Below are 56,528 nucleotides of genomic sequence, written 5' to 3'. Positions count from 1 at the left end.
CGCTATGGGCCGGGCGTCACGCGCAACGTCGAGCACTGGTTCGGCCTGTGCGTGCCGCGCCGCGTCGACGTGACGCTGTCGCCGCGCGAGCATGTCGACCATGCATGGCTGCCGTACCGCGAAGCGGCCGCGCGCTGCTACTCGCCGTCGAACGCCGAGGCGATCCTGCAACTGCCCGTGCGCGTGTCGCTCGCGCGGGCGCCGCACGGCTCGTCCGCATGAATTCGGAAACCCGCAAGCGCTTCGCGCAATTGCGGCAGATGTTCCTGCAGGAGCGCGGCTCCGCGTCGCGGCTCGCATTCACGGCCGGCAACACGGTGCGGCTGTGCACGACCGGCGGCGAATTCTTCCAGGCGCTGATCGAGCGGATCGAGGCGGCGCGCGAGCAGGTGATGCTCGAAACCTACATCTTCTGCGACGATGCGGCCGGCCGACCGGTGTCGGATGCGCTGATCCGCGCGGCGCAGCGCGGCGTGCGCGTGCGCGTGATCACCGACGGCGTCGGCACCGCGCGCCTGCCGCTGTTCGACACGTGGGCCGACGCCGGCGTCGAGCACTGCATCTACAACCGCTACCTGTTCGGCCGCTTCGGCTTTTCGCGCACGCACCGCAAGCTCGCGGTGATCGATCATGCGGTCGCGTACTGCGGCGGCATCAACATCGTCGACGACTACACGCAGGGCACCGCGACGCTGCCATTTCCGCGCTGGGATTTCGCGGTCGAGATGGCCGGGCCGGCGGTGTCGGACGTGCGCGCCGCGTTCGAACTGCAGTGGCACCGCATCCAGTTCGGCCACAAGCCGTATGCGCAGTACGCGGCCGGGCTGCACGGCGGCGAGGCGTTCCCGGACATGTTCCGGCGCTGGATGCGCAGCCACCGATGGATCAAGGCAGGTGCACTGCGGGTCGTCACCGAGCCGAGCGTCGCGTTCGTCGCGCGCGACAACGTCGTGAACCGCCGCGCGATCGAGAAGGCATATCTCGCCGCGATCGGGCGGGCGCGACAGCGGATCCTGCTCGCGAACCCGTATTTCATGCCGGGCCGCAAGCTGCGCCGTGCGCTGACGGGCGCCGCGCGGCGCGGCGTCGACGTGCGGATCCTGATCGGCCGCAACGAGTTCACCGCGCTCGATACGGCCGTGCCGTTCCTGTATCACGCGCTGCTGCGCGCGGGCGTGCGCGTGGCGGAATATGACAAGACGATCCTGCACGGCAAGGTCGCGGTGATCGACGACAACTGGGCGACGGTCGGTTCGTCGAATCTGGACGCGCTGAGCCTGATGCTCAACAATGAGGCCAATGTCGTGCTGGTGCGCTACGATGCGCTCACCAACGAGCTGCGCGACGCGATCACGAGCGCATTCGCCGAAGGCCGCGAGATCGACGCCGCCCGCTACGCCGCGCGGCCGCGCATCGAGCGTATGCTGAGCTGGCTCGCGTACAACACGTACCGCGTCGTGATGAAGGCATTGACGGTCGGCGGTTACGACTAAGCATCCGCTTCAAAAATCTGTCCGCACGTTCGTGCGGAAAAGCCGCTCCGGCCCCGCCGGAATCGCGCAAAATAGCGGCTCGGTTAGACACCGGTTTCTAATAATTTCCTTGTTTCGCGAGCGGCCGCACTCAATAATAGTACGGCCGTTCGATTTTATTCGAACCCCCGAACGGTTAAGAAAAAGCTATGCGAAAAGGCGAACAGACGCGTGCCGCGATACTCGAAGCTGCTTTGGACCTCGCCAGCCGTGACGGGCTGGAGGGGCTGACGATCGGCCTGCTGGCCGAGCGCATGCAGATGAGCAAGAGCGGTGTGTTCGCGCACTTCGGATCGCGCGAAGACCTCCAGGTCGAGGTCGTCCGCGAATATCACCATCGTTTCGAAAACGAGGTGTTCTTTCCGAGCCTGCGCGAGCCGCGAGGCTTGCCGCGCCTCCGGGCGATGCTGGCGCGCTGGACGGAGAAGCGCATCCAGGAGGTGACGACCGGATGCATCTACATCAGCGGAGCCGTCGAGTACGACGACCGGCCTGACAGCCCCGTGCGCGAGCAGTTGATCGCGAGCGTGACGGCCTGGCGTGCCGCGATGCTGCGTGCCATTTCGCAGGCGAAGGAAGAAGGCCATCTGCGTGCGGATACCGATCCGGACCTGATGCTCTTCGAGTTGTACAGCTTCACGCTCGGCCTGCATCACGACGCACGCTTCCTGCATTCGCCGGATGCCGTGCGCCTCACGTGGGCCGCGCTGGAAAAGACGATCGTTTCGTATCAGAGCGAGAGCCGTTAGCGGCGCGTGACCCGCCCGCCAGGAGCTCGAGCCGTTTGCCCACTTTGGAGAGAGTCATGGGACAGTACGCCGCGCCGCTGCGCGACATGCAATTCGTGTTGCACGAGCTTCTGAACGTCGAAGCCGAGGTCAAGCAAATGCCGCGGCATGCGGACCTCGACGCCGACACGATCAACCAGGTTCTCGAGGAGGCGGGCAAGTTCTGCTCCGAGGTGCTGTTCCCGCTGAATCAGGTCGGCGACCGCGAAGGCTGTACGTATGAAGGCGACGGCGTCGTGAAGACCCCGACCGGCTTCAAGGAAGCGTATCGGCAGTACGTCGAGGCCGGCTGGCCGGCGCTCGGCTGCGATCCGGACTACGGCGGCCAGGGCCTGCCCGCGTTCGTGAACAACGCGCTCTACGAAATGCTGAACTCGGCGAACCAGGCATGGACGATGTATCCGGGCCTGTCGCACGGCGCGTACGAATGCCTGCACGCGCACGGCGCGCCGGAACTGCAGCAGCAATATCTGCCGAAGCTCGTGTCGGGCGAATGGACGGGCACGATGTGCCTGACCGAGCCGCACTGCGGCACCGACCTCGGCATCCTGCGCACCAAGGCCGAGCCGAACGGCGACGGCTCGTACTCGATCAGCGGCACGAAGATCTTCATCTCGAGCGGCGAGCACGACATGTCGAAGAACATCGTCCACCTCGTGCTCGCGCGCCTGCCGGACGCGCCGCAAGGCACGAAGGGGATCTCGCTGTTCATCGTGCCGAAGTTCGTGCCGGACGCCGCGGGCGAGCCGGGCGAGCGCAACGGCATCAAGTGCGGCTCGATCGAGCACAAGATGGGCATCCACGGCAACTCGACGTGCGTGATGAACCTCGACAACGCGAAGGGCTGGATGGTCGGCGAGCCGAACAAGGGCCTCAACGCGATGTTCGTGATGATGAACGCCGCGCGTCTCGGCGTCGGCATGCAGGGCCTGGGCCTGACGGAAGTCGCGTACCAGAACTCTCTGACGTACGCGAAGGAGCGCCTGCAGATGCGCTCGCTGACGGGCCCGAAGGCACCGGACAAGCCGGCCGACCCGATCATCGTGCATCCGGACGTGCGCCGCATGCTGCTCACGCAGAAGGCCTACGCGGAAGGCGCGCGCGCGTTCACGTACTGGTCCGCGCTGCAGATCGACAAGGAACTGTCGCACGGTGACGAAGCGGTGCGCAAGGAAGCGGCCGACCTCGTCGCGCTGCTCACGCCGATCATCAAGGCATTCCTGACCGACAACGCGTTCGAGTCGACCAACCACGCGATGCAGATCTACGGCGGCCACGGCTTCATCTCCGAGTGGGGCATGGAGCAGTACGTGCGCGACGCGCGGATCAACATGATCTACGAAGGCACGAACTCGATCCAGTCGCTCGATCTGCTGGGCCGCAAGGTGCTCGGCGACATGGGCGCGAAGCTGAAGAAGTTCGGCAAGCTCGTGACCGAATTCGCGGAAGCCGAAGGCGTGAAGCCGGAGATGGCCGAGTTCATCAACCCGCTCGCCGACATCGGCGACAAGGTGCAGAAGCTGACGATGGAAATCGGCATGAAGGCGATGCAGAACCCGGACGAAGTCGGCGCCGCCGCCGTGCCGTACCTGCGCACCGTCGGCCATCTGGTGTTCGCGTACTTCTGGGCGCGCATGGCGCGCATCGCTCTCGACAACGAAGCGTCGGGCGACCCGTTCTACAAGTCGAAGCTCGCGACGGCCCGCTTCTACTTCGCGCGCCTGCTGCCCGAGACGGCAGCGACGATCCGCGCCGCGCGCGCCGGCTCGAAGACGCTGATGGAAGTCGACGAATCGCTGTTCTGATGCGAGTCGGGGCGGTGTGCGCCGCGCGCCGCCCCGACGCAACGGTTCCTGGTACTCACTTCGCCGTGCAGCCCTCACAACCCGCGCTGCACGACACTATCCGGAGACATCCCGTGAGCAATTTCCTGATTCGCAAGGTCGCCGTGCTGGGCGCCGGCGTGATGGGCGCGCAGATCGCCGCGCACCTCGTCAACGCGCGCGTGCCGGTACTGTTGTTCGACCTGCCGGCCAAGGAAGGCCCGAAGAACGCGATCGCGCTGAAGGCGATCGAGAACCTGAAGAAGCTGTCGCCCGCGCCGTTCGGCGTGAAGGACGACGCGAAATACCTCGAAGCCGCGAACTACGAGGACGACATCGCGAAGCTCGCCGAGTGCGACGTCGTGATCGAGGCGATCGCCGAGCGGATGGACTGGAAGCACGACCTGTACAAGAAGGTCGCGCCGCACATCGCACCGAACGCGATCTTCGCGACCAACACGTCGGGCCTGTCGATCACGACGCTGTCCGAAGGTTTCTCGGACGAACTGAAGTCGCGCTTCTGCGGCGTGCACTTCTTCAACCCGCCGCGCTACATGCATCTGGTCGAGCTGATCCCGACCGCGCATACGCGTGCCGACATCCTCGACCAGCTCGAAACGTTCCTGACGAGCATCGTCGGCAAGGGCGTCGTGCGCGCGAAGGACACGCCGAACTTCATCGCGAACCGCGTCGGCATCTTCTCGATCCTCGCGGTGATCACCGAGGCCGCGAAGTTCGGCCTGCGCTTCGACGAAGTCGACGATCTGACTGGCAGCCGCCTCGGCCGCGCGAAGTCGGCGACGTTCCGCACTGCGGACGTGGTCGGCCTCGACACGATGGCGCACGTGATCAAGACGATGCAGGACAACCTCGCCGACGATCCGTTCTTCCCGGTCTACCAGACGCCTGCCGTGCTCGCCGAGCTGGTGAAGCAGGGCGCGCTCGGCCAGAAGACGGGCGGCGGTTTCTACAAGAAGGAAGGCAAGGCGATCAAGGTGCTCGACGCGAAGACGGGCACCTATGTGGATGCGGGCGCGAAGGCGGACGAAACCGTCGGCCGCATCCTGAAGCGCCCGCCGGCGGAACGCCTGAAGCTGCTGCGCGAGACGGATCATCCGCACGCGCAGTTCCTGTGGTCGATCTTCCGCGACGTATTCCACTACATCGGCGTGCATCTCGAGTCGATCGCCGACAACGCGCGCGACGTCGACCTCGCGATCCGCTGGGGCTTCGGCTGGAACGAAGGCCCGTTCGAAGGCTGGCAGGCCGCCGGCTGGAAGCAGGTCGCCGAGTGGGTGCAGGAAGACATCGCGGCCGGCAAGGCGCTCGCGAACGTGCCGCTGCCGTCGTGGGTGCTCGAAGGCCCGGTCGCCGAGCAGGGCGGCGTGCACACGGCCGAAGGCTCGTGGGCGCCGGCGTCGAAGCGCTTCGTGCCGCGTTCCGACCTGGCCGTCTACGGCCGGCAGGTGTTCCGCGCGCCGCTGATCGGCGAAACCGGCGCCGATCCCAAGTCGTACGGCAAGACGCTGTTCGAAACCGACGCGGTGCGTGCGTGGGTCGACGACCGTGCAGGTGAAGACGACGTCGTGATCGTGTCGTTCAAGTCGAAGATGAACACGATCGGGCCGAGCGTGATCGACGGCCTCGTGCAGGCGATCGAACTCGCGGAGAAGGACTACAAGGGCGTGGTGATCTGGCAGCCGACGTCGCTGAAGCTCGGCACGCCGGGCGGCCCGTTCTCGGCCGGCGCGAACCTCGAAGAGGCGATGCCCGCGTTCATGATGGGCGGCGCGAAGGGCATCGAGCCGTTCGTGAAGAAGTTCCAGGAAGGCATGCTGCGCGTGAAGTACGCGAACGTGCCGGTCGTCGCGGCCGTGTCGGGCATCGCGCTCGGCGGCGGTTGCGAGCTGATGCTGCACAGCGCGAAGCGCGTGGTGCACGTCGAGAGCTACATCGGTCTCGTCGAAGTGGGCGTCGGCCTCGTGCCGGCGGGTGGCGGCCTGAAGGAAGCGGCGCTGCGCGCGGCGGAGGCGGCCACGGCCGCGAACGCGACCACCGAGATCCTGAAGTTCGTCACGAAGTCGTTCGAGAACGCGGCGATGGCGAAGGTGTCGTCGTCGGCGCACGATGCGCGCGCGATGGGCTACCTGAAGCCGTCCGACACGATCGTCTTCAACGTGTTCGAACTGCTCGACACCGCGAAGAAGGAAGCGCGTGCGCTGGCCGACGTCGGCTATCGCGCCCCGCTGCGCGCGAAGGACGTGCCGGTGGCGGGCCGCTCGGCGATCGCGACGATCAAGGCATCGCTCGTCAACATGCGTGACGGCCGCTTCATCAGCGATCACGACTACCTGATCGCGAGCCGCATCGCCGAAGCCGTGTGCGGCGGCGACGTCGAAGCCGGCAGCCTCGTCGACGAGCAGTGGCTGCTCGCGCTCGAGCGCCGCGCGTTCGTCGAGCTGCTCGGCACGCAGAAGACGCAGGAACGGATCATGGGCATGTTGCAGACCGGCAAGCCGGTGCGTAACTGAGTGAGCGAATGCATAGCATGGGACCAGCGTAAGCGCTGAAGCGCCGACTCTGGTCGACAGGCCAAGGAGTTTCAAATGAGCAAACAACTGCAAGACGCATACATCGTCGCCGCCAGCCGCACCCCGATCGGCAAGGCCCCGCGCGGAGTCTTCAAGAACACGCGTCCCGACGAGCTGCTGGTTCACGCGATCCGCTCGGCGGTCGCGCAGGTGCCCGGCTTCGACACGAAGCTGATCGAGGACGCGATCATCGGCTGCGCGATTCCGGAAGCCGAGCAGGGCCTGAACGTCGCGCGCATGGGCGCGCTGCTCGCGGGCCTGCCGCAGACGGTCGGCGGCGTGACGGTCAACCGCTTCTGCGCGTCGGGCATCACGGCGCTGGCGATGGCGGCCGACCGCATCCGCGTCGGCGAATCCGACGCGATGCTCGCGGGCGGCTGCGAGTCGATGAGCATGGTGCCGATGATGGGCAACAAGCCGTCGATGTCGCCGCACATCTTCGATCGCAGCGAAGACTTCGGCATCGCGTACGGGATGGGCCTGACCGCCGAGCGCGTCGCCGAGCAGTGGAAGGTGAGCCGCGAAGACCAGGACGCGTTCTCGGTCGAATCGCATCGCAAGGCGCTCGCCGCGCAGCAGGCCGGCGAGTTCGGCGACGAAATCGCCGCGTACACGCTCACCGAGCGTTTCCCGAACCTCGCGACAGGCGAAGTCGACGTGAAGACGCGCGAGATCGCGCTCGACGAAGGTCCGCGCGCGGATACGTCGCTCGAAGGCCTCGCGAAGCTGCGCACGGTGTTCGCGAACAAGGGCTCGGTCACGGCCGGCAACAGCTCGCAGACGTCGGACGGCGCGGGTGCGCTGCTCGTCGTGTCGGAGAAGGTGCTCAAGCAATTCAACCTGACGCCGCTCGCGCGCTTCGTGAGCTTCGCGGTGCGCGGCGTGCCGCCCGAAATCATGGGCATCGGTCCGAAGGAAGCGATTCCGGCCGCGCTGAAGGCCGCGGGCCTGAAGCAGGACGATCTCGACTGGATCGAGCTGAACGAGGCATTCGCCGCGCAGTCGCTGGCGGTGATCCGCGATCTCGGCCTCGACCCGTCGAAGGTCAACCCGGTCGGCGGCGCGATCGCGCTCGGGCACCCGCTCGGCGCGACCGGCGCGATCCGCGCGGCGACCGTCGTGCACGGCCTGCGCCGCCGCAACCTGAAGTACGGGATGGTCACGATGTGCGTCGGCACCGGCATGGGTGCGGCGGGCATCATCGAACGCCTGTAAGCGGGACGCGACGACAAGCGACGACGGTGCGCGGGCCACGAGCTCGCGCACCGTTTTTTCATTCCGGTAGAGGACGTCAAAGGAGACGGTTGTGGCCGAAATTCAAGTGGAACGCGCCGACGGCGTGATGACGATCACGATCGCACGCCCGGCGAAGAAGAACGCGCTGACGGCGGCGATGTACCAGACGATGGCCGATGCGCTCGCCGACGCGCAGGAAGACAAGGCGATCCGCGTGATCCTGCTGCGCGGCAGCGACGGCAACTTCAGCGCGGGGAACGATCTCGAGGATTTCCTGAAGGCGCCGCCGAAGGACGAGAACGCGCCGGTGTTTCAGTTTCTTGCGCGGATCAGCCAGGCAAGCAAGCCGATCGTCGCCGCGGTGCCGGGCGTCGCGGTCGGCGTCGGCGTGACGATGCTGCTGCACTGCGACCTCGTCTACGCGGCCGACGTCGCGACGTTCTCGCTGCCGTTCGCGCAGCTCGGGCTGTGTCCGGAAGCTGCGTCGAGCGCGCTGCTGCCGCGTCTGGCCGGCCATCAGGTCGCGGCCGAGAAGCTGCTGCTCGGCGAAGCGTTCGATGCGCTGGAAGCGTACCGGATCGGCATCGTCAATCGCGTGCTGCCGGCCGCCGAGCTCGACGCATTCGCGGCGAAGCAGGCCGCGAAGCTCGCGGCGCTGCCGGCGTCGTCGCTGCGCGTGACGAAGGCGCTGCTGAAGGATACGGGCGGGGTCGCGGTTGCCGCGCGGATCGCCGAGGAAGCCGGCCACTTCTCCACGATGCTGCGCGCGCCGGAAGCGCGCGAGGCGATGACGGCGTTCTTCGAGAAGCGCAAGCCGGATTTCCGTCAGTTCGACTGACGCGGCGGGGCGCGCCGGCACGGACCCGCCGGCGTGCCCGGACGGCAGGATGGCCGGCGTCAGGCCGTGCCGTAATCGACGTGGCCGGTTTCGCGGCAGAAGCTGACGAGCCGCAGGCCGGCCGCCTTTGCGATCTCGATCGCGAGCGACGACGGCGCGGAGATCGTCGCGACCATCGGGATGCCGACCCGCGCCGACTTGCGCACGAGCTCGTAGCTTGCCCGGCTCGACAGGAACACGAAGCCGTCGGTCGCGTCGGCGCGTGCCAGCACGAGCGAGCCGATCAGCTTGTCGAGCGCGTTGTGGCGGCCGACATCCTCGAACGCCATCCGGATCGTACCTGTTGCGTCGCACCATGCGGCCGCATGCAGGCCGCCGGTCAGCCGCGTGAGGGCCTGATGGGCCGGCAGCGCGTGGGCCGCGCGCGCGAGCGCGTCGGGCGCGAGGCGCGCGAGAAAGCCGGTGTCGGGCACCCGTTCCGGCGCGAGATCGAGCAGGTCGATGCTTTCGATCCCGCACACGCCGCAGCCGGTGCGCCCGGCAAGCGCGCGGCGCCGGTCCTTCAGCGCGGCGAACGCCTGCTGGACGACCTCCAGATGCACCTCCGCGTGCGGCAGCGGCGCGTCGGCGTGCAGGATCACGTCGATGTCCTTGATGTCGCTGCCGCGCTCGACGATCCCTTCCGAGATCGCGAAGCCGACCGCGAACGCCTCGAGGTCGCGCGGCGTGCACATCATCACCGCGTGCGAGATGCCGTTGAAGACCAGCGCGACGGGCCATTCCTGGCCGACGTAGTCGTGGGCCGTCTCGACCGCGCCGCCGCGCGTGCGGCGCACGGACAGCTCGATCGCGCCGCGCGGTTCTTCTGTTTCAGTCGGATTCACGAGCACTCCCGTTGATTCGACGCAGCGGCGGCGACGATCGTGTGCGCCGCTTGCGCGCAGAGGTTCTAAAATACCCCAGGCAGGCCGGCCGCGCCGGCATCCGCCACTCGGGTAACGACCATGGGACTCAGCGACGCTCCGCTGCTATTCAATTTCGAACACGAATCGTCGGAAAACCTGACGTACATTCCGATGATCGTGCGTTTCAATCTCGACCGCTTCGGTCTGCGGATTTCACTGGAGCAGTGGCAGCTGCTGCCACTCGAGGACCGCAAGCTGCTCGCGCGCTTTCCGGCCGACGACGACACCCTGATCGAGCCCAATTTCGATCACGCGCTGTTCGAAATGCTGCGCACGCATGCCGATCTCGAACCGTCGTGGTTCCAGCCGGACGAGCAGCCGAGCTGGCGCGCGACCGACACGGTGCCGGACGCGCTCGTGCAGCAGAGCGCGCTGGCCGGGCTGCCGGCGCCCGCGCTCGCGCAGTGGGAGCGGCTCGCGCCGTTCCAGCGCTACGTGCTGATGAAGCTGTCGCGCAAGCCGACGCTCAATCACGACTTCGTGCCGGCGATGCGCGAGTTCGGGCTGACGGCCACGCACTGACGGGCCCCGGGGAGCGCCGCAGGCGGCGCCGCGGCGCGGCGCGTGCGGATCAGAGCGGCGGCAGTTGACGCGGCTTGCGGTCGGGGCCGGTTGCCACATAGGTGAGCGTCGCTTCGGTCACCTTCACGATTTCGCCCATCAGGCGCATGCGCTGCGCGTACACCTCGACGTCGACCGTCACCGACGTGTTGCCGGTGCGGATGATGGTCGCGTAGAAGCTCAGCAAGTCGCCGACGAACACCGGCTGCTTGAACACGAACGAATTGACCGCGACCGTCGCGACGCGGCCGTTCGCCCGCTGGCTCGCGGGAATCGAGCCGGCGATGTCGACCTGCGACATGATCCAGCCGCCGAACACGTCGCCATGGACGTTCGCGTCGTGCGGTTGCGGGACGACGCGCAGCGCGGGCTGCTTTGCCGGAAGTTCGAGGGTCGAATCGGTCATGGCGGGGGCTTTCATCCTGTAATGAATTTGCCGCCGCGCGCAGCCTGGCCGGCGAGGGCGCCGGCAGCGGCGCGAGGCGGCTTCTGCGACAATACAACGTTCGCAAATTGTACGAGAAAGCGGGCGAGTCGGCCGCTGCAGCACGCGTCCGGCCGCACCGCCGATCCTTCCCCCCCATGCGCCGATATTCCGCTTCCGGCGAGCCCGCGCCGGCTCCGACCGGGCCACGCAACGACTGGCAGACCATCCGGTCGCTGCTGCCGTACCTGGCCACCTACAAATGGCGCGTCGCGCTCGCGCTCGGCTGCCTGATCGGCGCGAAGGTCGCGAACCTCGGCGTGCCGGTCGTGATGAAGCGCATCGTCGATCACCTGTCCGCCGTGCAGCAGCTCACCGCGCTCGGCCGCGCCGAGCAGTCGGCCGGCATCGTGCTCGCGGGCGGCGTCGGCCTGCTGGTCGTCGCGTATGCGTTCGTGCGGCTGTCGACGTCGCTCTTCACCGAGCTGCGCGAGATCCTGTTCTCGAAAGTTACCGAGAGCGCGGTGCGCCAGCTCGCGCTGCAGGTGTTCCGGCATCTGCACGGGCTGTCGCTGCGCTTCCACCTCGAACGCCAGACAGGCGGCATGTCGCGCGACATCGAGCGCGGCACGCGCGGCATCCAGCAGCTGATTTCCTATTCGCTCTACAGCATCCTGCCGACGCTCGTCGAGGTCGGGCTCGTGCTCGGCTTCTTCGTGGTCAAGTACGAGGCGTACTACGCGTACGTGACGTTCGCGGCGCTCGTCACGTACATCGTGTTCACCGTGAAGGTCACCAACTGGCGCACGCACTTTCGCCGCACGATGAACGAGCTCGATTCGCGCGCGAACTCGCGGGCGATCGATTCGCTGATCAACTACGAGACGGTGAAGTACTTCGGCAACGAGGAGTGGGAGGCGCAGCGCTACGACGAGAACCTGAAGCGCTACCGCAAGGCCGCAATCCGCTCGCAGAACTCGCTGTCGGTGCTGAACTTCGGCCAGCAGGCGATCATCGGCACCGGGCTCGTGTTCATCCTGTGGCGCGCGACGCAGGGCGTGCTGGCGGGCAAGCTGACGCTCGGCGATCTCGTGCTGATCAACACGTTCATGCTGCAGTTGTACATTCCGCTGAATTTTCTCGGCGTCGTGTATCGCGAGCTGAAGCAGAGCCTCACCGATATGGACCGGATGTTCGGGCTGCTGGCGGCCGCGAAGGAAGTCCCGGACGCGCCCGACGCGCGGCCGCTCGCGGTGGCCGGCGCGCAGGTGCGCTTCGAGCACGTGAACTTCTCGTACGAGGCGTCGCGGCAGATCCTGCACGACGTGACGTTTACGATCGACGCGGGCACGACGACAGCGGTGGTCGGTCACAGCGGCTCCGGCAAGTCGACGCTGTCGCGCCTGCTGTTCCGCTTCCACGATCTCGACCGGCAGGCGGGCGGCGCGATCCGCATCGACGGCCAGGACATCCGCGACGTCACGCAGGACTCGCTGCGCGCATCGATCGGGATCGTGCCGCAGGACACCGTGCTGTTCAACGATTCGATCTACTACAACATCGCGTACGGCCGCCCGACCGCGAGCCGCGACGAAGTGATCGCGGCCGCGCGCGCCGCGCACATCCACGACTTCATCGAGAGCTTGCCGAAGGGCTATGACACGCCGGTCGGCGAGCGCGGGCTGAAGCTGTCGGGCGGCGAGAAGCAGCGCGTCGCGATCGCGCGCACGCTGCTGAAGGATCCGCCGGTGCTGCTGTTCGACGAGGCGACGTCCGCGCTCGATTCGCGCTCGGAGCGCGCGATCCAGCACGAGCTCGACCACATCGCGCGGCACCGCACGACGCTCGTGATCGCGCACCGGCTGTCGACGGTCGTGCATGCGCAGCAGATTCTCGTGATGGACCACGGGCGGATCGTCGAGCGCGGTACGCACGACGAGCTCGTGCGCGCGGACGGCCTCTATGCGCAGATGTGGGCGCTGCAGCAACAGCGCGCGGCGGCGGGCGGGGAAGCGGCCGAAGCCGCGTGAGCGTAGCGGCCCGCGCGCGGCGCGGGCGGATGGTTTGGCGGCCGTCCGGAATCGGCCGGCGTTGCGCGGTCACCGCCGGATGGCCCGGCGGCGGCCGCGAAACGATCAGCCCGCGGCGCGCAGCCGCGCGTCGAGCTCGCCGAGCTGCGCGGGCGTGCCGACGTTCTCCCAGATACCTTCATACAATTCGCCGGTCGCGCGGCCGGCCTCGATGGTCGCCCTGAAGTAGGGCGACAGCGCGCGGTGCGTGCCCGGCACGATGTCGTGGAACATCCGCGTGTCGTACACGCCGATGCTGCCGAACGTGACGCGCGGGGCGCCGGCGAGCGCGAGCAAGCCGTCGTCGCGGAGCACGAAATCGCCGTCCGGATGGAACGGCGGGTTCGGCACCATCACGAGATGCATCGTGGGCACATCCAGCGTGGCCATTCGGGCGGCGGGGGCGGCGAGCGTCCCGTAGTCGAATGTGCAGTACACGTCGCCCGCGACGCCCGCGAACACCGTGGGCCGGCCGTCGCGCTCGAGCAGCGGCAGCGCCTGCGCGATGCCGCCGGCGGTTTCCAGCGCGTCGCCTTCGGCCGAATACGCGAGGCGCACGCCCCAACGCGAGCCGTCGCCGAGCGTCGCCTCGAACTGTTCGCCGAGCCACGCGTGGTTGATCACGATGGTCTCGATGCCCGCGCGGGCGAGTGCTTCGATCTGCCAGACGATCAGCGGCTTGCCGCCGGCTTCGAGCAGCGGCTTCGGGCGGGCGTCGGTCAGCGGACGCATCCGCTCGCCGCGCCCGGCGGCGAAGATCATCGCCGTGGTGAGGGTAGTGCTCATGTTGTTCGTCTGAATGTGAGAGCGGTCAGAACGGTCAGAATGTATAGCCGACGTCGGCCGCGCCCTTGCCCTCGAGCTCGTCGAGCAGCTTCGCGAACGGCACGAGCGGGCGGTAGCGCAGCGCGACCTTGCGCGCATAGGCGACAAAGCGCGGCAGGTCGTTCAGGTAGTGCGGCTTGCCGTCGCGGTAGTTGATGCGCGCGAACAGGCCGAGGATCTTGATGTGGCGCTGCAGCCCCATCCATTCGAGCTGGCGGTAGAACTCGCCGAAGTCCGGATCGACCGGCAGACCGGCTTTCTTCGCCCGCTCCCAGTAGTACGCGAAGCAGTCGAGCTCGAACTCCTCGTCCCAGCTGATGAACGCGTCGCGCACCAGCGACACGACGTCGTACGTGAGCGGCCCGTACACGGCGTCCTGGAAGTCGAGCACGCCCGGGTTCGGCTCGCAGACCATCAGGTTGCGCGGCATGAAATCGCGCAGCATGAAGCCCTGCGGCTGCGCATGGGCGCTCGCGACCAGCAGCGCGAAGGTGCGATCGAGTGTGCCGCGCATCGCGTCGGTGACGGGCCTGCCGAGGTGCCGGCCGACGAACCATTCGGGCAGCAGCTCCGTCTCGCGGCGCAGGAACGCCTCGTCGAACGGCGGCAGCACGTCCGGCCGCGACGTCAGCTGGAAGCGGATCAGCGCGTCGAGCGCGTCGCGCATCAGCGGGCGTGCCGCGACCGGATCGGCCGGATCGAGCACCGAGATGTACGACGTGCGGCCGAGGTCGGTCACGAGCATGAAGCCGGCGTCGAAATCGTGGGCCAGCACGTCCGGCACGTGGTCGCCGGCCGCGGCGAGCAACTGCGCGACCTGGACGAATTCACGGCACTTCTCGGGCGGCGGCGCGTCGACCGCGATCAGCGAGCCGCCGGGGCGCGTGGCCGACCCGACACGGAAATAGCGGCGGAAACTGGCGTCCGACGACGCGGGTGCGAGGGTCGACAGGTCGAGGGCGAAGCGCTCGGCGAGCGGGCGCAGCCACGCGGTCAGTGCTTCGAGGCGGGCGTCGGGCTGGGATGCGGCGGATGGGGGCGTCATGAAACTCGGCGGAGGGGGGAACGTCTTGCCATATAATACCCCACGACTTTTTTGACGCGCCCCGCGTCAGCTTGCGCCGCGCAGGCCCGCCGCCTGTCGCGCCGTCCGCCCGATCGCCTCCCCGGTTTGCGCTCAGCCGCAGTCGCGGTGCGACGGCGTGGGCCGCCGCGCGCGAATGAATGTGCCGCCGGTGCGGTTGACAAGGGGCGATTCGCCAAACGATAGATGCCGCCCAAACCGCTATTCCCGAATGTTTTCCCCGGTGACGGGGCGCCGCGCAAACGGCGGCTCGCGCTCGCGCTCCTGGCCGTGCCGGGCCTCGTGCCGGCCGTGTCGTACGCGCAGCTGTCGGGCGCGGCCGCGCAGCCGCAGCCGCTCGACTCGCCGTGGGATCTGCGTCTCGCCCCGCAGCTCGAGGATCATCCGCTGAAGGACGGCGCGAAGCCGGCCGCCTTCGTGATTGCCGACCATACGAGCGGCACGGCCGAACAGGACCTCGCCGCGAAGGGCTCGGCCGAGCTGCGCCGCGGCGATGCCGTCGTGAAGGCCGACGCGCTCCACTACGATCAGGATACCGACATGGCCGATGCATACGGCCAGGTCCGGGTGATCAACGGCGGCACGTCGTTCGCGGGCCCCGAAGCGCATCTGAAGGTCGAGGCGAACCAGGGCTTCATGACGGCGCCGAAGTACCACTTCAACGTGACGGGCGGGTCCGGCAGCGCGGAGCGCGTCGACCTGCTCGACAGCGAGCGCTCGGTGTTCGTCAACGGCACCTACACCGCGTGCCAGTGCGCGACGGACCCCGCGTGGTACATCAAGGGCAGCCGCTTCGACTTCGATACGGGCGCCGACGAAGGCACCGCGCGCAACGGCGTGCTGTTCTTCCAGGGCGTGCCGATCTTCGCGAGCCCGTGGCTGACGTTCCCGTTGTCGGGCGAGCGGCGCAGCGGCCTGCTGCCGCCGACGTTCTCGTTGAACTCGAACAACGGGTTCGAGCTGACGCTGCCGTACTACTTCAACATCGCGCCGAACCGCGACCTGACGATCACGCCGCGCATCATCTCGCGGCGCGGCGTGCAGACCGAAGCGTCGTTCCGCTACCTGTCGCCAACGTATTCGGGCACGCTGACGGCCAATTACCTGCCGGATGACCGGCTCGCGCACCGCAACCGCTACGCGATCTACTGGCAGCACCAGCAGAACTTCGGCGGCGGCTTCGGCGGCTACGTCTACTTCAACAAGGTCTCGGACAACACGTATCCGGAAGACCTCGGGTCGACGAACGAGTTCATCAACGGCACGCAGACGCTGTACCAGCAGGAAGCCGGGCTCACGTACAACAACGGCCCGTGGTCGGTGCTCGCGCGCTACCAGCACTGGCAGACGCTGCCGCCGTCGATCGCGCCGTACAGTCGCGAGCCGCAGTTGAACGTGAAGTACACAAAGTACAACGTCGGCGGCTTCGACTTCGGCGCGGAAGCCGACTATTCGCGGTTCCGCATCACGACCGCCGATGCGACCGAAGGCGACCGGATCGTCTTCAACCCGTACATCGCGTACGGCGTGTACGGCCCCGGCTACTTCGTCGTGCCGAAGGTCCAGTACCACTTCGCGTCGTACGACCTGAACTACCTGTCGTCGAGCACGCCGAACAGCCCGAAGCGCTTCACCGAGTCGATCCCGACCGTGAGCTTCGACACGGGCCTGATCTTCGACCGCTCGGTGCGCCTGTTCGGCCAGGACTTCATCCAGACCCTCGAGCCGCGCCTGTACTACGTGTACACGCCGTATCGCGACCAGTCGAACGCGCCGCTGTTCGACACCGCGGAATCCGACTTCGGCCTCGCGGAGATCTACCAGCCGAACACGTTCGTCGGCAACGACCGGATCGCGGACGCGAACCGGATCACGGCCGGCCTGACGTCGCGCTTCATCGATCCGCGCACCGGCGACGAACGCGCGCGCTTCGTGATCGCGCAGCAGTACTACTTCGCCAATCAGCGCGTCACGCTGAACTCGGTGCAGGCGCCCGTGCAGGCGCGCCACTCGGACCTGATCGTCGGTGCCGCGCTGAAGCTCGGCTCCGGCTTCATGTCGGAAACGGCGTTCCAGTACAACCAGAACAACAACCAGCTCGTGAAGTCGAGCATCGGTTTCGGCTTCAGCCCGGGCGAGCGCCGCGTGATCAACGTCGGCTACCGCTATACGCGCGCGAACACGACGCTCGACAACCAGCCGATCAACCAGTTCCTGGTGTCCGCGCAGTGGCCGCTCACGCGCCGCCTGTACGCGGTCGGCCGCTTCAACTACGACCTGGCCGCCAACCGGGTCGTCGACGGTCTGCTCGGCTTACAATACGACGCGGATTGCTGGGCGCTCGGCGTCGGTGCCCAGCGCTTCGCGAACGGCGTGAACTCGTCGGGGCAGCAGAACTCGTCGACGCGATTCATGATGCAGCTGACGTTGAAGGGGCTGTCGAGCATCGACAACGGTCTGGTGGCGGCATTCCGCGCCGGGGTGCCGGGCTATACGGCGCTGCCGTCCGCGCCGCCGCCGATGTCCCGCTTCAGTAACTACGAGTAACGCCGGCTTGTCTGCACCGGTCAGCACGATTTCAATGGAGTATCAGTGGCAATGAAGAAAACCCTTCGTTTCGCGGCAGTCGTGTCCAGCCTCGCCGCGTCCGCCGCGCTGCTCGCCGCCGCGCCGGCCGCGGCGCAGGCGCTTGGTTCGCGAGGCGCGCAGCTCGCCGACGAAGTCGTCGCGGTCGTCAACAACGACGTGATCACGGGCCGTGAACTCGACCAGCGCGTCGGCCTGATCGCGCGCCGGCTGCAGCAGCAGAACGCACCGGTGCCGCCGGCCGACCAGTTGCGTGCGCAGGTGCTGAACCAGATGGTCCTCGAACGCATCCAGGTGCAGAAGGCCAAGGACGACGGGATCCGCATCGACGATGCGACCGTGCAGTCCACGCTGCAGCGCCTCGCGCAGGCGAACGGGATGACGCTCGAACAGTATCGCGCGCGTCTCGAGGCGCAAGGCGTGCCCTGGAGCGTGTTCACGAGCGACGCCCGCACCGAGCTGATGCTGTCGAAGCTGCGCGAGCGCGAGGTCGACGGCAAGATCACCGTGTCGGATGCCGAGGTCGTGAACTACATCGCGAGCCAGCGCGGGCCGAGCGCGGCGCAGCAGCAGGATCTGCGCTTCCAGCACATCTTCATCAAGGCGCCGACCAACGCGCCGCAGGCCGAGATCGAAGTCGCGCAGAAGAAGGCCGAAGCGCTGCTGCAGCAGGCCACGTCGGGCGCCGATTTCGAGAAGCTCGCGAAGAACAATTCGGAAGCGAACGACGCGAAGAAGGGCGGCGACCTCGGCTTCAAGGCGCCGGGCGCGCTGCCGGCGGAGGTTGTCGACGCCGCATCGAAGCTGCGTCCGGGCCAGGTCAACCCGACGCTGATCCGCGTGCCGGACGGCTTCGAGATCGTGCGTCTCGTCGACCGCCGCCAGAGCCAGGGCACGAGCGCCGCCGCACCGAAGATCGTCCAGACGCACGTGCGCCACATCCTGTTGCGCGTCGGCGAGGGCAAGTCGGAAGGCCAGGCCCGTCAGCAGCTGCAGGACATTCGCCGGCAGGTCGAGGCCGGCGGCGATTTCGCGAAGTTCGCGCGCACCTACTCGCAGGACGGTTCGGCGTCGCAGGGCGGCGATCTCGGCTGGATCAGCCCGGGCGAGACCGTGCCGGAATTCGAGCGCGCGATGAACAACCTGCAGGACGGCCAGATCAGCCAGCCGGTGCGTACCGAGTACGGTTACCACCTGATCCAGGTGATCGATCGCCGCGAGTCGGAAGGCTCGGTGCAGCAGCAGATGGATATCGCGCGTCAGGCGATCGGCCAGCGCAAGGCCGAGCAGGCGTATGCCGACTGGCTGCGCGAACTGCGCGATTCGTCCTACGTGCAGTACAAGATCGGCGGCGTCGGCCCGGCGAACTGAGCGAGCTTCACATGACGGCATCCGCGCTGCAGATCGCGATCACGACGGGCGAACCCGCGGGTGTCGGCCCGGAGCTGACCGTGCAGGCGTTGCAGGATGCCGCGCGGCGCTGGCCCGGCGCGCATTTCACCGTGCTCGGCGACGCCGCGCTGCTCGACGCGCGCGCGGCGGCCGTCGGGGCCGACAGGGCGCTGCTCGCCGGCGGCGGGTCGGTGTCGGTCGAGCATCATCCGCTTGCCGCGCCCGCGCAGGCCGGCAAGCTCGACGCGGCCAACGGCCGCTACGTGCTCGCGCTGCTCGATGCCGCGATCGACGGCGCGCTGGCCGGCCGGTTCGACGCGATCGTCACCGCGCCGCTGCAGAAGAGCACGATCAACGATGCCGGCGTGCCGTTTACCGGCCATACCGAATACCTGGCGGAGCGCACGCACACGCCGCGCGTCGTGATGATGCTGGCGGGCACGGGCGAGCGGCCGCTGCGCGTCGCGCTCGCGACCACGCACCTGCCGCTGAAGGACGTGTCGGCCGCGCTGACGATCGACGGGCTCGTCGAGACGCTCGCGATCGTCGATCGCGACCTGCGGCGCGACTTCGGTCTCGCGGCGCCGCGCATCCTCGTGACGGGGCTGAACCCGCACGCGGGCGAGAACGGCTATCTCGGGCGCGAGGAGATCGACGTGATCTCGCCGGCGCTCGCACGCGCGCAAGCGCAGGGCATCGACGCGCGCGGCCCGTATCCGGCCGACACGCTGTTCCAGCCGCGCCATCTCGAGGGCGCCGATTGCGTGCTCGCGATGTTCCACGATCAGGGCTTGCCCGTGCTGAAGTATGCGACGTTCGGCGAGGGCATCAACGTCACGCTCGGGCTGCCGATCATCCGCACGTCGGTCGATCACGGCACTGCACTGGATCTGGCCGGCACCGGCCGCGCGGATCCGGGCAGCATGGTCGCCGCCCTCGACACGGCCGTCGCGATGGCGCGCCATCGCCGCGCGTCGTGACGCACCCAGGCGCAGGCCTGACCTAACTCGTCGTATTTTTCGTTTTTCTCAGTCGATGTCGAACAGCAGACAGCACCAAGGCCACTTCGCGCGCAAGCGCTTCGGGCAGAACTTCCTCGTCGATCACGGCGTGATCGACTCGATCGTCACGACGATCGGCCCCGCGCGCGGCCAGCGAATGGTCGAGATCGGCCCCGGGCTCGGCGCGCTGACCGAGCCGCTGATTGCGCGACTCGCGACGCCCGAGTCGCCGCTGCATGCGGTCGAGCTCGACCGCGACCTGATCGGCCGCCTGCAGCAACGCTTCGGCCCGCTGCTGGAGCTGCACGCGGGCGACGCGCTCGCGTTCGACTTCCGCTCGCTCGCGGCACCCGGCGACAAGCCGTCGCTGCGGATCGTCGGCAACCTGCCGTACAACATTTCCAGCCCGCTGCTGTTTCACCTGATGACGTTCGCCGATGCGGTCATCGACCAGCATTTCATGCTGCAGAACGAAGTTGTCGAGCGGATGGTCGCGGAGCCGGGCACGAAGGCGTTCTCGCGGCTGTCGGTGATGCTCCAGTATCGCTACGTGATGGAGAAGATGCTCGACGTGCCGCCGGAATCGTTCCAGCCGCCGCCGAAGGTCGATTCGGCGATCGTCCGGATGATTCCGTACGAACCGCACGAGCTGCCGGACGTCGATCCGGTGCTGCTCGGCGAACTCGTCACGGCCGCGTTCTCGCAGCGCCGCAAGATGCTGCGCAATACGCTCGGCGACTACCGCGAGACGATCGACTTCGACGGGCTCGGCTTCGATCTCGCGCGACGCGCGGAGGATGTGAGCGTGGCCGAATATGTCGGTGTCGCGCAGGCGCTGGCGGCACGGCGCAAGGCGGCGGAGTAACGGCAAGCCGCGGGCCGGGAAACGCGCGCTGGCTCGAGATTCATGAGGCTGTCCTGACGGGCAGCCTTTTTATTTTTCCGATCCGCTTTCGTCGACGAAGGACCGCGGCCGCGCGCCCTTACGCGCGCCGGCGTGGCGGCGCGTTGACGAGCGCGATCCCGGTCAGCACCAGCGCGGCCGCCGACATGAAGCGCCAGCCGACCGATTCGCCGAGCAGCAGCACGCCAAACGCGACGCCGAACAGCGGCGACAGGAACGTGAACACGGACAGCCGCGACGCGCTGTAGCGCGTCAGCAGCCAGAACCACGACAGATAGCTGACGAACGCGACGATCACCGACTGGTAGGCGAGGCTCGCGAGCGCGACCGGCGTGACCTGCGCGAACGACATCTGGCCGAGCAGCGCGGCGAGCGCGACCAGCACGACGGCCGACACCGCGAGCTGGTAGAACAGCGTCTTGCTCGCGCTGGCCCGCGCGAGCGACGTCCAGCGCACGACGACCGTCGTCGCGGCCCACATCGCGCCGCCGAGGATCCCGAGCGCGTCGCCGGCGAGCCCCGCCAGGACCGACGCGCCGGGCGCGCGCGGCTCGAGGAAGCCATCCGCGAACGCGAGCGCGATGCCGGCGAACGCGAGGCCCACGCCGGCCCACTGAACGCGTTGCAGCCGCTCACCCGGCGTGAACAGGTGCAGGCCGAGCGCGGTGAAGCACGGTGCCGTGTACAGGAAGATCGCCATGTGCGATGCGCTCGTCAGCGTCAGCCCGAAGAACACGCAGATGAACTCGCCGGCGAACAGCGCGCCGGCGGCGATGCCCGCGCCGAGCGTGCCGTCCGCGCGGAACAGCGGCGTGCCGCGCGAGTGCGCCCAACCCCACAGCAGCAGCGCGGCGATCACCGAGCGCAGCCCGGCCTGGAACATCGGCGGGATCGCCGCGTTCGTGCTCTTGATCGCGACCTGCTGGAAGCCCCAGATCGCGCACAGCAGCAGCATCACGCCGATGGCGCGCGTATCGAGTGCGCGGCGCACGGGCGACCCGGCAAGCGCGCTCATCGGCGGACCACGCCGACGCGGCGGGGAGGGGGCACGGACATCGGCAGGGGCAGCGGCGAGCGGACGGCGTGTCCGGCACGCCCGAATCGGCGGTTTCGCACGGCAGGCGGTGGGGCTGAATGGGGTGGTGGTCGCGTTCCGGCGGCGGCGGGCATGCCCGCTTTTGGTGCGAAGTGGGAGGATGTTACCCGATCGGCCGGGATGGCGGGAATCGTCGAACGGGGCGGCTTCGACCGGCGCACGGGCGGGGGCCCACTGCGCGGATGCGCGATATCAGCGGGCGGCAGACGAGGCGCCGTCGGCGAGATTCACGTGACTCCGGTAGAATTTCCGGCTCTGGAAAGTCCCCACAGGAGTACAACACATGCGTTTGCTGCATACGATGCTGCGAGTCGGCGATCTCGACCGCTCGATCAAGTTCTACACCGAATTGCTCGGCATGAAGCTGCTGCGTCGCGAGGATTATCCGGAAGGCAAGTTCACGCTCGCGTTCGTCGGCTATGAAGCGGAAAGCACGGGCACCGTGATCGAGCTGACCCATAACTGGGATACGCCGTCCTACGATCTCGGCAACGGCTTCGGCCACCTGGCGGTGGAAGTCGACGACGCGTACGCGGCCTGCGACAAGATCAAGGCGCAAGGCGGCAAGGTGACCCGCGAAGCGGGCCCGATGAAGCACGGCACGACCGTGATCGCGTTCGTCGAGGATCCGGACGGCTACAAGATCGAGTTCATCCAGAAGAAGGCGCATTGAGCGCGGGATGCGCGGCTCGCGGCGCACGATGTGCGTCGCGGGCAACGAAAACGGGCGATGCGGAGAAATCCGCATCGCCCGTTTGCATTGTGGGTGCGACTGATCGCGCTACAGTGCCGGCAGCAGTTCGGGCGGGTGATGCTTGAGCGTGTGCCGTGCTTCGCGGAATTCCGGGAAGATCGATTCGACGGTCTGCCAGAAGGCCGGGCTGTGGTTCATTTCGCGCAGGTGCGACAGCTCGTGCGCGACGACGTAGTCGACGATCGACATCGGGAAATGGATCAGCCGCCAGTTCAGCCGGATCTTGCCGTCGCTCGAGCAGCTGCCCCAGCGCGTCGCGGCCGACGACAGCGCGTACATCGAATACGTGACGCCGAGCTTTTCCGCGTAGACCACCAGCCGTTCGCCGAAGATCCGCTTCGCTTCGCCCTGCAGCCAGCCTTGCACGCGATCCTTGATCTGCTGCATGTCCGCCTGCACGGGCAGCGGCAGCGACAGCCGCAGCGCGTCGGCGTCGAATGCGACGGCACCCGCGCCGAGCGCGATCGTGATCGTCTTGCCGAGATACGGGAGTTGCGCGCCGTCGCGCCAGTCGATTTGCGGCAGCGCGCGCTGCTCGGTGCGGGTCTTCCACTCCGCGAGCTTCGCGAAGATCCAGCGCTGCTTCTCGGCGATCGCCGCTTCGATGTCGGCGAGCGTGACCCAGCGCGGCGCGGTGATCGACAGGCCGCTGCCGTCGATCGTGAAGCCGATCGTGCGGCGCGCGGAGCGCTTGAGGCGGTATTCGAGCACGCGGCTGTCGAGTGCGAACGTACGGACGCGGGAGCGATCGCGCGCGGGACCCGGATCGAGCGGTGCGGTGGGCACCGCGGGCGCCGCAGCCGCTTCAGGTGGCGCGGGCGACGCGGCGGGCGCCGACGCTGCCGGTGAGGCTGCGGCCGGCCCGTCGAAGAGCGGCAGATCCATCTGGCGATGATCGAGGGCCACGACGGCAGGCCGTGGCCGCGGACGCTTTTTCATCAGTTCGCTTCGTTTCGTCGTTCGCAACGGCTGCAATCCGGGTGATTCAGACGCGCGCGGCATCGCGCGTGCCGGCGTTGCCCGGCTGGCGATACGCATCGGGATCGATGCGGCGCATTTCCGCTTCGATCCAGGCTTCGACCTGCGAGTTCAATACGTCGGGCGTCTTGCCGTCGACGGGAATCGGCTTGCCGATCGACACGGTGACGACGCCCGGGAATTTCGTGAACGAATTGCGCGGCCACACACGACCTGCATTGTGCGCGATCGGCACGACCGGCGTATTGGTTTCGATCGCGAAGCGCGCGCCGCCCGTCTTGTATTTGCCCTGCTTGCCGACCGGCGTGCGCGTGCCTTCCGGGAACATGATCATCCACGCGCCTTCCGACAGGCGCTTCTTGCCCTGGCGGATCACCGACGTGAACGCGTTCTTGCCTTCCTTGCGGTCGATGTTGACCATGTGCAGCAGCCCGAGCGCCCAGCCGAAGAACGGCACGTAGAGCAGTTCGCGCTTGAACACGTAGCACAGCGGCTTCGGCATCAGCGCCGGAAACGCGAGCGTCTCCCACGCCGACTGGTGCTTCGACAGCAGCACGGCCGGGCCGTCGGGCAGGTTTTCCATCCCTTCGATCCGGTAGTGGATGCCGTTCAGCCAGCGCACGACCCACAGCGTCGACTTGCACCAGCCGGCCGCCATCCAGTAGCGCGCGTCGGGACGCATGAACGGGAACGCGATGAAGCACGCGGTGGCGTACGGCACCGTGTACAGGATGAAGTAGATCAGCAGCAGCAGGGAGCGGACGAAGCGCATCGGCGTGGGTCTGGTGGTAAGGAGGATGCGCGCGGCGGCCGCATCACTCGTGTTCGTGTGAAAGGAAGTCGAGCGCGAACGCGCGCAGGTCGTCGTGGACCTTCGTGCCGTCCGGCAGATTGCCCGCGGCGAGCGTCTTCTTGCCCTTGCCGGTCAGCACGAGGTGCGGCCGGAAGCCGACCGCGACGGCGGCCTGCAGGTCGCGCAGCGAATCGCCGACGGCCGGCGTGTGACCGGGATCGATCTCGAAGCGCTCGGCGATCATCTGCATCATGCCGGGTTTCGGCTTGCGGCACTCGCAACGATCTTCCGCCACGTGCGGGCAGAAGAACACCGCGTCGATGCGCGCGCCGACCGCGGCCGCCGCGCGATGCATCTTCTGGTGCATCTCGTTGAGCGCGGCCATGTCGAACAGCCCGCGGCCGATGCCGGACTGGTTGGTCGCGACGACCACGCGATAGCCTGCGTGGTTGAGCCGTGCGATCGCCTCGAGGCTGCCGGGCAGCGCGATCCATTCGTCGGGCGTCTTGATGAACGCGTCCGAATCGACGTTGATCACGCCGTCCCGGTCGAGGACGACGAGCTTACGGTTGGGGCTGATCGGCATCGTGCGGCCTTTATGCGGCGAGCTTCGAGATGTCGGCGACACAGTTCATCTGCTGATGCAGCGCGAACAGCAGCGCGAGACGGTTGGCGCGCAGCGCGGGATCCTCGGCGTTGACCATCACGTCGTTGAAGAACGTATCGACCGGTGCGCGCAGCGCGGCGAGCGCCGACAGCGCGCCCGTGTACGCACGTGCCTCGAGCTGCGACTGCACGTGCGGCGTCACGGCCGCGAGCTGTTCGTGCAGCGCCTTTTCGGCGGCCTCGACGAGCAGCGTCGGCTGCACCGTGCCGTTCGCGCCGCCTTCCGACTTCTTCAGGATGTTCGAGATCCGCTTGTTCGCGGCCGCGAGCGCCTCGGCTTCCGCGAGAAGCGTGAATTCGCGCACCGCGTCGAGGCGCGCGACGAGATCGTCGACGCGCGTCGGGTTCAGGCTCAGCACCGCGTCGACTTCGCCGGCCGAGTAGCCGCGTTCGCGCAGCAGGCCGCGCAGGCGGTCCATGAAGAACGCGAAGATCGCGTCGGTCGATTCGGCGACGCCCGGCACGCCTTCGAAGCGTGCATGGGCCGTGCGCAGCAGCGCGACGAGATCGAGCGGCAGCTGCTTCTCGAGCAGCAGGCGCAGCACGCCGAGCGCGTGGCGGCGCAGCGCGAACGGATCCTTTTCGCCCGTCGGCGCGAGGCCGATGCCCCAGATGCCGACGATCGTCTCGAGCTTGTCGGCCAGCGCGACGGCGGTCGACACCGGCGTGGTCGGCAGCGCGTCGCCGGAGAAGCGCGGCTGGTAGTGCTCGGCGCATGCGAGCGCGACGTCGTCGGGCTCGCCGTCGTGACGCGCGTAGTACGTGCCCATCGTGCCCTGCAGTTCAGGGAACTCGCCGACCATGTCGGTCAGCAGGTCGGCCTTCGCGAGGCGCGCGGCGCGCTTCGCGTGCGCGGCGTCGGCGCCGATCGCGGGCGCGATCTCGCCGGCCAGCGCCTCGAGGCGCTCGACGCGCGCGAGCGCCGAACCGAGCTTGTTGTGATAGACGACGTTCGCGAGCAGCGGCACGCGGTCGGCGAGCGGCTTCTTCTTGTCCTGCTCGAAGAAGAACTTCGCGTCGGCGAGGCGCGGGCGCACGACGCGCTCGTTGCCTTCGATGATCTCGCCCGGCGTCTTCGTGTCGATGTTCGACACGATCAGGAAGCGCGAGCGCAGCTTGCCGCCGACGTCGGTCAGCGCGAAGTACTTCTGGTTCGTCTGCATCGTGAGGATCAGGCATTCCTGCGGCACCTGCAGGAATTCGTCCTCGAAGCGGCACGGATAGACGACCGGCCATTCGACCAGCGACGTCACTTCGTCGAGCAGCGCTTCGGGCATCACGACCGTGTCGCCGTTCGCGTGTTCGTTCAGCTGCGTGCGGATCGTTTCGCGGCGGTCGGCGAAGTGCGCGATCACGCGACCCTTGTCGCGCAGCGTGTCGGCATACGCGTGCGCATGCTGGATCGCGACGAGGCCGTCGGACAGGAAGCGGTGGCCGAGCGTGGTGTCGCCGGCGTCGATGCCGAACGCGGTCACGGGCACGACGCGATCGTCGTGCAGCACGGTCAGGCGGTGCACCGGGCGCACGAACTTCACGTCGGTGCCGTCCGGGCGCTGGTAGGTCATGAACTTCGGGATCGGCAGCTTCGCGAGGGTTTCGTCGAGCGCGGCCTGCAGGCCGTCGGCGAGCGTCGCGCCGGCTGCCGAGTAATTGACGAAGAACGCTTCGGCCTTGCCGTCCTGCGCGCGCTCGAGATCGGCGATCGACAGGTGCGGGTGACCGAGCGCCGCGAGCTTCTTCGCGAGCGGGGCCGTCGGCTTGCCTTCGGCGTCGAGCGCGACCGAGACGGGCAGGACCTTTTCGCGGACCTGCTTTTCAGGCGCGACGGCGCGCACGTTCTGCACGACGACGGCGAGGCGGCGCGGCGTGGCGTAGCGTTCGAACACGAGTTCGCCTTCGACGAGGTCGCGCGCCGCGAGGCGTTGCGCGAGACCTTCGGCGAATGCGTCGCCGAGGCGCGCGAGGGCCTTCGGCGGCAGCTCTTCGGTCAGCAATTCGACGAGCAGGGGGGCGGGATGGTTATGCGTCATGTGTGGAATCAATCTCGTCTCGTCAGTCCTGATCGATCTTGCGTTCGACCTTGAGCGGCGGCGCCCATGCCGGCTGCGCGGCGTCCTGGGCGTCGGTGGTGAGGCCCGGCACGCCCGGCGGGTTGCCGAGCATCGGGAAGCCGAGCTTCTCGCGCGAGTCGTAGTAAGCCTGCGCGACGAGACGCGACAGCGCGCGGATGCGGCCGATGTAGGCCGCGCGTTCGGTGACCGAGATCGCGCCGCGCGCATCGAGCAGGTTGAACGTGTGGCCGGCCTTCAGCACGAGTTCGTACGCGGGCAGCGCGAGCTGCGCGTCGATCATCTTCTTCGCTTCCGCTTCGTAGCTGTTGAAGAACGTGAACAGCAGGTCGACGTTCGCGTGCTCGAAGTTGTAGGTCGACTGCTCGACCTCGTTCTGGTGGTAGACGTCGCCGTACGACAGGCGGCGCAGCTCGGGGCCGTTCGGGCCTTGCTCTTCCCACTCGGTCCAGACCAGGTCGTACACGTTCTCGACCTTCTGCAGGTACATCGCGAGGCGCTCGAGGCCGTACGTGATTTCGCCGAGCACCGGTTTGCATTCGAGGCCGCCGACTTCCTGGAAATACGTGAACTGCGTGACTTCCATCCCGTTCAGCCACACTTCCCAGCCGAGGCCCCACGCGCCGAGCGTCGGGTTCTCCCAGTCGTCCTCGACGAAGCGCACGTCGTTCTGCTTCAGGTCGAAGCCGAGCGCTTCCAGCGAGCCGAGGTACAGGTCGAGGATGTTTTCCGGCGCCGGCTTGAGCACGACCTGGTACTGGTAGTAATGCTGCAGGCGGTTCGGGTTCTCGCCGTAGCGGCCGTCCTTCGGGCGGCGCGACGGCTGCACGTACGCGGCGCGCCACGGCTCGGGGCCGACCGCGCGCAGGAACGTGTGGACGTGCGACGTGCCCGCGCCGACTTCCATGTCGATGGGCTGGAGCAGGGCGCAACCCTGCTTGTCCCAGTAGGACTGCAGCGTCAGGATGATTTGCTGAAACGTAAGCATGAAGAGCCTTCGTGGCGCTGGCGCTCCGTTGCGAACGGCGCTCCGGGCGGAGCCCGGAGGGTCGGCTCGCGCGGCGGCGCGGCTTGTTAGTGTGCTGAAACGCGTAATTTTACCGGATCGGCGACCGGATGCGGCCGGAACGCCGACGAAGGGGCCGTCGGCGGTATTCCGGCGACCCGTGCGAAGCGCGTGCAAGGGGTGCCGGCGCGCGCGTCGCGGCCGCTTGTGCGGCGTCGCGATGCGCGTGTCGCGTCGGCGGCCGCAGCGCTTTGCGCGGGCGTTAAGATGCACGTATTGCGGCGCGCGCGACGCGTGCCGCGTGACCGATTGCCCACTCCGGACCGCATGGACGATTCGAACGACTTCCTCATTCCGCTGATCCCGCCGCTGCTCGCCATGCTCGGGCAGGCCGCCGACGCGCACGCGCGCGGCGAGCACGATGCGCACGCGCTGTGGCTCGCCGCCGCCGGCCATCTGCACGCGGTCGACATGGCCGCGCTCGCGCAGCTCACGTCGGCGCTCGTCGCGCGACAGCGCGCGGCCGACGCGCTCGCGCTGGCCGAATGCGCGGTGCGCGTGCATCCGGGCGCCGGTGCCCGTTTCAATCACGGCTACGTGCTGCAGATGCTCGGCCGTCACGCCGAGGCCGTCGCGCCGTATCGCGCCGCCTATGCGCTCGATCCGCGCTGGCCGTCGCTGCGCAACAACCTCGCGATCGCGCTGCGGCTGTCGGGCGGCGACCGCAACGAGGAAATCGCGCTGCTCGACGCGGCCGTGGAGGCCAATCCGCACGACGTGCAGGCGTGGATCAACCTGGTCGTCGCGCGGCTCGCGGCCCAGGACCTCGACGGCGCGCTCGCCTGTGCGGCGCGGCTCGCGCAGATCGCGCCCGACAATGCGCTCGCGCTGAACAACATCGCGATGGCGATGAAGGAAGCGCAGCGCTGGGACGACGCCGAGCGCTACGCGGCGCGTGCGTGCGAACTGGCGCCCGACGACGCGTCGTTCCGTTTCAATCTCGCGATCATCCAGCTCGTGCGCGGCAACTACGCGGCCGGCTGGCGCGGCCACGAGGCGCGCTGGGACGGTGCGGGCGAGCTGCGCGGCCGCCGGCCGGCGCTGCCGGGCCCGCGCTGGCAGGGCGAGCCGCTCGCGGGCAAGACGCTGCTCGTGTGGGGCGAGCAGGGGCTCGGCGACGTGCTGCAGTTCGCGCGCTTCGTCGCGCCGCTCGCCGAGCGCGTGCACCGCGAGGGCGGCCGGCTCGCGTGGAACACGTTTCCGCAGGTGGGCACGCTGATGCAGCGCAGCCTCGGTGCGCATGCGGACGCGTTCAGCGCGGGCGGCAGCGTCGACGAGTTGCCCGCCTTCGACTACGAAGTGCCGCTGATCGGGCTGCCGCTGATGCTCGGGATGGAGACCTCGACGCTCGGCGAGTCGGTGCCGTACCTGCATGCCGACCGCCACGCGCGCGACGCGTGGCGCGCGCGGCTCGCGGGCGATGGCCGGTTGAACGTCGGGCTCGTCTGGACGGGCAGTCCGGGACACCAGCGCAACCCGTTCCGGCGCGTCGGGCTCGATCGCTACGCCGATGCGTTTCGCGGTATCGACGGCGTCACGTTCCATTCGCTGCAGCCGGGCGCGGATGCGGATGTCGCCGCGGCGCGCGCGGCCGGTTTCGCGATCGAGGACTACACGGCCGAACTGAAGAGTTTCGACGATACGGCCGCGTTCATCGGCGCGCTGGATCTGGTGATCACGGTGTGCACGTCGGTCGCCCATCTGGCGGGCGCACTGGGCGCGCGCACCTGGGTGCTGCTCGACGTGAATCCGCACTGGCCGTGGCTGCTCGAACGGACCGACAGCCCGTGGTATCCGACCGCCACGCTGTACCGGCAGCCGACGTTCGGCGCATGGGCGCCGGTGATGGCGGCGCTCGGGCGGGATCTGCGCGGCCTGGCCGCGCAGGCGAAGCGGCCGGCCTGAGCGGCCGGCCGAGGCGTCACAGGTCGGGGTCGTCGCCGGCCTTCGAACCGTTGCGGCGGCGCAGGCCCGGCCCGAACGTGAAGCCGAACGCGAGCAGCACCAGCGATACCGCGAGCACGACATTGTTGCCGCTCGTCACGTACGGCGTGAACCCGCTCGTGCCTTCGATCCGCAGGTCGAGCGAGCCGATCGTGAACGGTTTCAGCTGGCCGAGCACGCGGCCGCGCGCGTCGATCGCGGCCGTCATCCCGGTATTGGTCGCGCGCAGCATCGGCCGGCCCGTCTCGAGCGCGCGCATCCGCGCGATCTGCAGATGCTGGTCGAGCGCGATCGTGTCGCCGAACCACGCGAGGTTCGTCACGTTGACGAGCACGCCGGGCGGCTGCGGATTGTCGCGGATCGTCGCGGCGATTTCCTCGCCGAACAAGTCCTCGTAGCAGATGTCGGCCATCACCGGCTGGTTGTGCACGAGGAACGGCTTCTGCACCGGCGCGCCGCGCGCGAAGTCGCCGAGCGGCATCTTCATCAGGTCGACGAACCACCGGAAGCCCCACGGGATGAATTCGCCGAAGGGCACGAGATGGTGCTTGTCGTAGTGATAGATGTCGCGCGAATGCGGCGTCACGCCGTACAGGCTGTTCGTGTAGTCGACGTAGCGGCCTTCGGGCGTGACCGACGCGCCGACCGCGCCGAACAGCACGGCCGAGCCCGTCGTGTCGCTGAACTTGCGGATCGCGACGGCGAACGGCTCGGGCAGCTCCTGGATCATCACCGCGATCGCGGTCTCCGGCGTGACGATCAGGTCGGCGGGCTTCTCGACGATCATCTGCTGGTACATCTTGATCGCCGCGTCGATGCCCGCCTGCTCGAACTTGATGTCCTGCTTCACGTTGCCCTGCAGCAGCCGCACGCTGAGCGGCGCGTTCGCGGGCACGGTCCACGTGGCCTGCGACAGCCCGATGCCGGCCGCGACGAGCGCGACGGCGACGCCGGCCGGCGCGGCGATGCGGATGCGTGCGTTGCCGCCGGCGCGTTCAGCGGCGGGCGACCGGCGCGCGGCGACGAGCGCCTGCACGACCAGCGCGGCGAACAGCGCGAGCACCCAGGCGATCCCGTACACGCCGACCACTGGCGCGAAGCCCGCGAACGGGCCGTCGACCTGCGCATAGCCGCTCGCGAGCCACGGAAAGCCGGTCAACACGGTGCCGCGCAGCCATTCGCCGAGCGCCCAGGCGCTCGCGAATGCGAACGCGCCGTGCCAGGTCGGCGAGAACGGCCGCGGGTCGGCTTCGCGGCGATGCCACGCGTGGCCCGCGCAGAACGACCATAGCCCGGCCGAGAACGCCGGGTACAGCGACAGGTACAGCGAGAACAGCACCAGCGCGCCGCCCGCGAGCGGCGCGGCCATCTCGCCGTACACGTGCATGCTGATGTAGAGCCACCACACGCCGGTGATGAAGTTGCCGAAGCCGAACGCGCCGCCGGTGAGCGCGGCGCCGCGCCAGCTCGACGTGCGCGTCAGCTGCGCGAAAAACCAGACGAATACGACGAGCTGCAGCCAGCCGCCATGCGGGGTCGGTGCGAAGCCGAGCGTATTGGCCGCGCCGGCGAGCAGCGCGGCCGGATAGTGCCAGCGCGGCAGCGCGCGGCCGGGCGCCGGCGCGAGAAGGCCGCCAGCCGGGCGGGACGGGATCGGATCGTCCATGTGAAGCGAAAGGGGGCGAGCGGTTGAAGGAGACGCGGGCGGCGCGAGACGGTCAGTCTTCGTGCGAGGTTTCGGCGCGGCGGCTCGCGTGCGGGTTGCGGCGCACCAGCAGCACGTGGACCTGGCGCGCATCGCCGCGCTGGATCTCGAACACGAGGTTGCCGAGCTGCAGCTTCTCGCCGCGGTGCGGCACGCGGCCGAAATGATGGGTGATCAGCCCGCCGATCGTGTCGACTTCGTCGTCGGGGAAGTCGGTGCCGAACGATTCGTTGAACTGTTCGATCTCGGTGAGCGCGCGCACGCGGTAGCGGCCGTCCGGCCCCGAGATGATGTTGCCGGCCTCTTCGTCGAAGTCGTATTCGTCCTCGATGTCGCCGACGATCTGTTCGAGCACGTCCTCGATCGTGATCAGGCCCGCGACGCCGCCGTATTCGTCGACGACGATCGCGAGGTGGTTGCGGTTCACGCGGAAGTCGTGCAGCAGCACGTTCAGGCGCTTCGATTCGGGGATGAACACGGCGGGGCGCAGCATCCCGCGCACGTCGAATTCCTCTTCGGCATAGAAGCGCAGCAGGTCTTTCGCGAGCAGCACGCCGATCACGTTGTCGCGGTTCTCCTCGAACACGGGGTAGCGCGAGTGCGCTTTCTCGAGGACGAACGGGATGAAGTCTTCAGGCTTGTCGGCGATGTTGATCGCGTCCATCTGCGCGCGCGGCACCATGATGTCGCGGGCGCACAGGTCGGACACCTGGAACACACCTTCGATCATCGACAGCGAATCGGCGTCGATCAGGTTGCGTTCGTGGGCGTCCTGGAGGATTTCCAGCAGCTCGGTCCGGGATTCCGGCTCGGGCGAGATGAAGTCGGTCAGGCGCTCGAGCAGCGAGCGCTTTTCTTGCGGTTTGTCGGTGAGCTTACGACTGGGATACGAATCGTTCATGGTGGTGCGCCCGGGTCATGCCGGGGCGCGCGGTCACGGAGTAGGCAAGGATACACCAAGGGCATGGCGCGGCCGTGTCACCCCGGCCGTCCGGCCGGGGGCACGCGGCGCGCGCGGGCCCCGCTCGGGAACGGCCGCGCCGGGCGCCGCCGTCCTTCGTCTCCATCCTATCCCAGAACGACGCGCCGGGGCAGCGGCGGCAAAAAAGCGGGGCGCAACGGCGACCGGCCGGTCGGTCGGTGCCGGCGACATTTCGTCGCGGCTCGGGCGGGCCGAGGGGGCCCGCGCAGGCTCCGGAAATTCAGAAGCGCATGCCGGCCGAACAGCCGCCGCCCGCCGCGCCGTTGGTCGCGACGCCGCCGCAGCCCAGGACGCCGCAGCCGGACAGCGCGACACTCGCGGCGACGAGCAGCGCGGCCAGCGCGCCGCGCGATCCGCGTGACGGTTTCATCGACATGGCGCCTCCCGCGGGGCATCCTTTCGCTTGCTTGGGCGTGGCGCGCGCCCGCCTGTCGAACGTCACCGGCATCGCGCGAGCAGCCCTTCCAGCGCGCGATCGGGGATGCCGCTCGCACGCAGCGCCTCCACGGTGCGGCTCACATAGTCGAGCGTCGTGCCGTAGCGGCCGGCCGCGCAGCCGAACACTTCCTTCACGACGGGGTCGGTCAGCTTGCCCGTGTAGGCCGGCGCGTCGCGGCGCATCACGAAGGCCAGCGCGTTCACGCGTTCGCCGGTCTCGAGCGAGCACGGCAGCCACGCGGGCCGGTACGAGCCCATCGGCATCTCGCGTTTCCACAAGGTTTCGAGATGCGGCTGCGCGGTCGGGCCGGCGAGCCGGAATGCGATGCCCGAGCACGAGCCGCCGCGATCGAGCGCGAGCACGAGGCCCGGCCGTTCGGGCGTGCCGCGGTTCACGCGCGACCACAGGTAGAGCCCGCGATGGTAGCCGTGTACCTTGCCGCGCACGGCGGCGACGGTCGGCAGCCCGGGGTTCCAGATCAGCGAGCCATAGCCGAACAGCCAGAGATCCTGCTGGCCGTCCCAGTCGCGCATCGTGTGCGCGAGCGAGGCCGCCAGTTCGTCTTGCGTCAGCAGCCTTCCCTCGCCGATCGACGGCGGGTAGGCGGGCGGCAGCATTGCGGCGTGGCGCATGGCGCGGACGGCTCTTACTGGTACGGGTTCGGGAAGCCCAGCTTCGCGAGGATGGCGACTTCGAGCGCTTCCATTTCGGCGGCGTCTTCTTCGCTCGTCTCGTGATCGTAGCCCTGCGCGTGCAGCGCGCCGTGCACCAGCAGGTGCGCGTAGTGGGCCGCGAGCGGCTTGCCCTGTTCCTGCGCTTCCTTCTCGACGACCGGGCAGCACAGCACGAGGTCGCCGATCACGGTGCCGTCGGGCAGCGGATCGTACGCGAAGGTCAGCACGTTGGTCGGGTAGTCCTTGTGGCGGTAGCCGTCGTTCAGCGTGCGGCCTTCTTCCTCGCCGACGAAGCGCACGGTGAGCTGCGCGCTCGAGAACAGCGCCGGCTCGATCCACTCGGCGATCAGCTTGCGCTTGGGGCACGCCTTGCGGACGTCGCCGGTGACTTCGTCGCCGTACTGCACGGACAGGTCGAACTCGAGTTCGCGCGGCTCGTCCGCCATTTCCGCGATTTCCTCCTCGCGCGGCGCGGGCTCGGCGCCGACGTGCAGGGTCACGCTGTCGTAATGCTCGGGCTGCAGCGCGAGTTTCGCGCGCATCGCCGGGTCGTTGTGCTGCGCGACGATCGCGACGGCCGTGTCGCCCGAGCTGCCCGACAGGTCGAACATCAGGCTGCGGCCATCCGGGAAGTCGATTCGCAGCCCTTGCGCGGCGACGGTCCGGGCCTTGCCCTTCGCATCGAACAGCGAAACACGGGGGGAATCGGGCGCGGCGGACTGGTCGCGCCCGGACTTGCGAGAACGGGAAGATTTCATGACGGGTGCGGCGATTGGAACGCGTTGAGGATACACCAAACGGCCGATCGCTCCCGAATTCGCACCGGCCGCGTGCGAGCGAAAAAAAGCCCGGCGCGCCGTCGGGCGGGCCGGGCCGTGGGCCGGTGCGGCGCGCGGGCGCCGCCCGTGCGTCACACGTCCTTGTGCTGCGCGTGGAAGTCGTCGTACGCCTCGACGATGCGCGCGACGAGCGGATGACGCACGACGTCCACGCTCGTGAAGCGCGTGAGCGCGATGCCGCGCACGCCGCCGAGCACTTGCTGCGCCTCCACCAGGCCGCTCTTGTGCCCGCGCGGCAGGTCGACCTGGCTCGTGTCGCCGGTCACGACGGCCTTCGAGCCGAAGCCGATCCGCGTGAGGAACATCTTCATCTGCTCGGGCGTCGTGTTCTGCGCCTCGTCGAGGATGATGAACGCGTGGTTCAGCGTGCGGCCGCGCATGTACGCGAGCGGCGCGATCTCGATCATCTGGCGCTCGAACATCTTCGCCGTCTTGTCGAAGCCGAGCAGGTCGTACAGCGCGTCGTACAGCGGCCGCAGGTACGGATCGACCTTCTGCGCGAGATCGCCCGGCAGGAAGCCGAGCCGCTCGCCGGCCTCGACGGCCGGGCGCGTCAGCACGATCCGCTTGACCTGGTCGCGCTCGAGCGCGTCGACCGCGCACGCAACCGCGAGGTAGGTCTTGCCGGTGCCGGCCGGCCCGATGCCGAACGTCACGTCGTGCGACAGGATCTGCTTCAGGTATTCGCGCTGAGCGGGCGTGCGCCCGCGCAGGTCGGCGCGCCGCGTGTACAGCTTCGGCCCAGGTTCCTCCTCGGGCCCCGCGTCGTCGAGCTGCACGGCCGGTTCGTCGAACGGATGGTCCGGGTCGCCGCGAAAGCGCACGTCGAGCGTGTCCTGGCGGCCGTTGCCGGCGGTGTGACGCACTTCGACCAGCGCGAGCTGGATATCGTCGACCGACAGCGGATCGCGCGAGCGGTTGTAGAAGTTCTCGAGCGCCGCGAGCGCGAGCTTCGCGCCGCGCCCGCGGATCGTGATCCGGTGGCCGCGCCGCGCGAGCGTGACGTCGAGCGCCTGTTCGATCTGCCGCAGATTCTCGTCGAGCGGGCCGCAGAGGTTGGCGAGGCGCGCGTTGTCTTCGCGCGGCGCGGTGAATTCCAGTGCTTGGACGGTCTTCAAAGTAGCGTCGGGCTCCTGTCGGGCGTCAGTCGGTCAATGGGTGGCCGCGCTCGCGTCGTCGCTCACGAGCAGCAGCTCGCCGCGCAGCGAATGCGGGTACGCATGGTTGATCTTCACGTCGATCATCTGGCCGATCAGGCGCGGGTGCGACGCGAGCGGCGCCGGGAAATTCACGACCCGGTTGTTCTCGGTGCGGCCCGACAGTTCGTTCGGATCCTTGCGCGACGGGCCCTCGACGAGGATCCGCTCGACCTTCCCGACCATCGACCGGCTGATGCGCGCGACGTTTTCCTCGATGGTCGCCTGCAGATGTTGCAGGCGTTTGAGCTTGACCTCGCGCGGCGTGTCGTCGTGCAGGTTCGCGGCCGGCGTGCCGGGGCGCGGGCTGTAGATGAACGAGAAGCTGGTGTCGTAGCTCATCTCGTGCACGAGCGCCATCATCTTGTCGAAATCCTCCTCGGTCTCGCCGGGGAAGCCGACGATCATGTCGGTCGACAGCGACAGGTCCGGGCGGATCGCGCGCAGCTTGCGGATCACCGACTTGTATTCGAGCACCGTGTAGCCGCGCTTCATCGCCATCAGGATGCGGTCGGAGCCGTGCTGGACCGGCAGGTGCAGGTGGCTCACGAGCTTCGGCACCTTCGCGTAGGTGTCGATCAGGCGCTGCGTGAATTCCTTCGGGTGCGACGTCGTGTAGCGGATGCGCTCGATGCCGGGGATGTCGGCGACGTATTCGATCAGCGTCGCGAAATCGGCGATTTCCGTCGAGCCGGCCGTCAGCGCGCCGCGGTATGCATTCACGTTCTGGCCGAGCAGCGTGACTTCGCGCACGCCCTGGTCGGCGAGGCCGGCCACTTCGGTCAGCACGTCGTCGAGCGGGCGCGACACTTCGTCGCCGCGCGTGTACGGCACGACGCAGTAGCTGCAGTACTTCGAACAGCCTTCCATGATCGACACGAACGCGCTCGGCCCCTCGACGCGCGCGGGCGGCAGGTGGTCGAACTTCTCGATCTCGGGGAACGAGATGTCGACCTGTGCACGGCCGCTCGCGCGGCGCTGGTCGATCATCTGCGGCAGGCGGTGCAGCGTCTGCGGGCCGAACACGAGGTCGACGTACGGTGCGCGCGACACGATCGACGCGCCTTCCTGGCTGGCGACGCAGCCGCCGACGCCGATCAGCAGGCCCGGCTTCGCTTCCTTCAGCTCGCGCACGCGGCCGAGGTCGGAGAACACCTTTTCCTGCGCCTTCTCACGCACCGAGCACGTGTTGAACAGGATGATGTCCGCGTCTTCCGGGGTATCGGTCTTTTCGAGGCCTTCGGCCGCATTGAGCACGTCCACCATCTTGTCCGAGTCGTACTCGTTCATCTGGCAGCCGAAGGTCTTTACGTAAACTTTTTTCGTCATGGGGATTCGCCGTTCGCAGTGGTTGACCTGGGGGCGTCGTCAAGGGTGTATCGGGACGGCTGCAGCGATGCAGCGGCTCGTGCCGGCGCCGCGTGGCGGACCGGGGCGCGCGGTGCGCGTCGAGCGAGCGTGGCGTGCACGCGTGAAAAGCCGTCGGGCAAGCCTTCCATTATAGCTTTACGCGCCGTCCCGGGCGGGCGGCGGGTTGCGGCCGCGCGACGCCGTTCTGCCCGCTCCGACCCTGATAGGGCGGCGCACGCGAGCGTCAGTGTCGGCGTCAGCGGCACGCGTTCAGCAGGTCGTCGAGCGCCGCTTCCTCGCGCGCGAAGCGTTCGGCGAGGAAGTCGAGCAGCACGCGCACGCGCGGCGCCATGTAGCGCTTGCTGTGATAGATCGCGTGCAGCGGCGCGTCCTGGTGCCGCCAGTCGGGCAGCAGCACGCGCAGCCGGCCGGCGCGCACGTCGTCGGCGATGTCCCACAGCGACTTCAGCGCGATGCCGTGGCCGCGCAGCGTCCATTCGCGGGTGAGGCCGCCGTCGTTGGTCTCGAACGCGGTCGACACCGGCACCGTGTGCGTCTGGACTTCGTCGCCGCGCGTGAAGCGCCACGTGTTCATCGGGCCCGACGCGATCGTGATCACGTTGCAGGGAAAGCGGGCCAGATCGTGCGGATCGGCCGGCACGCCGTGGCGCGCGACGAACGACGGCGCCGCGCACAGTACGCGCCGGTTCGCGGCCAGCCGGCGCGCGATCAACGCGCCGTCGGGTGGCGCGGCGAAGCGGATCGCGAGGTCGATTTCGTCCTGCCACAGGTTCGACGCCGAATCGGACGCCGTCAGCGAGAACGTGACGCCCGGATGCAGCGTGGTGAATTCGTCGAGCCAGTCGAGCAGCTGGTTGCGGCCGAAATCGGACGTCGACGACAGCCGCACCTTGCCGGCCACCACGTTGCGGCCTTCCTGCAGCAGCGCGTGCGCGTCGTCGAGCGCCTGCAGCGCCTGCCGGCAGCAGTTCAGGTAGAGCCGGCCTTCGTCGGTGAGCCGCAGCTGTCTGGTGGAGCGCTCGAACAGTCGCGTCGCGACCTTGGCCTCGAGCTTCGCGAGGCGCGCGCTCGCGGCGGCCGGCGTGAGGTTCAGCTTGCGCCCGGCCGCTGACAGGCTGCCCAGTTCCGCCGCCTCGACGAACAGCCGGATGTCGCCCAGTCGATCCATGGGATTTTCCAGAATTTTTTGAAAATGGTTCAAATGCCACGCCAATTATCAAAGATAGGCGTATTCGGGACAATGCGCGCACATCCTGCTTTTTTGTGCGGTGCGGCACCGACCGGGCGCCGCGTCCGCCGCCATCCGGAGAACGTCATGCCCATCCCGTTACTGGCGCTCGCGATCAGCGCGTTTGCCATCGGCACTACCGAATTCATCATCATGGGGCTCCTGCCCGAAGTCGCGCACGACCTCGCCGTGTCGCTGCCGTCGGCCGGCCTGCTCGTCACCGGCTACGCGCTCGGCGTCGCGGTCGGCGCGCCGCTGCTCGCGGTGCTGACGAGCCGCATGCCGCGCAAGGCCGCATTGCTGCTGCTGATGGCGATCTTCATCGTCGGCAACGTGCTGTGCGCGAGCGCGTCCGGCTACGCGATGCTGATGGTCGCGCGCGTCGTCACGTCGTTCGCGCACGGCTCGTTCTTCGGGATCGGCGCGGTGGTCGCCGCGTCGCTCGTGCCGGCCGACAAGCGCGCGAGCGCGATCGCGCTGATGTTCACGGGCCTTACGCTGTCGAACGTGCTCGGCGTGCCGTTCGGCACGTTCGTCGGCCAACTGCTCGGCTGGCGCGCGTCGTTCTGGATCGTCGCCGCGCTCGGCGTGCTGTCGCTCGGCGGCGTCGCGCTGCTGGTGCCGAACCGTCATGACGGCGGCCCCGTCGGCCTCGGCCACGAAGTGCGCGTGCTGAAGGAGCCGCAGGTCTGGCTCGCGCTGCTGATGACCGTGCTCGGCTTCGGCGGCGTGTTCGTCGTGTTCACGTACATCGCGCCGATCCTCGAAACCGTCACCGGCTATTCGCCGCGGGCGGTCGCGCTGATCCTCGTGCTGTTCGGCGCCGGGCTCACGGTCGGCAACACGCTCGGCGGCAAGCTTGCCGACCGCGCGTTGATGCCGTCGCTGATCGCGATCCTGGTCGCGCTGATGGCGGTGATGGCCGTGTTCGCGAAGACGAGCCACCTGCCGGTCGCGGCCGCGGTGACGGTGTTCGTGTGGGGGATCGCCGCGTTCGCGACGGTGCCGCCGCTGCAGGCGCGCGTCGTCGAGAAGGCCGCGAGCGCGCCGCATCTCGCGTCGACGCTGAACATCGGCGCCTTCAACGTCGGCAATGCGGGCGGTGCGTGGCTCGGCGGACTGGCGCTGGAACACGGCTTCGCGCTCGATGCGCTGCCGTGGGTCGCCGTCGCGGTGACGTTCGCGGCGCTCGTCGTCACGTGGTTCGCGATGCGGCTCGATGCGCGCGCGCCGGCGCGCGGCGCGGCGCCGGCCGCGCATTGAGCGGCGCTGCGCCGATGCCATCGCGACGGGAAAACGTTCGCGACGAACGCATTCCTCCGCGATGCTGATAACGGTGTGAAGATAACTTCGTTTGCCGCGGCAGGGCCGGGTGATAGCGTCTCGATACGCGCCGTTCGTGGCGCAACCCGATTCCGGCTCACCCCATTCGCAGGGCCGCACGGCGGCCCGGAGGCCATGCTATGTCTTCATCCCTGGCGCTGGTGCGCGACGTGTCTTCCTTCGAGTCCGGCGAGGCCGCCGGCGCGCGAGCGGCCGCGTCGCTCGACCTCCTCGAGCAGGTCGTCGGCGTGAACCTCGCGCGCTTGCGTGCCGAGCGGCAACTGTCGCTCGATGCGCTCGCGCGTCTGTCCGGCGTATCGCGTGCGATGCTCGCGCAGATCGAATCCGCACGCAGCGTGCCGTCGATCAAGGTGCTCTGCAAGATCGCCGCGGCGCTGAAGGTGTCGGTCGCCGCGTTCCTGCGCCGCCACGCGGTGAACGGCTTCGAGCACCTGGCGGCGGAGCGCGCGGCGCGCGTCGTCAGCTCGAGCGGCCGTTTCTCGGCGCGTGCGCTGTATCCGGAGGGCGAACCGGCCGCGGCCGAATTCCACGAGCTGCGGATCGCGCCGCTGCACACGGAGCCCGGCACGCGCCGCGCGCCCGGCACGACGGTCAACCTGGTCGTCAGCGAGGGCACGCTCGAAGTCAGCGTGCACGATCGCCGCCAGTTGCTCGCGACCGGCGACGCGATCGTGTTCGACGCCGACCAGCCGTACAGCCTGCGCAACCCGGGCGACAGCGAAGCGCGCGCGTTCCGCGTGACGGTGAGCCCCGAAGTGCCGCCGCGCTGGCTCGTGCCCGACGCCGCGCACGCGGCAGGCTGAGCGCGGGCGGGTTGCCGGTCCGGGTCGGGCCGGCGCCCGGTGCCGTTCGGGACGGCCGCACCGGCCTGATGTCGGCCTGCTACCGGCCGTTCGGACGATGCCGCTAGACGGAGTCGTCAGTAAGGTTTTAGGTGTGGTTGGCTGCGCGGCGCGCGCAGCTGAGGTATGCTTGGCCCGCCGGTTTTCCGGGGCATTCCCGGCCGGCAATCAGTGCGTCTTCAGGGCGGGGCGAAATTCCCCACCGGCGGTAGGCTGGCGAAAGCCGGCGAGCCCGCGAGCGCCCGCGCAACCGCGCGGGGTCAGCAGATCTGGTCGAATGCCAGAGCCGACGGTCATAGTCCGGATGAGAGAAGATGTGCAGATAGTCATGTCCGTCAGGGCCGCTTCGCCGTGCGTGCGGAGCGGGTTGTCGTTCTGTCTGTTTGCAATGCCCTGAAACGTTTTTCGCCCAAATCGAAATTGCGAGGAGCGTTTCACATGTCCTTCCTGTCCGTTTCGTCGGCACCTGCCGACGCCTTTGCCGATCTCCCGTTGCTCGATTCCGAACCGGTGCCGCCGCGCATCGCCGCCGCGCTCGACGCATTGCGCGCGGGCCGCGCGGTCGTGTTGCAGGACGATCACGACCGGGAAAACGAGGCCGACCTGATCGTCGCCGCCGAGCGCATCACCCCCGAGACGATGGCGCTGTTGATCCGCGAATGCAGCGGCATCGTGTGCCTGTGCCTGACCGACGACAAGGTCCGCGCGCTCGAGCTGCCGCCGATGGTGCAGACCAACGAGAGCCGCAACGGCACCGCGTTCACCGTATCGATCGAGGCACGCGAAGGCGTGCATACCGGCGTGTCCGCGGCCGACCGCGTGACGACGATTCGCGCGGCGATCGCCGACGACGCGAAGCCGTACGACATCGTGCGCCCCGGCCACGTGTTTCCGTTGCGTGCGCAACCGGGCGGCGTGCTGGCGCGCCGCGGTCACACCGAAGGAACGGTCGACCTGTCGATCCTCGCGGGTTTGAAGCCGGCCGGCGTGCTGTGCGAGCTGATGAATCCGGACGGCACGATGACGCGCGGCGACGACGTCGAGCGTTTCGCGCAGCAGCACGGGCTGCCGATGCTGACGATCGCGGAGCTGGTGGAATTCCGCGAGGCGCTGGCGGCCGCGCGCGAGCGCTGCTGCGAGCCGGCCTGACAGCCGGTACGGCGGGCGCGCCGATGCGCCCGCGGGACGGCGTGCGCATCGAGCCGCACGCCGCTTCTGTCGCTGCGGCGCGGCCGCTCGTCAGGACTGCACGTCGCCGAATTCGCCGCGCAGGCCGGCCGCGACGAGCGCCGGCAGTTCATCCATCCTGCGCATGATCCGCGTGATGCCCATCGCGCGCAGCGCGTCCGCGTAGTTGTCGGGGATGTGGCTCGCGCCGACGAACGCGATCGTCTTCATGCCCGCCGCGCGCGCGGCGTTCAGGCCCGACACGCTGTCCTCGACGACGATGCAGCGCGCCGGCGCGACGCCGAGCGTGTTCGCCGCATGCAGGTACACGTCAGGGTAGGGCTTTGGCCGCGCGACCTGCTCGGAGCTGAACACGCGATCGCCGAAGATTTCGGTGAGGGACGCGCGTTTCAGCGAGCTGCGCACGCGCACGAGCCGGCTGTTCGATACCACCGCGGCCGGCAGGCTGACCTTCAGCAACGCATCGCGCACGCCGGTGATCGGTGCGAGCGATTGCGCGAGACCGGTCTCGATGTTGCGCTCGATGGTCTCGATGAAGCCGTCCGGCATCCGGATGCCGAAATGCGCTTCGAGCCCGGCGAGAAAGCGCGACGTCTGCTGGCCGAACGCGGACTTCGCGGCGTCTTCGAAATCGAGGTGGGGGAAGGTGGCGGACAGCGTTTCGAACAGCACGCGGTCGGCAATGACTTCGCTGTCGACGAGCACGCCGTCGCAGTCGCAGATAAGGTGATCGAGCATGGTGGTGAAAAGGCGGGTGTCGGCGACGCCGATCATGCCGCCATGATACGTGCTTTCGCGGCCGTGCCGCGCACCGTTCGGCGAGCTGCTTGCGCGGTCGGATCGATCCGGCGTACCGGACGCGGCACGGTATCGCCGCACGGCGCCGCCGTGCACGTCACACCTCGATCACGCGCCCCGTCTGCCACGACTTCATCGCGGCCTCCGCCAGCTCGAGCGCGGCGAGCCCGTCGTCGATCGTCGTCCTGACCGGCGTGCCGTCGCGCAGCGCATCGACGAAGTGCGCGATCTCGGCCGCGTAGGCGTGCCGGTAGCGCTCAAGGAAGAACGGCTCCGGCACGTCGGTGGCGACGCCGTTCGCCGACCACGCGGTCACTTCGGTCGGCCGCACGTTGCCGGCCTGCAGCATGCCTTTGCTGCCGAGCAGCTCGAAGCGCTGGTCGTAGCCGTACGCCGCGCGGCGCGACGTATTGATCTGGCACAGCAGGCCGCGCCGCGTGCGGATCGTCACGGCGGTCGAATCGAGGTCGCCGGCGTCGCCCACGGCCGGATCGGTCAGGCAGCTGCCGGTCGCATGCAGCGTCTGCGCTTCGTCGCCGAGGATCCAGCGGAACACGTCGAAGTCGTGGATCAGCATGTCCTTGAAGATGCCGCCCGAGCTGCGGATGTAGTCGACGGGCGGCGCGCCAGGGTCGCGGCTCGTGACGACCAGCATTTCCGGCGCGCCGATGTCGCCGCGCTCGACGCGCGCCTTCAGCGCGGCGAAGGTCGGGTCGAAGCGGCGCTGGAAGCCGATCATGCAGGTGATGCCGCGGCGGCGCACGACCTCCGCGCATTCGCGCGAGCGTGCGACGCTCAGGTCGACCGGCTTCTCGCAGAACACGGCCTTGCCCGCGTTCGCCGCCGCCACGATCAGGTCTGCGTGCGTATCGGTGCTCGATGCAATCACGACGGCCTGCACGGACGTGTCGCCGAGCGCGCGTTCGATGTCGGCGACCTGCGCGCCGTGCGCATGCGCGAGCGCGTCGGCCGACGGCGCATGCCGATCGACCACGTACTTGAGTTTCGCGCCCGGGTGGCGCGCCAGATTCGCCGCGTGGATCTTCCCGATTCTTCCCGCACCGAACAAAGCGAATTCGATCATGTCGTTCTCCTGTTGACTCCGTTGGGTTCCGACAGCGCGCGGCGTCAGAACGAATGGTTGATGCCGATGTTCACGCCGGTCTGCGAACGGCCCGGCAGCGGATTCGCGAGGTTGTCGTCGTCCGTGCCGGGGTTGTTGTTCGCGACCGAGAAATTCGAGTCGCTCGCGTTGCGCACGTGCGCGACGGTCGCATAGCGCAGGGTGCGCTTCGACAGGCTGTACGCGCCGCCGAGCGCGAAGAGCGATGCGTGGCCGGACGGACCGTGCGTCGCCGCGACGCTCAGCGAGCCGCGAGCTCGCCGCGGAGGTAATCGATGCTGGCGCGCAGCCCCTGTTCGATGTCATCCGCTTCAGCGATCTCGTTCGCGAACGGCTCGAACGAGAACGCGCCGCGATAGCCGCGTGCGAGCAGTTCGCGCAGCTGTCGGACGTTGCCGAGCCGGTCGGCCATGCCGACCAGCACGCGATGGCCGTCGCGCATCCGGTCGATCGGCAGGTTGCTTTCCTCGACACCCGAGATGTGCACGAGGCCCGTCAGGTTCGGGAAGAAGATGTCCTCGCCCGACAGGTGATGGTGGAACGTGTCGTGCACGAGCCGGAATACCTGTTCGCCGGTCGCGGCGTAGATGCCCTTCACCGCGTCCGACTTGCGGCGCAGCGCGCATTCCTCGAAGCCGAGCGGCTCGATGAAGCCGAGGAGGCCGCGCGCAGCGAGGATCGGCTTGAGCGCGTTCAGCGCCTTCACGAGATCTGCGTGGCGCGCGTCGGCGTTGCGCGTGTCGGCGCGGCTGTTGGTCGGGCACAGCACCAGTGCGCGCGCGCCGCATTGCGCGGCGTAGTCGGCGAGCACGGTCGCTTCGTCCGCGCGTTCGGCATTCCATTGCTCGAAGCGCTGCAGCGCGTTGATCGTCAGGATCGTCACGCCGCCGGCCTCGGCCGTCGCGCGCACGGCCGAGGCCGGCGTGCCGTCGGTGATCTCGATGCCGTCGACATCGTTGCGGATCTCGATCGAGTCGACGCCGAGCCGCCGGCACAGTGCGACATAGCGGTCGAGCGGCAGGCGCGGCGCGCTCATCCGGTTCAGCGAAAAATGGAATGCTGGTTGCGTCATCGTTCGGTCCTCAGGTCTCGGGTGGGGCGGGCGAATCAGGTAAAGCTGCGCGCGCAGCCGGCGGCCGGCGTATCCGCCGGCTGCGCGGCAAGCGCGTGCCACGTGTCGCGCAGCCACTGCGCGCACGCGACGTTGTTGTCGAAGATCGAATAGCGGGCGCCGCCGCCGTAGTCCGGAAACGGAATGAACTCGCAGCTGATCTGCTCGAGCAACGTCGGCCGCGCATGGACCTGCCACTGCAGCAGCTGCCACAGCGCCGTCTTCCATGTGTCGAGCGGCGCCGCATGCCAATCGCCGTGATAGACGCCTGGCGCCGGTTCGACGAACGGATACTGGATTCCGCGGCCGGGCCGGCCGTCCGCGCGGCGCATCCAGCGGTTCTCCGGATTGTTCGGGATCACGCTGCGCGCATGCGCGTGCCGGACCCAGCCGCGTGCGATCCAGTCGGCGTAGACGGCCGACGGCGACGCCGGGTCGAGCAAGTGGCGCGCGCTGCCGGCCGGCTCGTGCAAGCCTGACGCGTCGAGTTCGCCGCGATTGCCGATCTTGAACAGCAGATGCGAATGGTCGAGCGTGATCCTGAACGGCGCGCCGGCCCGCTCGACGCATTGCGCGACCCGCGCGACCCGCCGGAAATCCTCGCTCCACATGTCGACGTGCACTTCGAGGCTCGGCAGGCAGCCGACCGGCTCGCCGCGTTCGTACGCGCGCAGGTAGAAGGCGGCGACTTCGCGGTCCGACAACGGATGACCGTCCGCGTGGTGCGCGTACAGCTGGCAGTTGAGCACCGTGCTGCCGAACCGCGCGCCGGCGTCGATGATCTCGTCGACATGCGCTTCGTCGCGGCCGGCGCGCCAGATGCCGCCGATCACGCGAATCGGCAGCGCATGCCGGTCGACCAGCGCGAAGTACGGCGCGAGATCCTCGCCGCGCACCGGGTTCTTTTCGACATAGTCGAACGCGCCGGCGCCGGCGATCATCCGGAACCGCTCGGCCGGCGTGGGCAGCGGCAGGCCGTCGTGTTCGAGCACGCCGTCGAGGTTTACGCCGATGAGGATCGCTTCAGCCATCGTCTCCCGTCCGTCCTGGTCCCTGGATGGCTGCCAAATGTACGGACATGCCGCGCGCGCCGCATGACAAACGTTGACGAAAAATCGCCAATGCGGCGGTCGATTTTTCGCGCCGCACCTCCGCGCGACGCGCGACGCGGCGTCAGGTCTGCAGATACGCGCTGGTGCGCACGTTGGCCGAGCAGAACACGCGGAATTCGACCGGGTCGCCCGGCGGCGGCTGGTCGACGATGCCGCACGCATGCAGCACATGCTGCAGCGCGGAGATCGCCTGGCCGTCCGGATCCTGGTCGATCGCGATGTCCATCGAGCCGGCCTCGATGTAGGTGCGGTGCAGGTCGATCATCTCGTGCCCGACCCAGACGACGCGTCCGGCCGCGCCGGCCTTGCGCAGCGCGGCCTCGATGCCGGCCGAGCCGGCGCCGCTGTTGTAGATCCCGACGATATCGTCGTACGTGTGCAGCGCGTTCGTGACCGCGCGGTAGCAGCGGTCGTCCTGGTCGAGCGTTTCGACCGGCGCATCGTCGCAGGCGAGGGCGGCGAACGCCTCCTTTAACTGGTCGACGCAGCCGGCCATCCGGTCGGCGTGCGCGCGATAGCCCATGCGTCCGCCCAGCAACAGCACGCGGCCGGGGTGCGCCGCGAGGCGGCCGATGTAGTAGCCGGCCGTGCGCCCGGCGCGATAGTTGTCGATGCCCGCGTAGTGCACGCGCGCGCCGCCGCCGATGTCCGTGACCATCGTGACGACGGTTTCGCCGCGCGCGATCGCACCGGCCAGCGCATCGCGCACGCGCGGCGTGTCGCGTGCGGTGACGATCAGCGCCGCGCGCCGATAGGCGGGCCGCTCGATCAGCGCGGCGGCGCGTTCGTCGTCCGCGGCGGGCAGGATGGTCCGGTGCACGACCACGCGCCGGTCGAGCATCTGCAGCGAGCGCTGCAGCGCCTGCTGCAGCCGCCGGAAGAACGGCGCGTCGGTGTCCGGCAGCAGGACGTCGACGTGGAGCAGCCCATGCCGCGTGTCCGGCAACTGGCGCGGCACGCCGAGCTTGCGCGCGGCCGCCACCACGCGTTCGCGCGCCTGCGCGGACACGCTGCCGCGCTCGTTCAGCACGCGGTCGACGGTGGTCGTGCTGACCCCGGCGAGTGCCGCGATCTCGTCGAAGCGCGCGGTGCGCTTGCGCCAGCGCGGACCGGACGGGTCGGTCATGGTCGTCTCCATGTTGTTCGTCGCCATCGGTGCGTGGCGCTGTCCGGAACGCTAAAGCGATGGCGAAATTTCGTCAACGTTTCGATTGAGCGGGCCAGGGCCGTCGCCTAATTTTGAATGCATGACGAAGCGCTCACCGCGCTTCCCGAGAACGAAAAACCAGGAGACACGCGTGGCCCATACGGACGACCAGGCGCACGATCGCAGCGCGGCGGCGCGCCGTCAGGAATACCGAATGATCGGCGGCGCTGGCGAGCGCGCGCGGGCGGCGGGGCTCGTCAACGCCGAGTGGTATCGGTGCGCGGTGCCGCGGCCGCTGATGAAGCAGCTGATGCAGCGCGACGACGCGCGCGCGATCCGCGACACGCTGATCTGGTACGCGGCGATCGTCGCGAGCGGCGTGCTCGCGTGGCTCGCATGGCGTGCGCATTCCGCGTGGGCGATTCCCGCGTTCTTCGTGTACGGCACGCTGTACTGCAGCCCGGCCGACTCGCGCTGGCACGAGTGCGGGCATGGCACCGCGTTCCGCACGCGCTGGATGAACGACGTGCTGTACCAGGTCGCGTCGTTCCAGGTGTTCCGCCGCGCGACGGTATGGCGCTGGAGCCACGCGCGCCATCACACCGACACGCTCGTCGTCGGGCGCGATCCGGAGATCGCCGCGCCGAAGCCGACCGACTGGCTCGGGCTCGCGCTGAACGTGATTGCGCTCAAGCATGTGACGAGCGAGCTGCGCAAGATGGCCGTGCTCGCGTTCGCCGGCCGGCTCGACGACGCGGAGCGCACCTACGTGCCCGAATCGGAGTGGCCGAAGGTCGTGCGCGAAGCGCGGATTCATCTGACCGTTTATGCCGTCGTGATCGCCGCGGCGCTGTACTGGCACACGATCCTGCCGCTGCTCTACATCGGGTTGCCGAGCCTCTACGGTGCGTGGCTGTACCTGTACTTCGGCCTCACGCAGCACGCGGGCATGCCCGAGAACGTGCTCGATCACCGGCGCAACTGCCGGACCGTGATGATGAATCCGGTGTTCCGCTTCCTGTACTGGAACATGAACTACCACGTCGAACACCACATGTTCCCGATGGTGCCGTTCCACGCGCTGCCGAAGCTGCACGACGCCGTGAAGGCCGACATGCCGCCGCCGTACCCCAGCACGCTGGCCGCGTATGCGGAGATCGTGCCGGCGCTGGTCCGGCAGACGCGCGACCCGTCCCATCACGTCGTGCGGCCGGTGCCGGACGCCGCGCGTGCATGACCGGCATTGAAGATTCCAACGAAGGAGACACGCATCATGACGCAATGGATCGACACCGGCGCCCTCGACGATATCGACGACGAGGACGTCGCCCGCTTCGACCACGACGGCCGCACCTACGCGATCTACCGGATCGACGGGAACGTGTATGCGAGCGACGGGCTGTGCACGCACGAGCACGTGCATCTCGCGGATGGGCTGGTGATCGACCACGTGATCGAATGTCCGAAGCACAACGGGCGTTTCGACGTGCGCGACGGCCGCGCGCTGTCGGCGCCGGCCTGCGAAAAACTGCGCACCTACCGCGCGAAGGTCGAGGACGGCCGCATCCTGATCGAGGTGTGACGCGATGGCGAACGACCGGGTGATGGCGATCGTCGGCGCGGGACACGCGGGCGGCCGGGCGGCGCAGGTGCTGCGCGAGGGCGGCTGGCGCGGACGCATCGTGCTGATCGGCGCGGAGGCGCACCTGCCGTACGAGCGGCCGCCGTTGTCGAAGGGGGTGCTGACCGGCGAGCGCAGCGCGGCGCAATGCGGGCTGCGCGACCCGGATGCGTGGCGCGCGGACGGCATCGAGCCGCTCGTCGCGACGGTCGAGCGGATCGATCCGGTTGCGCGCGAGGTACACGTATCGGGTGGCCGCGGCTTCACCTACGACGCGCTGCTGCTCGCGACCGGCGGCCGCGCGCGCCGCCTCGCGATTCCGGGTGCGGAACTCGACGGCGTATTCGCATTGCGCACGCTCGACGATGCGGCGGTGCTCGGCGCGCGGCTCGTGCCCGATGCGCGGATCGTGCTGATCGGTGGCGGCTTCATCGGCCTCGAGGTCGCGGCGTCGGCGCGCTTGCGCGGCGCGCGCGTGAGCGTGCTCGATGCGGCGCCGCGCCTGCTCGGGCGCGCGGTGCCGGAGCCGATCGCTGCACGCGTGCACGCGCTGCATGTGCGGCGGGGCGTCTCGATCGGACTGAACCGCCGGCCCGTCGCGATCGAGCGGATGGTGGACGGCGCACTGGCCGTCGTGCTCGACGACGGCGACACGCTGATCGCCGATACGGTGGTCGCCGGCATCGGGATCGAACCGGCCGACGAGCTGGCGCGCGACGCGGGCCTCGTCGTCGAGCGCGGCATCGTCGTGAACGCGCGGCTCGAGACGTCGGCGCGCGGCATCTACGCGGCCGGCGATGTCGCGGTGTTCCCGAGCGCGGCGTCAGGGCGGCTCGTGCGTCAGGAAACCTGGCACGGCGCCGAAACGCAGGCGCGCGTCGCCGCCCGCAACATGCTCGGCGCCGACGAACCGTATCGTGAGATGCCGTGGTTCTGGTCCGATCAATACGACGCGCAGCTGCAGGTCGCCGGCGAGCCTGCGCTCGGCGAGCGGACGGTCGCGCGCGTGCTCGGCGACGACGCGGAAATCCATTTCCACTTCGATGCGGGCGAGCGGCTCGTCGCGGCGAGCGGCTTCGGCCGTGCGTCGGGATTCGTGAAGGAGATGCGCGTCGCGCGCCTGCTGGTCGAGCGCGGGATCGGCGTGAGCCCGGCCGCGGTCGCGGATGCGGGGATGAAGCTGAAGTCGCTGGTGCCGGCCGCGGGCGATCGCTAGCGGCGGTGTGGGTTGCCGGCGAGGCGGCGGCCGTGCCCGAAGGGAAGAGGGAGGAGGAAGAAGGGCGGAAGAACCGTAAGCGCGCGGCAGCCGCTGCCGCGCGCTCGCACTCGAGTGAAGAAACGTTGCTCAGGCCATCGCGTGCAGACGCAGATACAGGCCGGCCGCGGCGGCGCCGCCGAGCAGCGGGCCGATCACCGGCACCCACGCATAGCGCCAGTCGCTGTCGCGCTTGCCGGGGATCGGCAGCAGCGCATGCATCAGGCGCGGCGACAGGTCGCGCGCCGGGCTCATCGCATAGCCGGTCGGGCCGCCGAGCGAGATGCCGATGCCGAGCACGAGCAAGCCGACGGGCAGCGCGTCGAGCGCGCCGAGGCCGACCTGCGGCGACGCGAGGTACAGCACGCCGAGAATCAGCACGAACGTGCAGATCGCTTCGGTCAGCACGTTGTGCGTGACGCTGCGGATCGCGGGCGCCGTGCAGAACACCGCGAGCTTCAGGTCCGCATCGGCTTCCTTCGCGAAGTGCTGGCGATACGCGAGCCACACGAGCAACGCGCCGGCCATCCCGCCGAGCATCTGCGCAACAATGTAGCCGCCGACCTTCGACCACGCGAACTTGCCCGCGAGCGCGAGGCTGATCGTGACGATCGGGTTCAGGTGCGCGCCGCTGAACGACGCCGTCACGTAGACAGCGACGAACACCGCCATCGCCCAGCCCATCACGATGACGATCAGATCCGCGCCTTTGCCCTTGGTCTTCGCAAGCAGCACGTTTGCGACCGCGCCGTTGCCGAGCAGCACGAGGATCGCCGTGCCAATGAATTCCGCAATATAAGGTGACATGTTGTCTCTCGTAGATGACGGCGGACTCGCGCGCCGCGCGGTCCGCCGGTGTTGTTGTATTTCGTTTGTTTAGATGTACCGCGGTTACTGCGTGTCGTCGGCCCATGCCTTGGCGGCGCGCACCGCGCGCTGCCAGCCGGCCATGCGTTGCTCGACCTGCTCCTTCGGCATCGACGGCGCGAAGCGGCGATCGAGCTGCCACTGGCTGCGCACTTCGTCGAGGTTCTTCCAGTAGCCGATCGCGAGGCCGGCGAGGTAGGCCGCGCCGAGCGCGGTCGTCTCGGTGATCTGCGGACGCACCGCGTCGACGCCGAGCAGGTCGGCCTGGAACTGCATCAGCAGGTCGTTCGCGCTCGCGCCGCCGTCGACGCGCAGCTCGCCGATGCTGATGCCCGAGTCGGCCTCCATCGCGGCCAGCACGTCGAGCGACTGGTACGCGATCGCATCGAGCGCCGCGCGCGCGAGGTGCGCGGACGTCGTGCCGCGCGTCACGCCGAACACCGAACCGCGCGCCCGCGCGTTCCAGTGCGGCGCACCGAGGCCGGCGAACGCCGGCACGAGATAGACGCCGTCGGTATGCGGCACGCTCGCGGCGAGCGCTTCGATTTCAGCGGCGGTCTTGATGATGCCGACGCCGTCGCGCAGCCACTGCACGACCGCGCCCGCGATGAAGATGCTGCCTTCGAGCGCGTACTGCACGTCGTCGCCGATCTGCCAGGCGATCGTCGTGACGAGGTTGTTCTTCGACTCGATCGGCTTGTCGCCGGTGTTCATCATCAGGAAGCAGCCAGTGCCGTAGGTGTTCTTCACCATGCCCGACGTCGTGCACATCTGGCCGAACAGCGCCGCGTGCTGGTCGCCGGCGATGCCCGCGAGCGGGATCTTCGACGCGAACACGGTGGTTTTCGTGTGGCCGTAGATTTCCGACGACGCCTTCACGTCCGGCAGCATGCTGCGCGGGATGTCGAGCAGTTCGAGCAGCTCGCTGTCCCACTCGCGCGTGTGGATGTTGAACAGCATCGTGCGCGACGCGTTCGTCACGTCGGTCACGTGCAGCTCGTGCTTCGTGAAGTTCCACACGAGCCAGCTGTCGACGGTGCCGAACGCGAGCTTGCCCTGGCGTGCCTTGTCGCGCGCGCCCGGCACGTTGTCGAGGATCCAGCGGATCTTCGTCGCGGAGAAGTACGAGTCGATCGGCAGGCCGGTCTTCGCGCGCACCTTCGCCTCGAGGCCCTGCTTTTTCAGCGAATCGCAGAAGTCGGCGGTGCGGCGGTCCTGCCAGACGATCGCGTTGTAGACGGGCTGGCCCGTCTCGCGATCCCAGACGATCGTCGTCTCGCGCTGGTTGGTGATGCCGATCGCGGCGATCGACGTGCCGTTCAGGCCGGTGCGCGTGACGGCTTCCGCCGCGACGCCCGCCTGTGTCGACCAGATTTCCTGAGGGTCGTGCTCGACCCAGCCGGGTTGCGGGTAGATCTGTTCGAATTCCTTCTGGGCAATCGATACGATATTGCCCTGGCGATCGAACAGCATTGCGCGGGAACTCGTGGTGCCCTGGTCAAGCGCGAGGATGTACTGGTCCTGCATGTCTCTCATCTCCATCCGTGGATCGGCGTAGTTGTGATGCGCGCCGCATGTCGGGCGGCGCGTCGGTGAATCAACATCGGTAAGACAACTGCAACTGCAAACGGATTACGCGTGCGGCGCGTGCGCGGCGGCGAACCACGCGTCGACCGCGGCCGTCACCGCGTCGAGCGTGCCCGGCGCGACGTGCAGGCCGAGCTTCGAGCGACGCCACAGCACGTCCTGCGCGCAGGTCGCCCATTCGACGTCGCGCAGGTAGCGCAGTTCGGCGTCGTAGAGGCCCGGCGCGATTTCGGTGCCGAGATCGGTAAGCGAGCGCGCGCCGTCGACCACGCGTTCGGCGCGCGTGCCGTACGCACGCGCATAGCGGCGCGCGAGCGCGGCGGGCAGCCACGGATGGCGCTTCGCGAACGCATCGGCGAACACGTCGAACTTCGCGTTCGCGATGTCGCCGCCCGGCAGCGGCGCGCCGGCGGTCCAGGTCTTCGCATCGCGGCCGAGCGCGCCGCACAGCAGGTCGCCGGCTTCTTCCGCGAGCTTGCGGAAGGTCGTGATCTTGCCGCCGAATACCGACAGCAGCGGCGCGCCAGCGCCGTCGTCCAGCTCGAGGCGGTAGTCCCGCGTGACGGCCGATGCGTTCGCGGCGTTCTCGTCCTCGAGCAGCGGGCGCACGCCCGAATAGGTCCAGTGCACGTCGGCCGGCGAGATCTTGCGCTTGAAATAGCGGTTGATCGAATCGCACAGATACTGCGTCTCGTCGCGATCGATCGCGACCTTCGCGGGATCGTTCGTGTATTCGACGTCGGTCGTGCCGATCAGCGTGAAATCGTGCTCGTACGGAATCGCGAAGATGATCCGCTTGTCCGGGTTCTGGAAGATGTACGCGTGGTCGTGATCGAACAGGCGCCGCGTGATGATGTGGCTGCCCTTCACGAGCCGTACGCTGTGCTGCGCGCCGCGGCCGAGCGCGCCGTGCAGCACGTCGCCGACCCACGGGCCGGCCGCGTTCGCGACCGCGCGCGCGCGCACGACGCGAATCGAGCCGTCCGCGTGCTGCAGCCGCGCTTCCCATTCGTCGCCGTGGCGCTCCGCCGACACGAGCTTCGTGCGCGTGAGGATCTCGGCGCCGCGCTCCTTCGCGTCGAGCGCGTTCAGCACGACGAGGCGCGCATCGTCGACCCAGCCGTCCGAATACACGAAGCCGCGCTTGATCGAGTCGATCAGCGGCGCGCCGGCCGCATGGCGGCGCATGTCGATGCCGCGCGAGCCGGGCAGCAGTTCGCGTTTCGCGAGGTGATCGTAGAGGAACAGGCCGATGCGGATCAGCCAGGCCGGCCGCAGGTTCGGCATGTGCGGCATCACGAAGCGCAGCGGCCACATGATGTGCGGCGCCGCGCGCAGCAGTGTCTCGCGCTCCTGCAGCGCTTTGCGGACGAGTCCGAATTCGTTGTATTCGAGATAGCGCAGGCCGCCGTGAATCAGCTTCGTGCTGCACGACGACGTGTGCGACGCGAGGTCGTCCTGCTCGCAGAGCAGGACCGACAGGCCGCGGCCGGCCGCATCGCGCGCGATGCCCGCGCCGTTGATGCCGCCGCCGACGACGAGCAGATCGTAGCGATTCGGTTGGGTCACCTGCTGTCCTTATCGTCTGATGGAAATGGGCGAACATGAAATGTTCGAATTCGAAATTTAACGAACGAAATCGAAAAAGTAAAGTTCGAAAAAGCGGGGCCAGTAGCGCGCCGGGCGATCCCGGACGATACTGGCGGAATCGACCGTTTCACGAGGTGAATCATGCGTATTGGGATGTGGGCCGGCGTTTGCGCCGTCGTTCTGGCAGGGTGCGCTTCGGGCACGCCGCCGCTTGCCGGCAACTGGCGTGCGCCGTCATTCGTCGACCTGCAGACGTCGTGCGGCGGCACCGCGCACGATTGGGGCGCGGACGCGCAGCCGGTCTACTCGACGCTGTACGACGCGTACGTGGCGAAACGGTATCGCGGCCTCACGCAAGCGAACTATTGCGCGTTCGTAAACGAACTTTCGGCGCGCTATGCGGCACCCGATGCGGCGGGGCGCGCCGGCTGGGTCGCGTATTTCAACGGCGCACGTGCGCAGGCCGTCAGCTGGCGGGCCGCGGTCGATCCGACGCTGCGCGGCGGCTGACGCGGGGAAGCTGACAGAGGCGGGAAAGGCGGAAAAGCGGCGCGGCCGGAAATCCGGCCGCGCGCGCTCAGGTCAGGAGCAGCGGTAGTTCAGGAATATCGGTATTTGATGGATCGCAACGCGGCGTCGCCGGTCTCGGTCACGCAGTATTTGCGTCCCGAGCCGAGCCCTTCCAGGCGGACGAGCTGCTGTTCGAGCAGTGCGTCGATTTCGTCCCGATCCATGTTGGTTTGATCGGGAGCGTCCTTCACAAGCAATAGCGTGGCGAATTCATGCGGACTCAGCATCGTTCTCTCCATGGCGACCAGTATGCCCGCGCGGCCGGCGCGAACGCCGCAGCGCGATACCCCACACGGGGGTATGGCTTGGGGGGAAAGCTGTATTGGCCGGCCTGGGAGTTCGCACACGCCTTGGCACGGGCGGATCGGGCGAACGGGCCGGGGAACTGGAGTCTAGTCGAGCGCGCGAGCAACGACAAATCGTGCCCCGTTAATTTTCCGTTTGACAGGCACGCGGGTCGCTAGCGGTTCGGTCGGTGCGCCAACTTCTTGATTTCACTTGAAGTTTCGGGTGCGGTGCAGCATCGCAAGCGTTATTCAGCGACGTACACTTCGGTGCCTGCGGCGGCTACCGCGTCGGCCATCTCCGGCGGCAGCGGCTTGTCGGTGAAGAGCGCATGGACCTGGCTCAGATGCCCCTGGCGCACGAGCGCCGGGCGGCCGACCTTCGAGTGGTCGGCGACGAGGTAGACCGTGCGCGCATGCTGCATGATCGCCTCGGCCACGCGCACCTCGCGCGTGTCGAAGTCGCGCAGCGTGCCGTCGGCCTCGATCGCCGACGTGCCGATGATCGCGTAGTCGACCTTGAACTGGCGGATGAAGTCGATCGCGAGTTCGCCGACGATCCCCTTGTCCCACGGCCGCACGATGCCGCCCGTGATCAGCACCTCGCAGTCGGGATAGCCGCTCATCATCGACGCGACGTTCAGGTTGTTCGTGATCACATGCAGCCCGTGATGGCGGTTCAGCGCGCGCGCGACTTCCTCGGTCGTCGTGCCGAGGTTGATGAACAGCGACGCCTGGTCGGGGATGTGCGATGCCGCCAGCGCCGCGATGCGCCGCTTCTCGTCGTGGAACATCCGCTGGCGCGCGGTGTACGACACGTTCTCCGAGCTGGTCGGCAGGCTCGCGCCGCCGTGGTAGCGGCGCAGCAGGTTCAGATCCGCGAGCCAGTTGACGTCGCGGCGGATCGTCTGCGGCGTGACCGCGAAGTGCGCGGCGAGATCGTCGACGGTCACGAAGCCGTCGCGCTGCACCCATTCGAGCAATTCCTGCTGGCGCGCGTTGAGGGTGAGGCGGGGATCTCGGGTCATGGCTGGGCGGTCGGATCGTGAGGCGGAGCGCGTATTGTAAGGGGCGGAAAGGGCGTTCGGCCGGCGCGCGGCGCACGGTAGCCCGTCATTCATGCGAAAAGTGCATGGATTAATTTGACAAATGAATTTGCGCGATCGCGCGGATCGCGCTGCAATGGCGGACTGTCCGCGCACGCCGAGCCTGCGCGCGGCGCGTTCATTCTGCTTTCGACGAGGTGGCACCGATGACTGACTTCAACTGGCACAACCCGTATCCGACGATCCGCATTCCGGTGTTTGCGCGCAACGTCGTGTCGACGTCGCACCCGCTCGCCGCGCAGGCCGGGCTGCGGATGCTGTGGAAGGGCGGCAATGCCGTCGATGCGGCGCTGGCCGCCGCGGCCGCGATCACGGTGGTCGAGCCCGTGTCGTGCGGGCTCGGCGGCGATGCGTTCGCGCTCGTGTGGGACGGCGGGCGGTTGTCCGGGCTGAATGCATCGGGTGTCGCGCCGGCCGCGTGGAACCCCGACTACTTCCGCAAGCGCCACGGCGAAAACGCGCACGGCATCGCGAACAAACCGACGCGCGGCTGGGACACCGTGACGGTGCCGGGCGTGATCGCGGGCTGGGAAGCGCTGCATGCGAAGTTCGGTTCGCTGCCGT

52 protein-coding genes and 1 riboswitch (2 of these 53 only partly in view) are annotated in these 56,528 nt (G+C 68.4%); of the genes, 23 read left to right on the top strand and 29 right to left on the bottom strand.

The genetic code is table 11. The features are described from left to right. From nudB to BAMB_RS13990, 7 genes are all read left to right on the top strand, one after another. Positions 1-222: the end of a dihydroneopterin triphosphate diphosphatase gene (nudB, locus tag BAMB_RS14020; protein ID WP_041491271.1), read on the top strand. 273 nt of this gene lie to the left of the window's left edge; 222 of the gene's 495 nt are visible here — the last part of the coding sequence; the start codon falls outside the window, past its left edge; its stop codon occupies positions 220-222. Continuing rightward, a complete protein-coding gene (clsB, locus tag BAMB_RS14015; RefSeq protein WP_011657894.1) occupies positions 219-1,493 on the top strand; it encodes a cardiolipin synthase ClsB in 1,275 nt (424 codons plus the stop codon). Before nudB ends, clsB begins: the two co-directional genes overlap by 4 nt. A 188-nt stretch (positions 1,494-1,681) precedes the next feature. Then, the gene (locus BAMB_RS14010) at positions 1,682-2,281 is read left to right on the top strand and encodes a TetR/AcrR family transcriptional regulator (protein WP_006751498.1); all 600 of its coding nucleotides are present in this window, start codon (positions 1,682-1,684) and stop codon (positions 2,279-2,281) included. A 56-nt stretch (positions 2,282-2,337) separates the two neighbouring features. Then, complete coding sequence (locus BAMB_RS14005; protein WP_041491270.1) at positions 2,338-4,125, top strand: acyl-CoA dehydrogenase C-terminal domain-containing protein; 1,788 nt, start codon at positions 2,338-2,340, stop codon at positions 4,123-4,125. A 113-nt stretch (positions 4,126-4,238) separates the two neighbouring features. Then, the gene (locus BAMB_RS14000) at positions 4,239-6,674 is read left to right on the top strand and encodes a 3-hydroxyacyl-CoA dehydrogenase/enoyl-CoA hydratase family protein (RefSeq protein WP_011657893.1); all 2,436 of its coding nucleotides are present in this window, start codon (positions 4,239-4,241) and stop codon (positions 6,672-6,674) included. Positions 6,675-6,749: 75 nt separating this feature from the next. Continuing rightward, complete coding sequence (locus BAMB_RS13995; protein ID WP_011657892.1) at positions 6,750-7,949, top strand: acetyl-CoA C-acyltransferase; 1,200 nt, start codon at positions 6,750-6,752, stop codon at positions 7,947-7,949. A 91-nt stretch (positions 7,950-8,040) separates the two neighbouring features. Next, positions 8,041-8,808: an enoyl-CoA hydratase gene (locus BAMB_RS13990; RefSeq protein ID WP_011657891.1), complete on the top strand. Its 768-nt coding sequence runs from the start codon at positions 8,041-8,043 to the stop codon at positions 8,806-8,808. 59 nt (positions 8,809-8,867) lie between these two features. Here BAMB_RS13990 and fdhD read toward each other — a convergent pair whose 3' ends face one another. Continuing rightward, entirely contained in the window at positions 8,868-9,698 is an 831-nt protein-coding gene (gene fdhD, locus BAMB_RS13985) for a formate dehydrogenase accessory sulfurtransferase FdhD (protein ID WP_166488181.1), read from the bottom strand. 114 nt (positions 9,699-9,812) lie between these two features. On the opposite strand from fdhD, the gene BAMB_RS13980 reads away from it, so the two are divergent. Further along, positions 9,813-10,295 carry a nitrate reductase associated protein gene (locus tag BAMB_RS13980; RefSeq protein ID WP_011657890.1) on the top strand — a complete coding sequence of 161 codons (483 nt, stop codon included), beginning with the start codon at positions 9,813-9,815 and terminating at the stop codon, positions 10,293-10,295. Positions 10,296-10,344: 49 nt separating this feature from the next. Here the strand turns inward: BAMB_RS13980 and BAMB_RS13975 are convergent, their stop codons facing one another. After that, entirely contained in the window at positions 10,345-10,740 is a 396-nt protein-coding gene (locus BAMB_RS13975) for an acyl-CoA thioesterase (protein WP_012364680.1), read from the bottom strand. Between the two features lie 176 nt (positions 10,741-10,916). Here BAMB_RS13975 and BAMB_RS13970 point away from each other — a divergent pair, with 176 nt between their 5' ends. Further along, on the top strand, positions 10,917-12,788 hold the full coding sequence (locus BAMB_RS13970; protein WP_011657888.1) for an ABCB family ABC transporter ATP-binding protein/permease: 1,872 nt from the start codon (positions 10,917-10,919) through the stop codon (positions 12,786-12,788). Between the two features lie 105 nt (positions 12,789-12,893). On the opposite strand, the gene murU is transcribed toward BAMB_RS13970, so the two are convergent. After that, complete coding sequence (gene murU, locus BAMB_RS13965) at positions 12,894-13,613, bottom strand: N-acetylmuramate alpha-1-phosphate uridylyltransferase MurU (RefSeq protein WP_011657887.1); 720 nt, start codon at positions 13,611-13,613, stop codon at positions 12,894-12,896. A 34-nt stretch (positions 13,614-13,647) separates the two neighbouring features. Further along, positions 13,648-14,697: an aminoglycoside phosphotransferase family protein gene (locus BAMB_RS13960; protein WP_011657886.1), complete on the bottom strand. Its 1,050-nt coding sequence runs from the start codon at positions 14,695-14,697 to the stop codon at positions 13,648-13,650. Between the two features lie 225 nt (positions 14,698-14,922). Here BAMB_RS13960 and BAMB_RS13955 point away from each other — a divergent pair, with 225 nt between their 5' ends. From BAMB_RS13955 to rsmA, 4 genes are read left to right on the top strand one after another with little or no spacing between them, the layout of a single operon-like run. Continuing rightward, complete coding sequence (locus BAMB_RS13955; protein ID WP_011657885.1) at positions 14,923-17,283, top strand: LPS-assembly protein LptD; 2,361 nt, start codon at positions 14,923-14,925, stop codon at positions 17,281-17,283. 51 nt (positions 17,284-17,334) lie between these two features. Then, complete coding sequence (locus tag BAMB_RS13950; protein ID WP_011657884.1) at positions 17,335-18,693, top strand: peptidylprolyl isomerase; 1,359 nt, start codon at positions 17,335-17,337, stop codon at positions 18,691-18,693. 11 nt (positions 18,694-18,704) lie between these two features. Next, a complete protein-coding gene (gene pdxA / locus BAMB_RS13945) occupies positions 18,705-19,694 on the top strand; it encodes a 4-hydroxythreonine-4-phosphate dehydrogenase PdxA (protein ID WP_011657883.1) in 990 nt (329 codons plus the stop codon). A 55-nt stretch (positions 19,695-19,749) separates the two neighbouring features. Then, positions 19,750-20,580, top strand: coding sequence for a 16S rRNA (adenine(1518)-N(6)/adenine(1519)-N(6))-dimethyltransferase RsmA (rsmA, locus tag BAMB_RS13940; RefSeq protein WP_011657882.1), 831 nt, complete (start codon positions 19,750-19,752; stop codon positions 20,578-20,580). 118 nt (positions 20,581-20,698) lie between these two features. Here the strand turns inward: rsmA and BAMB_RS13935 are convergent, their stop codons facing one another. After that, positions 20,699-21,634: a DMT family transporter gene (locus BAMB_RS13935; RefSeq protein WP_041491269.1), complete on the bottom strand. Its 936-nt coding sequence runs from the start codon at positions 21,632-21,634 to the stop codon at positions 20,699-20,701. A gap of 364 nt (positions 21,635-21,998) precedes the next feature. Between BAMB_RS13935 and gloA the strand changes: the two genes are divergently transcribed. Further along, the gene (gene gloA, locus BAMB_RS13930) at positions 21,999-22,388 is read left to right on the top strand and encodes a lactoylglutathione lyase (RefSeq protein ID WP_011657880.1); all 390 of its coding nucleotides are present in this window, start codon (positions 21,999-22,001) and stop codon (positions 22,386-22,388) included. 108 nt (positions 22,389-22,496) lie between these two features. Here the strand turns inward: gloA and BAMB_RS13925 are convergent, their stop codons facing one another. The 5 genes from BAMB_RS13925 to glyQ are packed head-to-tail and all read right to left on the bottom strand — an operon-like array spanning position 22,497 to position 27,963. Continuing rightward, positions 22,497-23,408 (bottom strand): M48 family metallopeptidase, encoded by a 912-nt coding sequence (locus BAMB_RS13925; RefSeq protein ID WP_011657879.1) that lies wholly within the window; start codon positions 23,406-23,408, stop codon positions 22,497-22,499. Positions 23,409-23,454: 46 nt separating this feature from the next. Further along, a complete protein-coding gene (locus BAMB_RS13920) occupies positions 23,455-24,219 on the bottom strand; it encodes a lysophospholipid acyltransferase family protein (protein ID WP_011657878.1) in 765 nt (254 codons plus the stop codon). Between the two features lie 43 nt (positions 24,220-24,262). Next, positions 24,263-24,826 (bottom strand): D-glycero-beta-D-manno-heptose 1,7-bisphosphate 7-phosphatase, encoded by a 564-nt coding sequence (gene gmhB, locus BAMB_RS13915; RefSeq protein ID WP_006751479.1) that lies wholly within the window; start codon positions 24,824-24,826, stop codon positions 24,263-24,265. Positions 24,827-24,836: 10 nt separating this feature from the next. Continuing rightward, positions 24,837-26,936, bottom strand: a complete 2,100-nt coding sequence (gene glyS / locus BAMB_RS13910; protein ID WP_011657877.1) for a glycine--tRNA ligase subunit beta — start codon at positions 26,934-26,936, stop codon at positions 24,837-24,839. Between the two features lie 22 nt (positions 26,937-26,958). Beyond that, complete coding sequence (glyQ, locus tag BAMB_RS13905; RefSeq protein WP_006477868.1) at positions 26,959-27,963, bottom strand: glycine--tRNA ligase subunit alpha; 1,005 nt, start codon at positions 27,961-27,963, stop codon at positions 26,959-26,961. 345 nt (positions 27,964-28,308) lie between these two features. On the opposite strand from glyQ, the gene BAMB_RS13900 reads away from it, so the two are divergent. Then, positions 28,309-29,946: a tetratricopeptide repeat protein gene (locus BAMB_RS13900; RefSeq protein WP_011657876.1), complete on the top strand. Its 1,638-nt coding sequence runs from the start codon at positions 28,309-28,311 to the stop codon at positions 29,944-29,946. Positions 29,947-29,962: 16 nt separating this feature from the next. On the opposite strand, the gene lnt is transcribed toward BAMB_RS13900, so the two are convergent. From lnt to BAMB_RS13860, 8 genes are all read right to left on the bottom strand, one after another. Beyond that, a complete protein-coding gene (lnt, locus tag BAMB_RS13895) occupies positions 29,963-31,651 on the bottom strand; it encodes an apolipoprotein N-acyltransferase (protein ID WP_011657875.1) in 1,689 nt (562 codons plus the stop codon). A gap of 52 nt (positions 31,652-31,703) precedes the next feature. Then, entirely contained in the window at positions 31,704-32,591 is an 888-nt protein-coding gene (locus BAMB_RS13890; RefSeq protein WP_006755523.1) for an HlyC/CorC family transporter, read from the bottom strand. A 301-nt stretch (positions 32,592-32,892) separates the two neighbouring features. Continuing rightward, complete coding sequence (locus BAMB_RS13885) at positions 32,893-33,042, bottom strand: hypothetical protein (RefSeq protein ID WP_165751998.1); 150 nt, start codon at positions 33,040-33,042, stop codon at positions 32,893-32,895. A 68-nt stretch (positions 33,043-33,110) separates the two neighbouring features. Further along, positions 33,111-33,743, bottom strand: coding sequence for a gamma-glutamylcyclotransferase (locus BAMB_RS13880; protein ID WP_011657874.1), 633 nt, complete (start codon positions 33,741-33,743; stop codon positions 33,111-33,113). 14 nt (positions 33,744-33,757) lie between these two features. Beyond that, positions 33,758-34,543, bottom strand: coding sequence for an rRNA maturation RNase YbeY (gene ybeY, locus BAMB_RS13875; protein WP_011657873.1), 786 nt, complete (start codon positions 34,541-34,543; stop codon positions 33,758-33,760). A gap of 152 nt (positions 34,544-34,695) precedes the next feature. Further along, the gene (locus tag BAMB_RS13870; RefSeq protein WP_011657872.1) at positions 34,696-35,742 is read right to left on the bottom strand and encodes a PhoH family protein; all 1,047 of its coding nucleotides are present in this window, start codon (positions 35,740-35,742) and stop codon (positions 34,696-34,698) included. 33 nt (positions 35,743-35,775) lie between these two features. Further along, a complete protein-coding gene (miaB, locus tag BAMB_RS13865; RefSeq protein ID WP_011657871.1) occupies positions 35,776-37,149 on the bottom strand; it encodes a tRNA (N6-isopentenyl adenosine(37)-C2)-methylthiotransferase MiaB in 1,374 nt (457 codons plus the stop codon). A gap of 277 nt (positions 37,150-37,426) precedes the next feature. After that, complete coding sequence (locus BAMB_RS13860; RefSeq protein ID WP_011657870.1) at positions 37,427-38,359, bottom strand: LysR family transcriptional regulator; 933 nt, start codon at positions 38,357-38,359, stop codon at positions 37,427-37,429. 147 nt (positions 38,360-38,506) lie between these two features. Here BAMB_RS13860 and BAMB_RS13855 point away from each other — a divergent pair, with 147 nt between their 5' ends. The 3 genes from BAMB_RS13855 (at position 38,507) to ribB (ending at position 41,754) form a co-directional block, all read left to right on the top strand. Beyond that, positions 38,507-39,682 (top strand): MFS transporter, encoded by a 1,176-nt coding sequence (locus tag BAMB_RS13855; RefSeq protein ID WP_011657869.1) that lies wholly within the window; start codon positions 38,507-38,509, stop codon positions 39,680-39,682. A 200-nt stretch (positions 39,683-39,882) separates the two neighbouring features. After that, positions 39,883-40,566: a helix-turn-helix domain-containing protein gene (locus tag BAMB_RS13850; protein WP_011657868.1), complete on the top strand. Its 684-nt coding sequence runs from the start codon at positions 39,883-39,885 to the stop codon at positions 40,564-40,566. Positions 40,567-40,776: 210 nt separating this feature from the next. Further along, positions 40,777-40,925: riboswitch (FMN riboswitch) on the top strand. Between the two features lie 118 nt (positions 40,926-41,043). After that, positions 41,044-41,754 (top strand): 3,4-dihydroxy-2-butanone-4-phosphate synthase, encoded by a 711-nt coding sequence (gene ribB / locus BAMB_RS13845; RefSeq protein WP_006751298.1) that lies wholly within the window; start codon positions 41,044-41,046, stop codon positions 41,752-41,754. Between the two features lie 90 nt (positions 41,755-41,844). Here the strand turns inward: ribB and BAMB_RS13840 are convergent, their stop codons facing one another. The 6 genes from BAMB_RS13840 to BAMB_RS13820 all read right to left on the bottom strand — a co-directional run bounded on the left by BAMB_RS13840 (position 41,845) and on the right by BAMB_RS13820 (position 47,063). Then, positions 41,845-42,531: an HAD family hydrolase gene (locus tag BAMB_RS13840; RefSeq protein ID WP_041491396.1), complete on the bottom strand. Its 687-nt coding sequence runs from the start codon at positions 42,529-42,531 to the stop codon at positions 41,845-41,847. 157 nt (positions 42,532-42,688) lie between these two features. Continuing rightward, positions 42,689-43,675 carry an inositol 2-dehydrogenase gene (gene iolG / locus BAMB_RS13835; RefSeq protein WP_011657866.1) on the bottom strand — a complete coding sequence of 329 codons (987 nt, stop codon included), beginning with the start codon at positions 43,673-43,675 and terminating at the stop codon, positions 42,689-42,691. A 44-nt stretch (positions 43,676-43,719) separates the two neighbouring features. Next, the gene (locus BAMB_RS36100) at positions 43,720-43,851 is read right to left on the bottom strand and encodes a hypothetical protein (protein WP_011657865.1); all 132 of its coding nucleotides are present in this window, start codon (positions 43,849-43,851) and stop codon (positions 43,720-43,722) included. A gap of 104 nt (positions 43,852-43,955) precedes the next feature. Further along, a complete protein-coding gene (locus BAMB_RS13830; RefSeq protein ID WP_011657864.1) occupies positions 43,956-44,786 on the bottom strand; it encodes a TIM barrel protein in 831 nt (276 codons plus the stop codon). A gap of 35 nt (positions 44,787-44,821) precedes the next feature. Further along, positions 44,822-45,856: a hypothetical protein gene (locus BAMB_RS13825; RefSeq protein WP_011657863.1), complete on the bottom strand. Its 1,035-nt coding sequence runs from the start codon at positions 45,854-45,856 to the stop codon at positions 44,822-44,824. Positions 45,857-45,998: 142 nt separating this feature from the next. Beyond that, positions 45,999-47,063, bottom strand: a complete 1,065-nt coding sequence (locus BAMB_RS13820; RefSeq protein ID WP_041491395.1) for a LacI family DNA-binding transcriptional regulator — start codon at positions 47,061-47,063, stop codon at positions 45,999-46,001. Positions 47,064-47,235: 172 nt separating this feature from the next. On the opposite strand from BAMB_RS13820, the gene BAMB_RS13815 reads away from it, so the two are divergent. The 3 genes from BAMB_RS13815 to BAMB_RS13805 are packed head-to-tail and all read left to right on the top strand — an operon-like array spanning position 47,236 to position 49,921. Continuing rightward, the gene (locus BAMB_RS13815) at positions 47,236-48,321 is read left to right on the top strand and encodes a fatty acid desaturase family protein (protein WP_408580311.1); all 1,086 of its coding nucleotides are present in this window, start codon (positions 47,236-47,238) and stop codon (positions 48,319-48,321) included. A 36-nt stretch (positions 48,322-48,357) separates the two neighbouring features. Then, a complete protein-coding gene (locus BAMB_RS13810; RefSeq protein WP_011657860.1) occupies positions 48,358-48,666 on the top strand; it encodes a non-heme iron oxygenase ferredoxin subunit in 309 nt (102 codons plus the stop codon). A 4-nt stretch (positions 48,667-48,670) separates the two neighbouring features. Continuing rightward, positions 48,671-49,921, top strand: a complete 1,251-nt coding sequence (locus BAMB_RS13805) for an NAD(P)/FAD-dependent oxidoreductase (protein ID WP_011657859.1) — start codon at positions 48,671-48,673, stop codon at positions 49,919-49,921. Positions 49,922-50,050: 129 nt separating this feature from the next. Here the strand turns inward: BAMB_RS13805 and BAMB_RS13800 are convergent, their stop codons facing one another. From BAMB_RS13800 to glpD, 3 genes are all read right to left on the bottom strand, one after another. Next, entirely contained in the window at positions 50,051-50,767 is a 717-nt protein-coding gene (locus BAMB_RS13800; protein WP_006757965.1) for an MIP/aquaporin family protein, read from the bottom strand. An 84-nt stretch (positions 50,768-50,851) separates the two neighbouring features. After that, positions 50,852-52,354, bottom strand: a complete 1,503-nt coding sequence (gene glpK, locus BAMB_RS13795; protein ID WP_011657858.1) for a glycerol kinase GlpK — start codon at positions 52,352-52,354, stop codon at positions 50,852-50,854. A 105-nt stretch (positions 52,355-52,459) separates the two neighbouring features. Further along, positions 52,460-53,983: a glycerol-3-phosphate dehydrogenase gene (glpD, locus tag BAMB_RS13790; protein WP_011657857.1), complete on the bottom strand. Its 1,524-nt coding sequence runs from the start codon at positions 53,981-53,983 to the stop codon at positions 52,460-52,462. A 162-nt stretch (positions 53,984-54,145) separates the two neighbouring features. Between glpD and BAMB_RS13785 the strand changes: the two genes are divergently transcribed. Then, positions 54,146-54,514: a hypothetical protein gene (locus tag BAMB_RS13785; RefSeq protein WP_011657856.1), complete on the top strand. Its 369-nt coding sequence runs from the start codon at positions 54,146-54,148 to the stop codon at positions 54,512-54,514. 89 nt (positions 54,515-54,603) lie between these two features. Here the strand turns inward: BAMB_RS13785 and BAMB_RS13780 are convergent, their stop codons facing one another. Together BAMB_RS13780 and BAMB_RS13775 are read right to left on the bottom strand one after the other, a co-directional pair. Further along, positions 54,604-54,801: a hypothetical protein gene (locus BAMB_RS13780; RefSeq protein ID WP_006751304.1), complete on the bottom strand. Its 198-nt coding sequence runs from the start codon at positions 54,799-54,801 to the stop codon at positions 54,604-54,606. Positions 54,802-55,106: 305 nt separating this feature from the next. Continuing rightward, positions 55,107-55,886, bottom strand: coding sequence for a DeoR/GlpR family DNA-binding transcription regulator (locus BAMB_RS13775; RefSeq protein ID WP_012364650.1), 780 nt, complete (start codon positions 55,884-55,886; stop codon positions 55,107-55,109). A gap of 224 nt (positions 55,887-56,110) precedes the next feature. Between BAMB_RS13775 and BAMB_RS13770 the strand changes: the two genes are divergently transcribed. Beyond that, positions 56,111-56,528, top strand: the start of a protein-coding gene (locus tag BAMB_RS13770; RefSeq protein ID WP_011657854.1) for a gamma-glutamyltransferase family protein. It continues 1,223 nt past the right edge of the window; the window shows 418 of its 1,641 coding nt (coding positions 1-418); its start codon is at positions 56,111-56,113; its stop codon lies off the right edge, out of view.

The organism is Burkholderia ambifaria AMMD, assembly GCF_000203915.1.
GTDB classification, from domain to species: Bacteria; Pseudomonadota; Gammaproteobacteria; order Burkholderiales; family Burkholderiaceae; genus Burkholderia; species Burkholderia ambifaria.
The sequence above is the reverse complement of the archived record's forward strand: the minus strand, read 5'-3'. Positions and strand labels throughout refer to the sequence as shown.

Excerpts from the sequence above, each read along its gene's own strand:
- clsB (WP_011657894.1), top strand. The coding sequence starts at position 219 with ATGAATTCGGAAACCCGCAAGCGCTTCGCGCAATTGCGGCAGATGTTC.
- BAMB_RS14010 (WP_006751498.1), top strand. The coding sequence starts at position 1,682 with ATGCGAAAAGGCGAACAGACGCGTGCCGCGATACTCGAAGCTGCTTTG.
- BAMB_RS14005 (WP_041491270.1), top strand. The coding sequence starts at position 2,338 with ATGGGACAGTACGCCGCGCCGCTGCGCGACATGCAATTCGTGTTGCAC.
- BAMB_RS13995 (WP_011657892.1), top strand. The coding sequence starts at position 6,750 with ATGAGCAAACAACTGCAAGACGCATACATCGTCGCCGCCAGCCGCACC.
- BAMB_RS13980 (WP_011657890.1), top strand. The coding sequence starts at position 9,813 with ATGGGACTCAGCGACGCTCCGCTGCTATTCAATTTCGAACACGAATCG.
- BAMB_RS13975 (WP_012364680.1), bottom strand. The coding sequence starts at position 10,740 with ATGACCGATTCGACCCTCGAACTTCCGGCAAAGCAGCCCGCGCTGCGC.
- BAMB_RS13970 (WP_011657888.1), top strand. The coding sequence starts at position 10,917 with ATGCGCCGATATTCCGCTTCCGGCGAGCCCGCGCCGGCTCCGACCGGG.
- murU (WP_011657887.1), bottom strand. The coding sequence starts at position 13,613 with ATGAGCACTACCCTCACCACGGCGATGATCTTCGCCGCCGGGCGCGGC.
- BAMB_RS13960 (WP_011657886.1), bottom strand. The coding sequence starts at position 14,697 with ATGACGCCCCCATCCGCCGCATCCCAGCCCGACGCCCGCCTCGAAGCA.
- BAMB_RS13955 (WP_011657885.1), top strand. The coding sequence starts at position 14,923 with ATGCCGCCCAAACCGCTATTCCCGAATGTTTTCCCCGGTGACGGGGCG.
- BAMB_RS13950 (WP_011657884.1), top strand. The coding sequence starts at position 17,335 with ATGAAGAAAACCCTTCGTTTCGCGGCAGTCGTGTCCAGCCTCGCCGCG.
- pdxA (WP_011657883.1), top strand. The coding sequence starts at position 18,705 with ATGACGGCATCCGCGCTGCAGATCGCGATCACGACGGGCGAACCCGCG.
- rsmA (WP_011657882.1), top strand. The coding sequence starts at position 19,750 with ATGTCGAACAGCAGACAGCACCAAGGCCACTTCGCGCGCAAGCGCTTC.
- BAMB_RS13935 (WP_041491269.1), bottom strand. The coding sequence starts at position 21,634 with ATGAGCGCGCTTGCCGGGTCGCCCGTGCGCCGCGCACTCGATACGCGC.
- gloA (WP_011657880.1), top strand. The coding sequence starts at position 21,999 with ATGCGTTTGCTGCATACGATGCTGCGAGTCGGCGATCTCGACCGCTCG.
- BAMB_RS13925 (WP_011657879.1), bottom strand. The coding sequence starts at position 23,408 with ATGAAAAAGCGTCCGCGGCCACGGCCTGCCGTCGTGGCCCTCGATCAT.
- BAMB_RS13920 (WP_011657878.1), bottom strand. The coding sequence starts at position 24,219 with ATGCGCTTCGTCCGCTCCCTGCTGCTGCTGATCTACTTCATCCTGTAC.
- gmhB (WP_006751479.1), bottom strand. The coding sequence starts at position 24,826 with ATGCCGATCAGCCCCAACCGTAAGCTCGTCGTCCTCGACCGGGACGGC.
- glyS (WP_011657877.1), bottom strand. The coding sequence starts at position 26,936 with ATGACGCATAACCATCCCGCCCCCCTGCTCGTCGAATTGCTGACCGAA.
- glyQ (WP_006477868.1), bottom strand. The coding sequence starts at position 27,963 with ATGCTTACGTTTCAGCAAATCATCCTGACGCTGCAGTCCTACTGGGAC.
- BAMB_RS13900 (WP_011657876.1), top strand. The coding sequence starts at position 28,309 with ATGGACGATTCGAACGACTTCCTCATTCCGCTGATCCCGCCGCTGCTC.
- lnt (WP_011657875.1), bottom strand. The coding sequence starts at position 31,651 with ATGGACGATCCGATCCCGTCCCGCCCGGCTGGCGGCCTTCTCGCGCCG.
- BAMB_RS13890 (WP_006755523.1), bottom strand. The coding sequence starts at position 32,591 with ATGAACGATTCGTATCCCAGTCGTAAGCTCACCGACAAACCGCAAGAA.
- BAMB_RS13885 (WP_165751998.1), bottom strand. The coding sequence starts at position 33,042 with ATGAAACCGTCACGCGGATCGCGCGGCGCGCTGGCCGCGCTGCTCGTC.
- BAMB_RS13880 (WP_011657874.1), bottom strand. The coding sequence starts at position 33,743 with ATGCGCCACGCCGCAATGCTGCCGCCCGCCTACCCGCCGTCGATCGGC.
- ybeY (WP_011657873.1), bottom strand. The coding sequence starts at position 34,543 with ATGAAATCTTCCCGTTCTCGCAAGTCCGGGCGCGACCAGTCCGCCGCG.
- miaB (WP_011657871.1), bottom strand. The coding sequence starts at position 37,149 with ATGACGAAAAAAGTTTACGTAAAGACCTTCGGCTGCCAGATGAACGAG.
- BAMB_RS13860 (WP_011657870.1), bottom strand. The coding sequence starts at position 38,359 with ATGGATCGACTGGGCGACATCCGGCTGTTCGTCGAGGCGGCGGAACTG.
- BAMB_RS13855 (WP_011657869.1), top strand. The coding sequence starts at position 38,507 with ATGCCCATCCCGTTACTGGCGCTCGCGATCAGCGCGTTTGCCATCGGC.
- BAMB_RS13850 (WP_011657868.1), top strand. The coding sequence starts at position 39,883 with ATGTCTTCATCCCTGGCGCTGGTGCGCGACGTGTCTTCCTTCGAGTCC.
- ribB (WP_006751298.1), top strand. The coding sequence starts at position 41,044 with ATGTCCTTCCTGTCCGTTTCGTCGGCACCTGCCGACGCCTTTGCCGAT.
- BAMB_RS13840 (WP_041491396.1), bottom strand. The coding sequence starts at position 42,531 with ATGCTCGATCACCTTATCTGCGACTGCGACGGCGTGCTCGTCGACAGC.
- iolG (WP_011657866.1), bottom strand. The coding sequence starts at position 43,675 with ATGATCGAATTCGCTTTGTTCGGTGCGGGAAGAATCGGGAAGATCCAC.
- BAMB_RS13830 (WP_011657864.1), bottom strand. The coding sequence starts at position 44,786 with ATGACGCAACCAGCATTCCATTTTTCGCTGAACCGGATGAGCGCGCCG.
- BAMB_RS13825 (WP_011657863.1), bottom strand. The coding sequence starts at position 45,856 with ATGGCTGAAGCGATCCTCATCGGCGTAAACCTCGACGGCGTGCTCGAA.
- BAMB_RS13820 (WP_041491395.1), bottom strand. The coding sequence starts at position 47,063 with ATGACCGACCCGTCCGGTCCGCGCTGGCGCAAGCGCACCGCGCGCTTC.
- BAMB_RS13810 (WP_011657860.1), top strand. The coding sequence starts at position 48,358 with ATGACGCAATGGATCGACACCGGCGCCCTCGACGATATCGACGACGAG.
- BAMB_RS13805 (WP_011657859.1), top strand. The coding sequence starts at position 48,671 with ATGGCGAACGACCGGGTGATGGCGATCGTCGGCGCGGGACACGCGGGC.
- BAMB_RS13800 (WP_006757965.1), bottom strand. The coding sequence starts at position 50,767 with ATGTCACCTTATATTGCGGAATTCATTGGCACGGCGATCCTCGTGCTG.
- glpK (WP_011657858.1), bottom strand. The coding sequence starts at position 52,354 with ATGCAGGACCAGTACATCCTCGCGCTTGACCAGGGCACCACGAGTTCC.
- BAMB_RS13785 (WP_011657856.1), top strand. The coding sequence starts at position 54,146 with ATGCGTATTGGGATGTGGGCCGGCGTTTGCGCCGTCGTTCTGGCAGGG.
- BAMB_RS13780 (WP_006751304.1), bottom strand. The coding sequence starts at position 54,801 with ATGCTGAGTCCGCATGAATTCGCCACGCTATTGCTTGTGAAGGACGCT.
- BAMB_RS13775 (WP_012364650.1), bottom strand. The coding sequence starts at position 55,886 with ATGACCCGAGATCCCCGCCTCACCCTCAACGCGCGCCAGCAGGAATTG.